This window comes from Nostoc sp. KVJ20 (assembly GCF_001712795.1).
GTDB lineage: Bacteria > Cyanobacteriota > Cyanobacteriia > Cyanobacteriales > Nostocaceae > Nostoc.
In genome coordinates, this window is record NZ_KV757569.1 from 1 (window position 1) to 57,671 (window position 57,671).

The window sequence follows — 57,671 nt, forward strand, 5'->3', positions numbered from 1 at the left end:
TTCCCTCCTAATTTTCTGTCTGCAGGGATTTTATTGTTTTTATACCCCTATGTCATCTTTCTTGGTATGTAACTAGCAACTTGAGTTACTACAGAAACACAAACTATAAAAGATTATTGGTGGAAACATGGATATGGCTCTTCTGGGAGTAACCGTGATGATGGAGTTGTTGTCTTTGGAAAACTCCTCTCGTTGACGGGACTTGGTAAATTTATAAATGGCAGGAGAGGACAGCCATCGCGTATCGAATGGAGTCAAAATGCGAAATCTTTAATTGATGCAGCATGTAATTCTGATAAGTCTGATTCAACGTTAGAAGAAGAGTCTTCAGCTATTGATTATGAGCAGATAGATGTGATTGATTCTACGCCAGTTTTCAAGGATAATTCATCGGTCAGCCAGACACCTGCTGCTGAATCTAAATCTCATATAGAGCTACCGTCGTTGCGGGGTACAACACTGAGTGTTATACCGACTACTATTTCAATTAATGTTGACATGAGTGAATGGGATACCAGCAAAATCATTACCTTCTTCAAAGCTACTCACGGAATTTTTGACGATGATCGAGAATCTGACTTATCAACTACCTACTCACAAAGTATCAGTGAGTCTAGTGATGGATATAGTAATTCGTAGTTCCTATAGTAAAGCCAGCCTAGACTCTTTGGAAAAATATACAGGAAAAAGTAAGCCCTATGTCAAAAGTGCAGTTGATGCTGCTTGCTTACTTAGAATGATAGACAACCAAGATAATGGTTATTTTGCCACGGTCAAGCAATGCTCTGAGTTGCTTACTGCTAAACCTTCTGAAGAGTTGAAGATTGCTGTATTTAGAAAGTGGCTTCAAGCATGGGAGCCTTTTATTCTTTTTCTTCGTCACTTAGCGATGGGAGATAGCCTCGAAGTATCAGCTAGGAGGCTAAGTTCTTTTTACTCTTTTAATAAGGATATTAAAGCAATTTTCGAGTTGCTAAGTCTGTGGGCTAAGACCTGCAATTTAATTGATGCTAAAGGATCTTTAATCATCAAAGAGTATGAATTAGAGGTAAAAGAGCTAACAGAAGATTTTTCTAGAGATTTGCTAGATGATGTAGGAGTAAGACTTTACTTAAACAGAGTCCTTGGTGATGAGGTCTTCCAATGGCTTACCCACAGTGAACTTGAAGAATTGGTAGTTAGTCTTCTTACTTATCAAGATAACCCAAGAAGTGCTATCGAATGTTCGGGAAGAGCTTACGAGGATATTTTGAGAAGGCTTTCTGTTGAAATTGGAACTATTGACATTAAGAAAATTAGAGCAAAGTCTGGCATTTCAGAATTAGCCAACAACGTTTTGTATGCTTACAGGGATGATTCGGGAACTGCTTATAGTTTCATCAACACTAAACAACGTGATATTTCACAAGCAATCGGATCTATTCGTAATATGGCAGGTCATAGCATGGAAGCCAAATCTATGGAGCGATGGGAACTAAGTTCAACCGCAGCTATTGGCAAAATACTGACAACTATTTCATCAATAAGAAGTCTCTTCCACTACATAAAGTACAGCAAGTATTTATTCTAGTTAGGTTTGGTGACTATTATTAAGTAGTGGCACAGGCTAACACTGTACTTGTTGAACATTTTAAAATAATTGGGTATTTGAGCGATGTCTACGACGGGCTACAGCTACGCACAACACTTGCTCATTGTGTTTGGGTTAGAGTCAATGATGTTGTCAGGCATGAGAGTTTGATGAATAAAGAGGGGTGATCGGTGCTAGCTTTAAGAGCAAAGCGTTGCGTGAGAGCAATTCACTATGTCATCAACAGCAATTACCACCGTAATCAAAATGATGGAGTCTTTACCCATTGAGGTACAAGATCGAATTGCAGAGCATCTGCGGGAATACATTGATGATCTACAAGATGAAATCACATGGAATGAATCGTTCCAGAGAACACAATCAAAACTTATTGCTGCTGCGAAACTTGCCAAACAAGAAATTGCAGAGGGACAAGCCACTGCAATGAACTACGACCAGCTATGAAGTCAGCAGTACTTCCTTCCTTTTGGTATGAGTATCGACAGTTGAGCAGCGAAATTAGGCAAAGTGCCAGGAAAGCGTATTGGCTGTGGGCAGAGAATCCATTTCACCCCTCTTTACATTTCAAGTGCATCAACACTCAGGAGGGGATTTGGTCAGTGAGGGTAACGCGAGGCTATCGGGCACTTGGAGTTTTGGAAGAAGACACAGTGACATGGTTTTGGATTGGTAGTCATGACAATTATGAGCGTTTCTTTGGGTAAGTCTGTATATTTAGATAGCTACTGATTGCTGTGTTTGCTAGAATATCGCGCAGAGGCTCAATGCCAAAGGAAGTAGCTCTATGCCAATTGTCATTACCCTTAGCCCAGAATTAGAAGCATTATTACGCGACAAAGCTGCTCGGCAAGGTCAAGATGTTAGTCTTGTAGCATCTGAGTTGCTTACCAGTGTCTTAGAGTTGGAAGTACAAGAATCAGAAGAGGCAATAAAGGGGATTCAACAAGGATTAGATGATTTTGAGGCAGGACGGTTCCGATCTTTTCATGAGTTTGCCCAAGAACAGCGTCGCAAGTATAATCTGCCAGCTGATTCATGAAATATCGCATCGAAATTTCCAGTGTGGCGGAGTTTGAAGCAGACAGTGCGTTCCTACGGTTGTCCCAAGTCACATCCCCTTTAAGGGCAAGTCAATGGTATGCCGAATTGCTGCAAGCGATTGATTCTTTGTCTCAAATGCCGAAGCGCTGTCCTTTAGCACCAGAAAATGAGTATTTCAGCCAAGAAATTCGACAAATACTTTATGGTCGAGGACGCAACTCATACCGCATCCTTTTCACTATTTTGGAGGATCAAGAAGTATCTATGGTGCGTATTCTGCATATCCGGCACACTGCACAGCAAATCCTGGGTGAAGATCCTGAAGAACCCAACGCCACCTAATGGGCGAGTAGCAAAATCAATGGTTGGCGGCTGGAAGCGATCGTTTTGCATAGTAATGTGCGATCGCTAAATTCTGATTTATACTATTTCACGAAAATCTTGATACATATAGATTTTTCGTAGGGGTTTAGCAGTGCTAAACCCTTACCCACGTATTTGTATCATTATTGAAGTGAAATGGTATTACAGCATCAAAACTCTAGTAATTGGCTACAAAACCACAAAAAAATGCAGATTTTGTGTATGCTCTGTGACTAAGTGCCTTAGCAATACCTTTCCAGGAGTCAACATGGAACGCGCCATCTCTGCGTTGGGAATATTAGTTTTTATCGGTATATCCTATGCCTTCTCTATTAATCGTCGTGCGGTGCGTTGGCGTATAGTGGCATGGGGTTTGGGATTGGAGTTTGCATTTGCGCTAGTCATTCTTAAAACTCCTTGGGGTTTGACTGTGTTTAAATCTCTGGGAGATATTGTCAGCCAATTTTTAGCATTTTCTGATGTCGGTGCAAAATTTGTCTTTGGAGAAAATTTTAAAGATCATTTCTTTGCTTTTCAAGTGCTGCCGACCATTATCTTCTTCTCTGCTTTCATCAGCGTCTTGTATTACTACGGCATTTTGCAGATGGTGGTAAAGGTGATGGCGTGGGTAATGATGAAAACGATGAAAACATCGGGTTCTGAATCTTTATCCTGTGCAGGTAATATCTTTTTGGGACCAACAGAATCAGTGTTGATGGTTAAGCCTTATGTAGCCAATATGACGCAATCAGAACTCCATGCCGTGATGACTGGTGGTTTTGCCACAATTGCCGGTGGAGTACTAGGGGCATATCTTTCCTTTGGCATCCCAACAGAACACCTGATTGCTGCTTTCTTTATGACTGCTCCCATGTCATTGGTGGTATCAAAATTACTTTACCCAGAAACAGAAGTTTCAGAGACGCTTGGTAAAGCAAAAGTAGATGTAGAAACGAATTATGTAAATGTCATAGATGCTGCTACTACTGGAGCAATTGACGGTGTGAAGCTAGCAGTTAACGTTGGGGTGATGATTATCGCCTTTTTGGGATTATTGGCTGCTCTCAATGCACTTTTGGGATGGTTGGGATCATTTGTAGGCTTACAGCAACTCTCACTACAGTGGATTTTATCTTTTGTTATGGCTCCCGTGGCGTGGCTAATGGGCGTACCTTGGGATGATTGTCGGCAAGTTGGGGCATTATTAGGTACAAAGACAATTTTGAATGAGTTTATTGCTTTTTTAGATTTAAAGGCACTAATTGAGAGTGGTAAAATCTCTCGACGTGCAGTAACTATTACAACTTACGCATTATGTAATTTTGCGAATATAGGTTCAATTGGCATTACCATTGGTGGCATTGCCGCGATCGCACCAAATCGCCAGCATGACTTAGCTCGCATGGGTGTAAGGTCAATGATTGGCGGATTGTTAGCGGGTTTTATTACCGCTTGTGTTGCTGGGATGTTGATATGAAAAAGTTAGAGAGACGGGATAAATCGCCGTCTCTACAGGTAATTTATCCATCAATTATTTATTGACAAACTACTACTCATCTGTAGAGTAGAACTGTTGGGCGTAAAAACGGGCATACCGTCCTTCTTGAGACAACAGGGAGGTGTGAGTACCAGCTTCAACCACCTCTCCTTGTTCGATGACGAGAATGCAATCAGCCCGACGAACGCTGCTCAAGCGATGGGCGATAATAAACACGGTACGGTTTTGCATCACTCGTTCTAGTGCTTCTTGAACTAGTGCTTCTGATTCAGAATCGAGGGCAGAGGTGGCTTCATCCAGGATCAGAATTCGAGGATCGTTGGCAACTGCTCTAGCGATCGCTAATCTTTGGCGTTGTCCTCCTGATAGGTTAACTCCCCGCTCTCCCACCCAGGTATGATAACCCTGGGAAAACTGGGTGATAAAGGAGTGAGCATTGGCAATCTTGGCTGCTTCTTGAATCGCTGATATATCTAATTTTTCCTGACCGTAACCGATATTTTCAGCGATCGTTCCCGAAAAAAGAGTAACATCTTGGGGAACAATGCCAATTTGATGGCGCAAGCTGGTGAGTGTGACATCACGGATATCAATATCATCAACCAGAATTTGACCTTTCTGAGGGTCATAAAAGCGAAGTAAAAGGTTAATTAACGTCGATTTACCTGCTCCAGAAGAACCAACCAAGGCAATGACATCACCAGGAGAAGCGTTCAAGCAGAGATCCTTTAGCACTGGCTGATCGGCATTGTAGGCGAAATCGACATGACGATACTCTACCTTGCCCATAACTCTTGGCATTGCCTGAGCATTCGATTTTTCGCTGATACTAGGCTCCTTCGCCATCAGTTCAAAGATGCGTTCAACAGAAGCTTCAGTCTGTTTGTACTCGTTGTAGTTGCTAATCATCAGGTCGATTGGCTGAATCAGTAAAGCCACAGCAGCTAAGAAACTGATAAATCCTTGAGCAGTCAGCTGATTCTGAGAAATCTGCCATCCTCCCAATAAAAACAGCAGCATAATACTAACTGCTTCCAAAAAACCAACAACGGGAAACTGAATGGATTTGAGTTGTAGAGCGCGATACTTAGCTTGGCGATTGATTTCTGCTTCTTGATTGAACCGCTTCACCTCATATTCTTGGGCTGCAAAAGCTTGAACGACGCGAATCCCGCTAAATACTTCAGTTAGCATCGCCGACAAATTGGAAACCTGATTTTGGCTCTGGCGAGATAGCACGAGTAATCGCTGACCAAATTGCCCGATCAACCAAGCCATTAAAGGAGCCAAAATCAAACCCGCAAGAGTGAGCGGCCAATTCAGGTAGAGCATGTAAATGGGAATTGCAATTAACTGCAACAAATTGGAAAGAAACTGATGGGATAACTTGTCTACAATTTCGCCGACGCGATCGATATCTTCTGTCAGACGATAAGTCAAGTCTCCTGTCTGTGTGGTTTCAAAGTAATCTAATCCAAGTTTGTGCAGGTGAGCATAAACCCGCTTACGCAAGTTTAAAACCATGTTCAGGGCAGCAGCAATCATAAAGACATTCTGCCCGTATTGACAAAGCCCTCGAACCAAAAATACCACAGTGGCTAGTCCGAGCCAGTAGGCAATCCGGTTTACATTTCCCTGGCCAAGATAAAAAGCGACCTGACCTGCTAAATAGGGCACTGCTAGGGTGAATAACACAAATCCTAGAATACAAGCCAATCCCCGAATTAACAGCGGCCATTGGGGCCAGAGATAAGGCAACAGTTGCCAGTAACTAGAGCGGACTTTCATAGGTAAGTAAGAATTCAGGAGTTAGGAGTCAGGAGTCAGAATTCAGAATTCAGGATTCAGAATTCAGAATTCAGAATTCAGGAGTTAGGAGTCAGAATTCAGGAGTTAGCAAGAAAGGTAGACCATGCTACCCAAGTGTGCTGACTCCTAAATTCTGACGCAATTTCTACTCAGTTTCTCCTAAAGAGTTTAGTAGAAAGCGGGCAATTCTCTCAGATGCGCCGGGTGGGCCAAATCGCTCAGGGCCATTTTCTTTGCACTTTGCGAGGTAGTCTGAATCTTGTAAAGTTTCAACTACTCGTTTCGCTGCTTGCTTGAGAATCTCAGGGGTTGCTGGCTTAGTGCCGATGGTTTGGGCAGAAATGCCCAACAGCCGCGTTTGCGCTTCTGCAAATTGATAGGTAAATTGCGGGCCCTCTCCAGGAATCTGGATGATCGGTTTGCCGATCGCTACAGCTAAATCCACTGCCAACCCTGCCATGCCAATGACGAGGGTAGAGTAATACAAGATATCACTGAAGGCATCTGAGTAACATCTCACTTCTACAAGCGGTGATTCCTCAGCAGAACTTCCGGGAGGAGAATAGGTGAGTATACCTTGATTCAGTTGCCAACCTTGACTTTTAGCAATGTCGTCTAATTGTTCCATCAAATTTGGTACCAAGGCGGCGCGAAACTGGAATCCTGACTCAGGCATCACCTTGGCAATTTCTACCACCAGTTGTAACTGCAAACAGAAATTTCGTGCGGCTTCCGGCATCCGCGATCCTGGTAAAAGTGCGATCGCAGGAACGTCCGGTTTCAGGTACAAATCTTTACCAACGGGGACGAGGCGATCTAAAGCCGGAATACCACCAAACTGAGCTTTAGCTATACCTTGCCGCTGGAGATCAGAAGCCGTATAGGAATCTCTGGTAAAAACTGTCAGACATCGAGAAGAATTCAGATCGTGCCACAGCAGCGGATTGATCCGCAATTGCCCTTCATAGATGGCAGAAAGACAAGAGATAAACGAAACAAAAGGACGTTTTGTTAAGTAAGCAAATGTCTGGGAGACAAAATCCCCAGTAGCCATAATTAAATCGCAGTTGGGAGCATACTGTAACACCGCTTGTAACTGTCGCCACGTTAACCCAATCAATCCCGATTGAAAATCTTTGAGCAAATAGAGGCGCTTCATGTAAAAGAATCCCCCAGAGGGCATCGTTTGTGTGGGCCCAATAATGGGAATGTCCAAGCTGCGGTAAGCTTTTCCTTCCCCCACAATCGGCATTGCCGCCATCTCAATAGAAGGACACAATTGGCGCAAGGTCTGAATAACATGAGAGGTGTGGTTGTCCTCTCCGTGGCCGTTACTGATAAACAAGATTCGCTTAGAAGGCATCTTAGGGTCTTGGATAGGTCTAAAATGTTTGTTTGGTGAGATTTTTAACCTACATTGGGTGAGTAGGCAAAGAGATTGATAGTATTTTTACTCTTGAGAGTTTGTAATTTTATAGACAAATCTACAAAGTTCCTTTTTCAGATGTTAACCGCAATGGAATTACTGCTAATCCCTGTTTTTGCAGACGCTAATCTATCAGAGAATACAGTATTAGGAGTACAAGCGCTATGGGTAAATTGATCTTGGCGGCATTACGGGGATAGCACCGAATCGACAGCATGACTTGGCTTACATAGGTGTAAGGTAAATATTTGATTCTGCAAGACCGATAATTTATATCAGAAGTAAACTTAGAAAATTTATGCCAAAAATTCATATTTATGTACAGCGGGGAGATATTGCAGAAGTCGCACGCCAAATAGCTAATGGCGTTGATATTGATTGCCTAGATGAGTATTCCCAGCAAACACCATTAATGTGTGCAGTTAGTAGTGCTAATGCAGGTGTTGATATGATTCGCTTCCTCTTGGAAAATGGCGCGAATGTGAATGCTGTTGAACAAGAATTTGAAAATACCGTACTTGGGTTGGCTGTGCAGTCAGGAAATCTAGATAAAATCCAATTGATTCTGAATTCTGGAGCGGATATTAACTATCAAAGCCCAAATGGATATGATGTCTTAATCAATGCTATGCATGGTCGAGATATCTTGCAGGATCAAAACTTAATATCAACTTTGAATTTTCTCATCTCTAGAGGTGCTGCTGTCAATGGCATGAGTAGCTATGGTGAATCTGCAATCAAAATAGCTGCTCATATTGGGAGATTTGATGCTGTCAAATTATTATTGAACGCGGGTGCTAACCCAGAGCAACTGGGATGGACAGAATTAATGCACGCTATAGTTTTTGAGAGCTTAGAGCGAGTAAAGTTATTGATAGAGCAAGGAGCAGATCAAGATGTGCGTGATTGTTGGCATAGAACTCCTTGGTTATTGAGTATTCAAATGGGCGAATTACCTAAAGCCAAATTACTCCTAGCTGCGGGAGCAAATCACAACGATGTGGGAAACTGCGGAAAAACGCCATTAATGTATGCGATAGAAAATAATAGGCTCGAAGTCCTACAGTGGCTAATTGCTGAGGGATTTGATATTGAAGCCACTGATGATTTTGGTAGCACTGCGTTAATAATCGCAGCAGAACATGGTGCTACTGATTGTGTCAGAATTTTACTAGAAGCTGGCGCCAACCCCAGCAGAATAAATCATTGCAATGACCAAGCCATTAAGATAGCGACAAACAAGGAAATTGTCAAAATGTTAATTGCGGCTGGTGAAGATGTGAGCGATATTAACGATGATATGCGGCGATCGCTCACCGGAATTGCCAACAGCAAATTCTACTTATCAGAATTATCACCAGAACAATATTTTGCTGGCAAAAATCCGCGCTTTGGCAAAACCAATCCAGAATTGATGCAAATACCTTTTTGGCAGATGATGATTTATGAAGGTTGTTCTGCTTATAGCGCACAAAAGACTTTTAATGATACAGGAAATCGGCAATATAAAGTATGGTGCTACGATAGATTTGGCAGAACCATTACACAATTACCAGATGGCAGAATTGTAGAAATTGCTGGTGAACATGAAGACTACTACGACTCTAATTTTTGTATATATAACGATGTTGTCGTTTTTCAAGGTGATGGTAGTTTTCAGATTTTTGGTTACCCCCAACATGTTTTTCCGCCAACTGATTTTCATTCAGCGACATTAGTTGGAGAATACATATATATTATTGGCAGTATAGGATACCTCGGTACAAAAGTCTATAATGAAACCCCAGTTTATAGATTACATATCCACACATTTGAAATAGAAAAATTAGAAACAACTGGTGAGAAGCCAGGATGGATAAGTAGACACAAAGCTGACTACAAAGAACCAGATAAAATTTATATTACTGGTGGCAAATTGTGTGTAGCTAGTAATGATAAATCAGAAGATTATATAGATAATTCTGTGGATTACATCTTAGATTTAATCAACTTAACTTGGAGCCGAGCTACTGTTTAATACCAATTCAATTAATTATTACAACACATCCTTGGGTAAAGACGCGATGAATCGCGTCTCTACAAATGGTCTATTTGTCGCATTCTTTTTTCAAATTGATATAAATATGAAAAACTCTACCCACAATGGAATGGGAGCATCTCCGGCTCCGCTCCTGAATTCTGACTTCTGAATTCTGAATTCTTCTTCAACAGCGTTTCTTGAGCAACTGAGGTACACTCAAATTTTTGTTTTACAGAGTTAGTTGCTTTGAAAATGTACTTCAACAGTCCGGGAACAACTATATTCAAATTCAATTTTTTTTTAGATACTCAGGCGGCACATGATCGACTAACCAAACACCATTAGCAGAACAATAGAAGATGTAACCCGCCTGATGCATTGCCGCAGTATTTACAGCAAAAACCACTGGTTTTCCATGTCTTGCACCAACAATCTGTGCTGTTTCTATATCCTTTGATAAATGGACATGATGCCGTGACATTTTGCAAAGTCCTGTTTGCAGAATTGACTCTACAGATTTGCATCCCGTGCCGTGATAAAGCTCATCTGGGGGAACAACAGGTTCCAATTGTAAATCTACTTTTACACTATGTCCTTGGTTTGCACGAATAAGATTACCTGTAGAATCAAAAGAAAAGCGTTGTTTCTCGTTGAATTCAACTACTACCTCTAATTCTTGACGGGTGAGCGGAAATTTGTTTCTAGCACAAGCACTGAGTAGTTCATCAACAGCAACCCAACCACCGGGAGCAAGTTTAATTCCAATGGCATCCGGTGTGTGTCGCAGATATTTGCTGAGATATTTGCTGATTTTGACGAGGCGAGAATCACTCATTTAATTGTGGTTGGCATATTTATACTACAAATATATACTTTTATAGTACATCAAATTTTTATTGATGGTAAATTGACAGGATTTGTCTTCCCATCATGGCTAATGCTACTCCAATCATGACAATGAGTGTCACCTTTCCACCAGGAACCAGTGGTTGATTTATGCTATCTAAGTTTTCTTGTTCTTGACGTTGCTTCCAACTCATTAATGCCGGCATAATTCCACCGAGAACTGAGATACTAAATGTTCCAGTGTAATCTAAGGCAGTAAAAAAGATGCTGGGATTGAGCGTTCCGAGAGTCATCGGAGGGAAAAGAACCAGCGAATAGAGGGGGAGGCGTCTAGAAAGTCCACCTTGTGCAAGGAGAAAAATATCTTTGAACAAATCTAGCAATCCATACACAAATCCAATAAATGATGTTGCGATCGCAAATTCTGAAAAAATGGATACTAGCACTCCTAACCATTCCCCCGCCCCACCTGCTCGGAGAATTTGCAGTGGGTCAAAAACACTTGTACCGTCAGATGTGTTATGTAGCATATCGGGACTGACGCTTCCTAAAATTACGGCATTCCACGCCAAGAACATAATTAGAGGAATTACAGAACCAATAAAGATGGACTGACGAATTTTGCCAGCATCCCCTTCGAGTTGCGTCACAACCAACGGCACAACGTTTTGAAAAAATAGCGCCACAGACATTACTGAAATGGCACTACCAAGGGCACTCCAGTCCTGAAATACTAGTTGGGTACTCTGAATGTGCCCTCCTGCCAGAAATAATAGTCCTAAGAAGGAAACAATGACAATTCCGACAAAGGCGCTGTTTAATTTCTCAATAAACTTTTCTCGCCCAAGATACATAATCCCACCAAATAAGAGCGTAAAAGTCGTTGTGCCCACCCACATAGGCAATATTTGCACACCCCAGACTTTTGCCGCCGCAGATCCTAAAATCTCTCCACCCTTGGTGACGTATGCTACCAAGAGAGCATAGTGCATGAATAAATATGCGCTGCCTGCAATTCGCGCTCCCAGCTTACCAAGGATTTTCTCAACAATTCCCAAAAAACCTATACTCGGACGCCCTTCTGTTCGCATCATGTTTAAGGTAACTTCCGCAACCAATAACCCTGAAACTAAAGCGTAGAGCCAAACAGCAATTAGTCCAGATGTAGACGGCACAATACCAGACGGCAGGGTAACGGCTGGTAGGGCGAGAATCCCAGCCCCAACGGTGGTTCCCGCAATCAATGCAGTACTTCCCAATACACTACCCGGTTGATGATTGAGTTTTTTTCCATCAAATTCGAGATGAGAAAACAACCGGGTGACTTGCTCTGAATCTTGGAGAACAGTCTTTATGGGAACCATACTGAATATCCGTACCTAAACCAAACAAACAATATTAACATGTGGAAATATTCTTCGCAAAAACCCTGCTTTTTATGGTTTTTCAGCTAAATTTTTGTGATCAATCAGCGTAGGCGTAGCCCGTCGTAGACATCGCTAATTTATTATCAACACAAATTTTGGAGTTCAAATGTCACTTCTAGTACTTTATTAATTAATTAGATTACGCAGTCGGGAACATTGTCCCCATAACAAATGTGGTTTAAATAAATGTAAATGAAAACTTGTCTAAGGGGAGGAAGAATCTAACGATCGTCTTCGCTCACAAAATTGAATAATTTAATTTCTGGAAGTCCCTAAATACTTTATCTATAGCTAGACTAGACGATCGCAACCTGAAGAAATTATTAGGAGTTAAACAAAAATGGCAACTTTAACTATTCGTTTACCAGACGATAAGCATAATAGATTGAAAGAACTTGCTCAAGCCAAAGGCATCAGTGTCAATAAATTGATTGAAGAACTTTCTACCATAGCTCTGGCAGAATTTGATGCCCATACAAGATTTAAAGCAATGGCTGCAACTGGCAACTCAGAAGAAGGTTTAAGAATACTGGCTAAACTTGATGCTCTGACATAATAGAGCTTGTAGGGCGATTATGAAAACACTAACCGGAGCCGATCGCCCACATCCACCCCATCACCAAAAGTGCGAAGTGGAATAGCCCGTCGTAGACATCGCCAAGTTTAAGAATTGTCCTGTGGATCTGGCGCTTTCCCAGTGGTTAGATACTTTAAAATTAAAACAACATACTTTCAGGAGATTAGCTCAATGACATATATCTCCCAAAAAACCCTCACTAAAGAAGATTTTCTCTGCCAATATCAAGATAACTCCCAATATGAATTAGCAGACGGAGAAATAATTGACATGGAACCCACTGGCCCCCACGAAACGGTGAGTGGGAAAGTTGCAACCCAAATTGGTATACACCTTGTTGCAGAACAACTTCCCTGGGTTATTCCTCGCACTTGTTTAATTTACCCCTTCGCAGATGCAGCTACAGCTCGTCGTCCTGATGTTGTGGTTCTTGATGAAACCGTTCTCGACCGTGAACCTCTTTGGGAGCGAGAACCCGTAATTACGCTGGGACGCTCAATTAAACTGGTGGTTGAAGTTGTTAGTACTAACTGGGAAACTGACTATGCACGCAAAGTTGAAGAGTATGCAATTTTAGGCATTCCCGAATATTGGATTGTAGATTATCGAGGATTGGGTGGAGTCGCATTTATTGGTAAACCTAAACAACCTACTTTCACTGTCTGTCAACTAGTTGAAGACACTTATACTCAACAGCAATATCGATTAAATCAATTAATAAAATCACCGCTTTTGTCCCGTCTTCAACTTCGCTTAGATGATACTCTTCCTCGTTGAATATATTAATACGATGAAGAGTGCTGAGTTGAAAGACCGCTCACACTTTTGCGGGTATCAACCTTCTCCTACATTAAAAGATTTCGTCCACTAGGGGCGGGGCTTTTACCATAGTGCAAAAGTACTGAGTATGATCGCTTGTTACTCAGCACTCAGCACTCAGCACTCAGGACTGAGTGTGGTCAATTGGGAATTTAACTTTTCAATCCAATCCCACAGAAAACAATTTACCAACTTGCGCTAAATCTACATTTCCACCGCTGATGATCACACCAATTTTCACCTCTGGTGCTGTCACCACACCTTCGAGTAAAGCTGCTGCGGCGAGTACTCCAGTGGGTTCAACGACAATTTTCAGCCGTTCCCATAAGAAAAACATGGTGCGAAGAATCGCTTCTTCAGATACCGTCACCATATCATCGACGTAATGCAGCACTAAGGGGAAAGTAATTTGACCAAGGCTAGCAGTCCTCGCACCATCAGCGATGGTATTAGGATTTTTGACTGTTTGCAGGGTTTTGGTGTGAAAGGAGCGGGTAGCATCGTCGGCAAGGGCTGGTTCTACGCCGATTACTTTACAATTGGGTAAAAGTGACTTGGTTGCGATCGCACATCCTGAAAGTAATCCACCACCACCACAACACACTAATAATAAGTCCAATTCACCAACTTCTTGAATTAGTTCTAAAGCAGTTGTCCCTTGTCCAGCGACTACATGAGGATGATCGTAAGGAGGAATAAGTGTCAAAGAGCGCTCATCTGCTAAATTTTGGGCTAATTCTTCCCGGTTTGTTTCTTGGCGATTGTATAAAATTATCTCTGCGCCATAGCCACGAGTGGCAGTTTGTTTGACAGCAGGTGCATCATCAGGCATGACAATGGTGGTGGGAATATTTAGGATTTTTCCAGCTAAGGCGATCGCTTGGGCATGATTTCCCGATGAATAGGTGAGAACACCTGTTTGCTTTTGTGCTACCGATAGTTGGGCTAGGGCGTTGTACGCACCTCGAAATTTAAATGCCCCCGTGCGTTGAAAGTTTTCGCATTTAAAGAATACTTGGCTATTGGTGCGATCGTTAACAATTGTAGAAGTTAGCACAGGCGTGCGGTGGGCAATTCCCAAAATTCGCTCTTGTGCTGCTTGCACGTCAGTTATAGTAACAGAATTATGCTGTGGCATTGATGATGAGATTAAATATTTTTGCTCTTGTTTATATAGATACAGATTTTTATATTTGCGCCTAATATGCTTAATCGAAGCATACTCAATTTCAGGTGGATAGCATCATTTATTGTCCGCATAAGAATAGCTACAGCAAACATTATATATTGCTGTAGCTAAATTTATGAAGCTTAAATTAATTATCACGTTAGGAATTTTCGTAACATGAATAAAACATCTGAAAGTCGGCAAAAAAAAACTGCTCTAATTACAGGGGCGGCTAGTGGAATAGGCTATCAATTAACCCAGATTTTTGCTCGTCATAGTTACAATCTTGTGTTAGTCGATAAGAATGAAGAAAAGCTTAACGAAATTATAAATGAATTCCCGCAAAAGTTTGGCATTTTTGTGAAAATTCTTACCAAGGATTTATCTATACCAACATCGCCAGAAGAAATTTTCACAGAACTACAGCAAGCATCGATCAAGATTGATGTGCTGGTTAACAATGCTGGCTTTGGTACTTATGGAGCATTTAGTGAAACAGACCTCAACCTTGAACTAAAAATGCTACAGGTAAATATGGTCAGCCTGACCCATTTAACTAAGTTATTCCTCAAGGATATGGTCGAGCAAGACTATGGAAAAATATTGAATGTTGCCTCAGCAGCCGCTTTTCAACCAGGGCCTCTAATGGCAGTTTATTTTGCTACAAAAGCTTATGTTTTATCATTTTCCGAAGCGATCGCTAATGAATTAGAGGGCACAGGTGTCAGCGTGACTGTTCTTTGTCCGGGGCCAACAGCATCAGAATTCCAACAAACTGCTGCAATGGAAGATTCCAAGATTGCAAACGTTAACAGAATGATGGATACGGCAACCGTTGCGAATATTGGTTATCGGGGCTTAATGAAAAATAAAATTGTTGTTGTTCCTGGGATGAGAAATAAGCTATTGACTGAAAGCGTAAGATTTACGCCCAGAAATTTAGTAACAAAGGTCGTGAGAAGTATGCACGAACTCAAAAAAAATAGGTAGTCTGATACTCTATAATATTTTCAATTAAATCACGGTAATCCCTTTCCTAAAAGCAACAAAGCTGAGTAAAGAGGGGAGGCATAGTGAGTAAATGACAGGGTTAAATGCCCTGTTTTCTAGTATTTAGATGATATCCTAGTGACTCTAAATTTCACTCTTCTAAAATGTTTCAATATCTGCCATAAGATAGCTGCTTTTTTGGATATATATATGCTGTGAAAGTTGGGCAGAAGTAGCTGGATATAAAAACATCACCATAGTAAGATGTGTACTCACTATCTCAACCGTTATTATATTTATTAAAGATAAATCCAAGATGTAAAGAGGCAAGTAATGGCAATTAAATTAAAAGTTACAAATATTAAAGGTGATGACTGTGCCAAGAATATAACTAAATCTATTCAGACTATGGAATCTGATGCCAAAATCGATGTGGACGTTAATGCAAAAACTGTAACTGTAGAAGCTGCGGCTTCTGAAGAGTCAATTAAACAGATAGTTCAATCTGCTGGTTATACTATCGAGGGCTATTAATTACATTTCTAAATTTCTGAGGAGATTTAGATGAAGTAATTTAGTTAGCACAATTGCTTAGTCATATATTCGCCCGGAAAACGGGCGGAATATTATTAATTACTCTACTTGATAAAGCATATTTTCCTCTTCTGACACGCTTGAACTATTTGGATTTATGCGGAATTATAAGCTGTAACAGATACATATCAAGACTGTAGTATTTTGAAAGTATTGCTGTTGCTTTGTTTGCTCTGACAAAATTGTTAAATTTTCTGGTAATCTTTTTCAAGAACGAATTAACATCGGGTCATAGATTTGACATTCTTGAACCCCATAACTGCCTAGAATTAAGCTAGCGTGTTCAAGCTCATTGTCTGTGCCACTAACGATGAGTATGTAATTGCCTTGCTCAATTTGCTCGTTGTAAAAGCGTGCCCAATCATCTGGTATTCCGAGCCTCATAGCGTCAAAACGCTCACTTACATTAACGTCTGTTGACCCAATCAATTGAGAAAAGTCTTTGCAAATTAAGGAAATCTGGTTTGCTGGAAAACCGGCGGTATACATATCGTTAATTGCCGCTTCAGCATTATCTAAGCTATTAAAGTAAGCGACAGCATATTTAGGTAAAATTCCGCTTTTATTAGGAATGGCAGGTGCAGAAGTTGTCGTGGTTAGATAATTTGTAGTTTTATGCTCATTGTTGAAATATTCATAAATGCCAAACTCTTCTATACCCCAACGTTGTAGGATTGCTTCTACTTTAGGAATTTCAGCAGGTGTACAATCTACGATTATGAAATAGTGTCCATGTTCTACTCGCTCGTTATATGCTTTAGCTTGTTCTTCCGATATTCCCCAACCAACTAGTGCGCCAGCAAAAGTTCCAGTAGCAGCACCAATACTTGCACCGACAAGGGTTGTAACTAAAGCAGTTGCCGCTGCGCCAGCTAGCATTATTGGCCCAACTCCAGGGATTGCTAAAGTACCAAGACCTACTAATAAACCAGTTAACCCACCAACAGCGCCCCCTGAAAGCCCTCCTACTGTTGCGCCTTCGTCAGCTTTATCACCAGTGCGCTCTTTAATTTCATCATTGGCAACCTCATGATTGCGGTCTGCATTCTGTACAACTACAGATACTTTCTCCATCAATAAGCCAGAATCTCTCAATTCATGTAGTGCCTGTTCTGCATCTCGACGATGAGTAAATACGCCTACAGCACGTTGATATTCACTTAAAACCATTATTACTCCTTGGTAGCAGGGGAAAATTAATTTCCCACAAATCTAGTTTTTCATTATCTGTAATCTTAAATACAACTTGATTTAACTCAAAACCATCCTAAGTAATAAAATTCATCAACTACCCCGCCCTCAGCATTAGCAGAGCGGGGTAGTTGATGAAAACCCGATCAACAGATTCTTTAAACGAAAGAATCCGTTGATCGGGTTTAGCCGTTTGCAAAAAATCGGTCAAGATTACGCTCTATCTACTTTGATAGTTCTGGTGTGAAGAGAATGCGGCTGTCATTAATGCGATCAAATGTAGGTGTAGACCAGCGATCGACTACTTTGCCTATAATTGACATTTCTTGAACTAAGCGGTCAAATTTATCAGGGGTGAGAGATTGAGGCCCATCGGATAAAGCTTTTGCGGGATTGGGGTGAACTTCAATCATTAAGGCATCTGTACCAGCTGCGATCGCAGCCATTGCCATTGATGGAACATATTCAGACCTACCCGTACCATGACTAGGATCAATCATAATCGGTAAATGGGTCAGCGATCGCAATACCGGAAGTACTGATAAATCTAAAGTATTGCGGGCATACTTACCATCAAAGGTTCTAATTCCCCGTTCACAAAGAATCACATTTGGGTTTCCAGATGCCAAAATATATTCTGCTGCCATCAACCACTCGTCAATTGTCGCAGACATCCCCCGCTTGAGTAGCACTGGTTTATCTTGAGCGCCTACCTTTTTCAATAGCGAGAAATTGTGCATATTCCGCGCTCCGATTTGGATTATGTCAGCTGTTCTCGCCACTGCTGATAAATCCGCAGCATCCATCAATTCTGTGACGATACCCAAACCAGTAGCTTCCCGCGCTGCTGCTAATAAATCTAAAGCGCTTTCACCATAACCTTGAAAGGCATAAGGTGAAGTGCGGGGTTTATAGGCTCCGCCACGCAGAAACTTTGCTCCGGCTGCCTTCACCCGCTTTGCTGTTTCGACAATCATCGCTTCATTTTCAACGGAACAAGGCCCAGCTACAACTACGATCGGGTGATGTTCGCCGAAATAGACATCACCGTTAGGTGTAGGTACAACAACTTCGCTGGCTTCTCCATGTCGGAATTCTCGACTTACCCGCTTGAAAGGTTGTTGCACTCGTAATACTTGCTCAATCCAAGGGCTGAATTCTTGAACCTGTAATTTATCGATGCTAGTGGTATCACCAATTAGCCCCAGTACAACTTTATGAGTGCCAACGCTTTTTTCTACCGTGACTTTCCAAGTCTCACTCAGTTCTTGGCTGATGCGAGTGATTTCCTCAACAGGTGTACCGCTTTTAAGTATGATAATCATCTGTTTTTCCTTGTGTAAGTAAGTTATTGGGTGTAATACAGTCCGTTCGTAGGACACAGCAATACTCTTTGGTGTCAACTTAAGCTCAAACGCTTATCCCACAGGCGTTTTACCCCACCCTAACCCTCCCCTTGGAAAGGGGAGGGAACAAGATTTTCCGGTTTCCCCCCTTTACAAGGGGGGATTAAGGGGGGTAGTTCGACTTGTGTGTACACTGAAACGAAGAGAGGTTTGTCTAATGCAAAAATTCCGCAAGTTGTTCTAGTTTTGTCCAAGCTGCGCCGCTTTGCAGAATTTCCTTCGCAAGAGTAATACCTTTAACACAACCGGCTAAAACATCCGTTTCTCCATGAATGGCTTCACCAACTTGGAGCGCTAGGGCTGTATTTAAAGCGACTACATCTTGCTGCGCTTGAGTGCCTTTACCTTGGAGAACTGCCTTCAAAATTTCCGCATTTTCTTCGACATCTCCACCGCGTAACGCCGCAGTGGGGGCAAAATTCAAACCAAGTTCTTGAGGATTCAGCGTTAGAGAACGGACTTTTTTATCTTGGAGTACAGCTAAGTCAGTGACATCTGCTAAACCAGCTTCATCTAAACGTTCCCGTCCATGAAGTGCGATCGCTTGTTGACATCCCAATTGCGATAAAGCTTGAGCGATTTCCTCTAGTAAAAGCGGATCGTTCACACCAATAATTTGCCCCGTTGGCCGCATGGGATTTACTAGCGGGCCGAGCAAATTAAAAACAGTCCGCACCTTCAAAGTTTTTCGCAAAGTTGCGATCGCTTTGAGTGCAGGATGCCAACCTGGAGCAAACAAAAAGGTGATTCCAACTTCACCTACTGCGGCTTGTACTTTTTCAGGAGTGGCGTTGAGATTTATCCCCAAAGCTTCCAGCACATCAGCGGAACCAGTCTTGCTAGATGCCGAACGATTGCCATGTTTGGCAACTTTTACCCCGGCGGCGGCAGCAACAAAGGCGACAGCAGTCGAAATGTTAAAAGTTGAAGCGCCATCTCCACCAGTTCCACAAGTGTCAATTAGAGGGATTGGGGACTGGGTACACTTCGACAAGCTCAGTGCATCGCTGGGGACTGGGGATTGGGATTGTAAGACCCTGGCCATGCCCACTAATTCTTCTGCGGATACACCTTTGGCTTGGATTGCGGCTAAAATTGCTCCTGATAGGACATGGGGAATGGCATCTGTGAGCCAACCTTGCATCAAATCTGTAGCTTGGGAAACCGTCAACGATTGCCGATTCAGCAATTGTTGTAATAACGCTGGCCAGTTGTAAAACTCAGGAGTAACGGGGATTTCAGGTGGAATTTGAGTTAAAGCGATCATAATTAGTCATTGGTCATTGGACTAGTTCTGAATGGAGAATAAGTTTGTAGTAAGGACTTTAGTCCTGAATTTTTAAGCACTAAAGTGCTTACTAGAAACTCTGAACCATTAAGGAATAAGGACTTTGGCGACGGTTTGCACATCTTTGTCACCTCTACCGGAGCAATTGATGACAATGCGGGGACTACCTTTTAACTGAGGACAAAGGGTTTCGAGATATGCGATCGCATGAGCAGTTTCCAAAGCTGGGATAATTCCTTCTAGTTGCGAAAGTCTTTGGAATGCATCTAACGCCTGTTTATCGGTGACGCTGTAGTATTCGGCGCGACCAAGATCCTTTAAATAACTATGCTCAGGGCCAACACCGGGATAGTCTAATCCGGCACTTATTGAATGGGCTTCGATGACTTGACCATCATCATCTTGCAGTAAATAGCTCATTGCACCATGCAACACACCTATTTTTCCTTTTGTCAAGGTAGCAGCGTGTTTTTCTGTATCTACACCTTCACCCGCCGCTTCGACTCCAATTAAACGCACCGAAGTTTCATGGACAAATTCATTGAATAAGCCGATCGCATTGGAACCTCCACCCACGCAAGCTAGTAGAATATCTGGTAATCCTCCCCATTTCTCCTGGGATTGAGCGCGGGTTTCTACACCAATTACCGCGTGGAAGTCACGGACAATCATCGGGTAAGGATGAGGGCCTGCAACAGAACCGAGGATGTAATGGGTTGTTTCTACATTTGTCACCCAATCCCGAATTGCTTCGGAAGTTGCATCCTTGAGAGTTCCCGTACCTGCCTCCACTGGACGAACTTCTGCACCCATTAATTTCATGCGGAAGACATTCAGCGATTGGCGTTCCATATCGTGGATGCCCATGTAAATCACGCATTTCAAACCAAACCGCGCACATACGGTTGCAGTCGCTACGCCGTGTTGTCCTGCACCCGTCTCGGCAATAATCCGTTGCTTACCCATGCGTTTAGCTAGCAACACCTGAGCTAAAGCATTATTAATTTTGTGAGCGCCTGTATGATTTAAATCCTCACGCTTTAAATAAATTTGCGGCCCAGTGCCATCTGGTCTAGCGTAGTTTGTTGTCAGGCGTTCCGCAAAATATAATGGGCTGGGTCGTCCTACGTAATCACGGAGTAAGTTTTGCAGTTCTGCTTGGAAACTCGGCTCGTTGCGATATTGATGGAAGGCTGCTTCTAACTCACTTAATGCAGGCATTAAGGTTTCGGGGACGTATTTACCGCCAAATCTTCCAAATCTGCCTAAAGAATCTGGTTGGATAGTTGCAGTTTTGATGTCTTGTATGCTTACCACTGGTTAAAATCCTTTTATGTTGAAATATATTTTTGAGAACTGAATATAGCGGTTCTCGGTTGAGTGAGGTAAAGGAACCCCACCCTAGGGTTTACCCCCCTTAATCCCCCCTTGCAAAGGGGGGAAAAAGAAATCCAGTTCTCTCCCTCTTGCAAAGGGGGGAAAAAGAAATCCAGTTCTCTCCCTCTTGCAAAGGGGTGAAAAAGAAATCCAGTTCCCTCCCCTTTCCAAGGGGGGAAAAAGAAATCCAGTTCTCTCCCTCTTGCAAAGGGGGAAAAAGAAATCCAGTTCTCTCCCTCTTGCAAAGGGGTGAAAAAGAAATTCAGTTCCCTCCCCTTTCCAAGGGGAGGGTTAGGGTGGGGTAAAACCTTGGGTTTTTCAGCTATTTCAGACTTGTGTTTACACCGTAGGTTCTTCGAGAAGGGACTATGATGTACCTTTTTACTTAGCGGAACCAACTTTTTGTAGGGATACTGGGGTAATTGCTGCTTTGAGTTCCCGACAAAATTTTTCTACAGCTTGCAATCCTTCAGTTGGAGTACCTTCAGATAAACGTTTGACGAAGGCACTACCAACAATCACCGCATCTGCTCCCCATTCCATAACTTGATGCGCTTGTTCTGGTGCTGAGATGCCAAAACCAACGCCGATAGGTTTATCGGTGACGCTTCGCAAGTCGGTAATTAAATCTTTTACGCGGTCTTGGATTTGAGCGCGAATACCTGTAACTCCGGTGACGCTTACTAGATAGATAAAACCTTGAGATTGACGAGCGATCGCTAAAATCCTATCTTTAGAACTAGTAGGAGCTACAAGTAAAATTACCTCAATTCCAAAAGATGCAGCAGTCTGGATTAATTCTTCTGCTTCTTCTAAGGGTAAGTCTGGCACTACCAACCCTTGCACCCCAGCCGCAGCAATTTTGAGCAAAAATGACTTAATACCCCGGTGCAAAATGGGATTGTAATAAGTAAATAGAATTATTGGCGCTTTCAGGGTAGGAGTTACAGCTTCTAACATCTCTAGCACTTGCTCTAATTTCGTGCCTTTTTGCAAAGCGCGAGTTGCTGCTGCTTGAATCACAGGCCCATCTGCGAGAGGATCGGAGTAGGGAATGCCCAACTCGATAAAGTCAGCACCGTTGCGATCTAAGATACGTAAAGCCTCGGCAGTGGTTTTTAAGTTAGGATCGCCTGCTGTGATAAAGGGGATTAAAGCACACTGTTGGCGATCGCGTAAAGTCTGAAAATGAGCGGAGATAGAAGTCATGCAGAAAAATAGTTAATGATTGGTTAATAGTTCTGAAATAATCAACACTTAGCAATTAGCGATACCCACGCTAAATTTTTTGTTAACGAGTCTTTGATACTCGTGAATGAGTCTTTTAGCTCCGTTAACGAGTCTTTGATACTCGTGAATGAGTCTTTTAGCTCCGTTAACGAGTCTTTGATACTCGTGAATGAGTCTTTTAGCTTCGTTAACGAGTCTTTTATCTCCGTGAATGAGTCTTTTAGCTCCGTTAACGAGTCTTTGATACTCGTGAATGAGGCTTTTATCTCCGTTAATGAGTCTTTTATCTCCATTAATGAGTCTTTTAGCTCCGTTAACGAGTATCAGAGCTTCATTTTTTAGGTTTACCTCAGCACTCAGCACTCAAAAGACTACGTACAGCTTGTTCTACATCGCTTTGTTTAACTAAAGACTCTCCAACCAAAACCGCACGAACACCAGCTTCAGCAACAAAAGACAAATCAGCAGGTGTATAAAGTCCAGACTCACTAACGACGGTGATATCTAAACTTTGCAAATATTGCTGGCGCTGTGTTAAAAGTTGCTGTGTTATTCCTAAATCAACGGTAAAATTTTCTAAATTGCGATTGTTGATTCCTACTAAATGTAAATCGTCAAGCTTAAGCACTCGATCCAGTTCAGCTAAGGTATGGACTTCTACCAGTGCATTCATGCCCAAATAGTGAATCAGTGGCAAAAAGCTTTGAAGTTCTTGGTCTGATAATATAGCGGCAATCAACAAAACTGCATCTGCGCCTGCTGTCCGTGCTAAATAAATTTGATAGGGGTCAATGATGAACTCCTTGCACAGTAGGGGTAATGCAACTTGTTGACGGATACCACGCAGATTATCAAAACTGCCCTGAAAAAACTTATGATCAGTGAGGACTGATAGACAAGCTGCACCACCTCGTTCATAAGCTTGAGCGATCGCTACAGGGTCAAAATCTGCCCGAATAATGCCACGGCTAGGTGATGCCTTTTTTACCTCAGCAATTAAGCTAGGTTGCTGAGGATTTTGTTGTAAAGCAGTCAAGAAATTTCTGACAGTTGGAGCCGCAATTAATTGCTGTTGCAAATCAGTTAAAGAAAATTCCTGCTGCATCTGTGCAACTTCTTGCCTTTTATGCAACACAATCTCTTCAAGAATATGGCGAGAAGTCGTAACTTGGTTAATCATAAAATGCTTGAGTGAATGGGAAAATAATTAATTATTCTCGTTCCTAGATGGAATCTGGGAATGCATACAATACGGTTTAGAGACGCGATAAATATACAAGACGCGATAAATCGCCGTCTCTACAAGTATTGGGAATGCATGGGAACGAGGCACTTTTGACAAATGACTAATGACCAATGACTAATGACTCTTCAACCTGAGTATATGCCCGCACCACATTTTTAATGATTTCCAGACCGACTTCTCCGGCTAAAGTCATAATTGATTCTGGATGAAACTGAACGGCGGCGATGGGAAGTGTCTGATGTTCAATGCCCATAATTACGTCGTCATCAGAAATCGCTGTCACCTTCAGTTCTTTTGGCAAATGCTGCGGTAGGGCAAATAATGAGTGATATCTACCGACTGTGAAGGATTCCGGTAAATTTTTGAAGGTGACAGAATCGGAATCAGTAACGAAAATCCGTGAAGATTTACCATGTTGAGGATAGTTGAGGACTCCCAATTCTCCACCAAAAGCTTCAACGATGCTTTGCAGTCCTAGACAAACTCCGAAAATAGGAATTTGGCGATAAAGAAGGGCGCCGATAGTTTCCGAAACTCCAAAATCACTTGGTCTACCAGGGCCGGGAGATAATACAACTAAGTCAGGGCGTTCTGTGTCGAATAGTGAATCAGAAAAACCGTGACGTAATGTAGTGACGCTTGCACCAGTTTGGCGAATGTAATTAGCTAATGTATGAACAAATGAGTCTTCATAATCTATTAGTAAGATACGTTTGCCATCTGCTGCACTGGGGAAGATTTTAGTTAATTTTATGGAACTGGATTCATCAATTTTCTGACTCGTTTGCTTAACACGGCGAATAGTTTCAAATAAAGCAGCAGCTTTGGTAATGGTTTCTTGTTCTTCTGCTTGGGGTATGGAGTCATAAAGGACAGTCGCACCAACTCGCACTTCGGCGATGCAGTCTTTTAATCGAATTGTCCGCAGAATTAATCCAGTATTCAAATTGCCATTGAAATTTAAATAGCCGACTGCTCCACCATACCAACGGCGGGCGCTACGTTCATGCTGTTCAATAAAATCTATGGCGGCTTTTTTGGGTGCGCCGGTGACTGTAACCGCCCAAGTGTGGGAAAGAAAGGCATCTAAAGCATCAAATTGCGATCGCAATATACCTTCAACATGATCCACTGTATGGATCAGGTGGCTGTATAATTCAATTTGGCGACGACCAATCACTTGTACTGAACCAGGTTCGCAGATTCGGGATTTGTCATTGCGATCGACATCAGTACACATCGTCAACTCAGCTTCATCTTTGTGGGAGTTGAGTAAATGACGAATTTGCACCGCATCGTCAAGAGCATCTAATCCCCGGCTAATAGTGCCACTAATGGGACAAGTTTCTACCCGCTTCCCTTCAACTCGCACAAACATTTCTGGAGATGCACCAATCAAATATTCTCCACCTAAATTAAAAATAAACCCATAAGGACTAGGATTTATATCCTTTAAAGTTTCAAATAGTTTGCTAGGTTCATCTTCATAGTCTTCAAAAAAGTTTTGACTAGGAACAACTTCAAATAAATCGCCTCGGCGGAAATAATCGAGTGCAGCCTCAACTTTTTTGGCATACTCGCCTACTTTATGATCAGCAGTTTGATTCGGGAGAAGATGTTTTCCGCGATAATCAACAGACTCACCTGTTCGAGGCAAATTCTTCGTGTTGCCATGCGCTGTTTTAAAATCATATTGCAAACGAAAAGCCCGTTGCTGATAATAGTCAACAACTATTAATTCATCTGGTAGATAAAGTACTAAATCACGCTGATCTGTAGGACGTTCCAGAAGTTGAGTAATTGGTTCAAACTGAAAAACTAAGTCATAACCAAACGCGCCATACAATCCTAAATGCTCGTCTTCTTGACTAGAAAAAGTGTGTAGAATTTCGCGGACAACAGTAAATGCTGAAGGTTGCTTACTGCGTTCTTCTTCAGTAAATAATCTTTTTGTAGATTTAACGAAGCCAACAATATTGTTATTATCTAGAGTAACTTTCTCAAGTTGTATTGAGTTAGATAAGCACTCTAAAAGTAATGGTAGAAGTACTTGACCACGTTCATTTAACGCTATCAAATTAAAAGCATTTTCCTGCGTAGTCAATTCCAGTGGAGGATTGACAAATCCAATCGCCCATCTTTTGTATCTGCCTGGATATTCGTAGCTGCTTCTTAGTAAGCCTCCCCGCTGAGAATTTAAATGGAACAGAATATCTTCAAGGGCAGTATCCATTTTCACTTCGGTGATGTAGCGAGAAACAGTTACACCGCCAAGGGTTTTATAAGAACGAGAATCAAAAATCATAGGTAATTTCTCACTAATTGTCATTTGTCATTGGTCATTGGTCATTATTAGTAGTTGTTTGTAGATATGACGATGCTATCTGAGTTGTGAAGATTAAATAATCGCCTTATACCAATTTAATGTGAAGTTGCATATATCTTGATCCCCCTAAATCCCCCTTAAAAAGGGGGACTTCGATGGATGTTTTTCCGGTTTCCCCCTTAATAAGGGGGGCTAGGGGGGATCGAATTCTATGCAGCTTCATAAAAAATTGGTATTATCTACTAGAGGCTTTGCCGACGCGAAGTGTATCGTAGAGAAAAAAGAATATTTATGAATGCTATGAATAACTAACTTAGATTGATATCAATCTAAATCAACCTATTTTAATCTGCGGATGATTTGTAAAAAATGGAACTAAAAACTTTTTGCTTCTTATTTAAGAGTACTAGATATCAAGCAGATAATACATTGAATAATTTTTCGATTGGGTGTCAATTTATTCGCTTTTTATACTGCTTATCTAGTACTTTTCCGAATAACGCTGTTTGAAATTCTTCGCCTCCCTCAAAAGTAGTAGATCATCTCATTTAACCTCTGCATTTCTCTGCGTTTAAAATCCAATCCTAAAATTCCCTCAACAACGATATTGCTTCCCTATACAACAACAAATTCACCTCATGAACCTCAATTCCTTTCCCAATCTCTTGTAACAACATTAAAGTCAATTCTCCCCCCAAATGTTCGCGGAATTCAGTTAAACCCCGGAACAAACAATCAGGATGTTCCAATTGTGATAAATTCTGGGCTAGTTCTGGCACATACAACATGAAACCCAACGCCGATAAAGTATTTAATATTCGTTGCCATTCTGAGCAATCAAGCAATCCTAATAAATAAGAATAGGTGCTATCCAAAGCAATACCGATCGCAACTGCTTCGCCATGACGCAAGCGATAATTAGTCAAATGCTCCAGTTTATGAGCCGCCCAATGTCCAAAATCCAGGGGACGAGACGAACCCATTTCAAAAGCATCGCCGCTATTGGCAATATGTTCTAGGTGCAACTGGGCGCAACGATAGATAACCTGTTGCATGGTATCCATATCTCGCCGCGCCAGGGCTGCGCTGTGAGAGTAAATATAATCAAAAAAGTTCGCATCCTTAATCAGCGCCACTTTGACGGCTTCTGCAATCCCAGAACGCCAATCGCGATCGTCTAAAGTTGTCAAGAACGCAGAATCATTTATAACAGCATAAGGTGGCGCAAATGTGCCAAGAAAGTTCTTTTTACCAAAGGCGTTGATGCCGTTTTTTACGCCAACCCCGGAATCATTTTGCGCTAATACCGTTGTCGGAATCCGAATCAGGCGAATTCCCCGGTGAGCAGTTGCAGCCGCGTATCCTACCAAATCCAACATCGCCCCGCCCCCGATCGCTAATATGTAAGAATGGCGACATAATCCGGCTGTTTCAATCTGTTGGTGGATTTGATCTACTAAAGTGCGATCGTTTTTGGCAGCTTCTCCTCCCGAAATTATCATGGGTTCAGCTGCGATCGCTAGCACCTCTGCATAAAACTTGGTATACGCGACTAATTGCTTCACCAATTCCGGTTGAAACTTTAATATTCCTGCATCTACCACTGCAACTATTTTCTTTGGTTTAGTCTCCCCATCTGCTGTAACCACTTGCGCTAGCGTCGGGTTTTTCAACTCAAATAAATTTTGAGTGAAGTAAACCTCGTAGTTGAAAGTAACCGCAACACGTTGATGAATTAATCTACTTTTTTGCTTGATGTCAACTATCATATTTTTGCAGGTATATCTAAAAGTGCAGCACGATTCAAAGTTTCAAGGAACACCTCTACCGAGTGAGAACCATTTACCTTGACTTGATTATTCATGATGAAAAACGGCACGCTGTTAATGCCATTTAACCGAGCAAATGTTGATTCAGCAACAACTGCATCACTCACAGCATGATTATTTAATTGCAACTTTAATTCGCCAGCATCCATCTGATATGCTGTACCGATGACAACAATAACGTTAATATCTCCGAGGTTCAAACCGTCTTCAAAGTAAGCTTTATAAATAGCTTCTACAACATTGTTTTTTATGCTTGTGGGTGCAAGTGCAATCAGTTGATGAGAAAGCTTAGTATTGACAGCCAAACGAACTTTTTCAAAATCTAGCTTAACTCCAGCCGCCTCACCCGCGCGTTGCGTATAATCAAACATCTGTTGCAATTCTTCCGCTTTCATGCCTTTTCTATTTTGCATAAAGCTACGAAATTCATAACCTTCAGCAGGAACGTTATTATCCAAAAGAAAAGGATGCCATCGGATATGCACTTCTTGTTCTTGCCATTGTGCCAGTGCATCAAACAGATGTTTTTTCCCAATTCTGCACCAAGGGCAAACGGTATCGTGAAAGATATCTATCAGCATATTTTTTGTTACTCAAATGCTAATATTTGTGTGCATCTGTGGTTTCACAAGAAAGAATTCAGGAATCAGGAACCAGAATGGGCTAAACCTTAGCTATCCGCTAACAGAATTTAATTCTGTGCTACTGGTGGATAAATAAATTGGTTCAAGTTTCCTGCGCTCTTAATTCTGACTCCTGTTAGCGGTAGCGGGGCGTTTAGCCCATTCTGATTTCTGAATTCTTCTTCAAAATCTCGCTGGAGAGCCGTTGTGTGTAAAGGCTGGAGAAAAGTGTTAATTTTTTCTTCCAAAAAGCTTTGGGTATTTTCAAATTCTTTAATTAACGCGTCTCTATCTTTCCTTGCCACCAGTTTCGCTAATCGGCTGTAAGTATTAGCTAAAAAACTAATAGCATTACATCTTTCTTCGGTAGCCAGCATAATATCAACACACAAATTAGGATTTTGAGAAAACAAACGTTTAACAATATCAATTTCTTGACGATAGTTAGCAGTTGACATTGTTAAACTCTGCTCTATGTCCACTCTTGTTTGTGCTAAGAAAACGCCCAGACTAAATCTACAAAAATGCTGCGTTGCTTGAATAATCACCATCATTTTATCGTGTTCTTCAGGCGTGCAAAAAACTAATTCACTACCTTTACTTTTAAGAAAGTCTAATAACCATTGAAATGAATCATCGTTCCGACCTGGACACACTACCACTTTTTGTCCCAAAAACGATTTTATATTTGGCCCAAACATTGGATGTAAACCCATGACTGGGCCAGAATGATGTTCGAGCATTGCCTGAGTTGGCTGAGTCTTAATACTCGTGATGTCACAGAAAGCTGTAGTTGGATTAAGATATTTTGCTGCCCGCTTGATAACATCAACCGTATGTTCAATGGGAACGCTGACTAATACTAATTCTGCCTGACTTAACAGTTTTTCTGCGTATTCCCAATCTTCATGTTCGAGAATGCTAACATTATGACCTACTAGCGAAAGCTGCTCTTTGAATAATCTTCCCATCCTACCGCGTCCACCGATGATGGTAATTTGTCGGGGGCTGACATGATTTGTGGCAGATTTAGGAATCAGAGTAGCGTGACAACTCTTCAGCACAGCAACCCAAATAGACTCAGGAATACCAGCTTGAGCGAGTAAGGGAGCGACATCAGCCAGTTGTTCATCTAAAGAAGGTTGTTCTGATGCTGCTAATAATGATATGCGATCGCTAAGTAAGGCGATTAAGCTTTGATCAGTTTTTTTCAGATGCTCAGAATAAGAGGATTTCAAAGGCATTTTTCCTATCCCCAATTTTCAAATATCAAACCGCTTCGCGGAGTCATTTGTCATTTGTCATTGGGCTTTGAGATACCACGCTCATAAGGGGCGAGGTATGTAGCAAAAACCCTTTATCAACAAGTGATTCCTTGGAACTCATTTCGGGTAATATATCCAGAGTCGGTGTTTTTTTTGCGATCGCATCATAAAATAACTCTTCATACCGATCTAGTGCTTGTTCAAAGGAATAGTTTTCTACCGCAAACTTTCTTCCTTTACGACCTAATTTTGCTGCTAATTTCGGCTGATTATATAAATCCAGCACCGCCGCAGCCAAAGCATCTGCTGACTCTGGCTCAACGATAACGCCGCCGCCACTTTCTTTGATAGCTTTCGCAGCAGTCCCAGTAGCGGGAACTGAACCCACAATTGGGCGGCCACTAGCTAACAACAGTGGGATTTTAGAAGGCATATTGAAGGAAATCACATTGCACTTTTGCACAATTAACCCCACATCTGCGGCTGCTAACATTTGCGGTAGTTTTTCTCGCGCTTGCAACGGTAGCAGCAAAACGTTATCTGCACCACAAGCAAGACAATGTTTCTGCAACCTTTCGAGGGCTTGGGATTCACCGGCTATAACAAAGACAATTTTTTTGAGATGACGCAACCGAACTGCTGCTTCTATTACTGTTTCTAAACCTTGAGTGAGAGCAATATTACCTGAATAAAGCGCTACAAATTTCCCATCGAGTTGATGAGTAGTTCTCCAAGAGTTATTCTCCTTTGGTAAAGGGCGAATAAAATTTAAATTTACCCAATTGGGAATGCAAGCAATTTTATTAGCAGGTACACCTTTATTGATTAAATTATCTACAAAGCCATCGGCAATTACGCTAATAGTATGTGCAGTTCGGTAGGCAAATTTTTCTAAAGCTTCCAGAGCTTTAATCATCAACTTATTCTTAATTAGCCCAACACGCACAGCAGCTTCCGGGAGAATATCTTGCACATTCAGCACTACTGGGCAATTGTATAGCCAACCTATCAAAGTTGCAGGTAAACAAACTAGTAGCGGCGGTACTGTTAAGAGAATTACATCAGGTCGTTCGCCCTTGAGGGCTTGTGGCAAACTTGTAAAAACAAAGCTCAACTCTAGCAGTAGCCGGTCTAAGAGGTTAGGTTTAGACTTAATTCGCAGGTAGCTACGCTGAATTTTGACACCGTTTTTCTGTTCAGTAACGTATAACTTACCCCGATATCCGTCGTAAATCTGACGCTGAGGATAGTTAGGCATACCTGTAATTACCCGCACTTGATGCCCCCGCTTTACTAGCCCTTCTGCTAGTTCAGTCATCAAAGGTGCAATACCAATTGGTTCTGGATGATAATTGTATGAATAAATCAGAATGTGCATGAAATGTTAATGTCCTGGAAGCACCTTGATTTTGTAATTCGTAATTCGTAATTACAATTAGCCAGTAGCGAAGCGTAACGCACCTAAATTATGGAGATGGTGCGTTAGCCAAGGGCATAACGCACCCTACGAAACTACAAAACTCTTTAATTACGAATTAGTAATTCTTTAAATTAAAGGCTGGCTTTTGTTGTCCACGTTTCCGCAATGTGATAGTAGCAGCCCCAAGTCCGAGCAATGCTAAACCCAATGCTGAACTAGGCTCCGGTACTTGCTTTCTGCCTTCTACGTTTAAAACTTGGACGCGACCTTGAAAGAAATCGCCCACATACAGCTTGTCATCTTTGAGGGTTGTGCCACCCGTCCAGTTAAATCTGCCGGGAGTGAGGTCGAGGGGGTTGCCAAAAGGAGGGCCAGTGAATGCTGGAGGCGGTACAGGATTACCTGATGCATCGCGGGCATTTTCACCGAAGGAAGTCAAGAAGTTACCGTTTTTATCAAACACCTGAACGCGGCTGTTGATAGAATCAGCTACATAAATATTCTCTTCTTCGTCCACTTCGATGCCAATTGGCTGAAGAAACTGTCCCAGTTCGCTACCTACTGAACCAAATGCCAACAAAGGATTACCATTTGGATCAAGTACTTGAACGCGGTTGTTATACTGGTCAGCTACAAAGATATTTCCACTAACTGGAGAAATTCTGACACCTGCTACACCTTGGAATTCCCCAGGTGCAGTGCCTCTGGTACCACCAATGACACCAAGTTGCTGTCCGTCTGATGTATATTTAAGAATCCTTTCGCCGTTAAAATCACCAACGTACACGTTGCCATCTTTGTCAAATGTCAAACCAGATGGCCCAAAGAATAATCTACCCTCTACCAAAGGGGTAAATGCTCCATTTGCAAAGGATCTAATAAAGTTACCCTGAGAATCGAATTGATTGATGCGGTTGTTGTAAACATCACCCGAATACAGATCCCCTGTTACTGGATTAAAGTCTACAGTTGTTGGCTCGTCAAACTGTCCGGGCCCTGTGCCGCCGGAGCCAATTGCTCCTATATACTGACCGCTAGGATTAAATATTTCAATTTTGTTACCGAGGTCGTAGTTAGGAGTACCATCTGCGGGGTTAATACCGCGTCCGTTAGCTATGAGGGTATTCCCTTGGCTATCCACCGCTATCCCTTGGGGAACAAAAAGTTCTCCAGGGCCGAAGCCGGGGCTACCAATACTTCTGTCGTAAGTTAATGTTACAGCTTTGGCTTGAGCCGCTGTTGCTAACACGGTGAATCCAGTACCGAGAATAGCAAGTGACAAATTTTTGACTAATCCCATGAGTTTGAAGTCCTGGTTGTATGAGTGTATACTCTTTCCTAGACTAATTTCGTTCCCAGTCCTAGTTGGGGAACCCTAAAATTCGGGCTGCTGCCTCTTGTTTGAAATGCAACTTTCTGTGTGAGGCAGCAGCCTATTCTGTAAGCTATGCCTGACAGAGTAGGCTGGTAATAAGGAATTAGACTATCTCTGCTTTGGCTAGCAACTCTTCACCCAACTTGTTTTGGCGTTTGCGCTTGGCGATCGCACCAGTTGCGCCTACACTAGCAAGTGCTAATAATCCCAAGATTGAGGTAGGTTCGGGGACTCTTTCTGTAACGACATCATCCACGCGAACTACCGAACCTAGTTCGGGGCCAACACCGCGCTTGGTGATGTATATCTTCCCGTCAGGGCCAATATCGATTCCAGCAGATGATTCCAGCCCTTCACCGGCAGCCACCAATGTTGTCCGAGTTAAATCTGGAGCAACTTGAATCAGAGAACCGGGAAGGAATCGCAAGTCACCCTGCAACTGAGATTCGTCGCCGAATTGTAAGACTAGCAAATTGCCTTCTTCATCAAAGGTTAAGTCTGTGATTTGCGTAAACCCATCCAGAAAAACCTCTGGGTTGCCATCTTCGCCAATGCGGAAAATCCGCGATTCACCTTCTGGATATGGAAAACCTGAATATTCGGCAACATATAAGGCTCCATCGGGGCCGATTGTGCCACCTGTAGGTACTGATTGAATTGCGATGTTTCCTCCTGGAAGTACCTCTACTAAACCTGGAGGTAGTTCTTGTCCTGGTGGAAGGGGTGGTAATGATGAGGCACTAAGGACTTTTTTGGGAATTGCGATCGCCTGAAAGTCACTTCCATCAAGTTTGACTTTGTAGGCGGTGTTTCCACCCCCGTCAACGACATAAGCAGTATCACCACTAACGGTCAAATCAAAGGGGTTGGTAACTACGTCCCCACCGTCTGGATTATTAGTAATTTCATACTTGCCGAAGTCGAAAATACTTTCTAGTTCTCCGGTGTTCAAATCAGCTTTGAAAAGTTGTGCTAAAAGCGGGGTATTCAGTACTTTATCGGGTGTGGATGGCGGGAAAGTAACAAGTTGCTGCTCTGGGATCGGGAAATTAGCACCAAGGTTAAGTGATTCTAAATCACGATTTCCTGGATAACCAGCAAACCCGGTTAAAAGATAAGCATTCCCTTGAGAGTCGAATTGTATATCTTGAATACCAGCGCCTTGGTTGCCACTGGGTTGCTCTGCTATAGATTGAAAGTTATTGAATAGACGCTGTGGCTGACCGCCTGGTGTCACTTTGACCAGCGATCCACTATTACCAGCACAGATAGGCTGAAAGAGTGTACTCGGAGATGGTTGGCAATTTCCGTTTCCGCCGATACCTGGCTCTGCTACGTAGAGAGTGCCATCGGGGCCAAAGCTAACAGCCCGTGCATTACTGATTCCATCGACAATTGTCGTTAGGGTTGCAGCTTGTACAGATGGTGTTCCGCAAATAGCAGCAAAACAAAATGTTAGAGATGTCAGAGCAAATGATTTGAGTTTCATACCTTTCAAGGGAGATTAAGAGTTAGTAATTTCGGGAAAGTTTTATGGTTTTAAAGACAAGAAATCCTAGTCCCTGAAGAATGCAGGGTAAATGTCCTTGAGAGGAACTGATGTTGGTTTGAAACTTTTACTTGAGCGCCACAACTCTATCTCTGAGCGGTTTGGGGATTCTTTTCTTGTGCAGCCAAGCAACGCCGAAAGCAGCGATCGCAAATACGCCGAAAGCAGAACTGGGTTCAGGAATAGATTTGGTATTCTCAATTCTGATCACTTGTCCAAGTCCTGGGCGATCGCTCCGGTTGGTGACGTATACTGCACCATCAGCACCAATAGTCAAGGCGCTAGGTGACTCTAATCCATTGCCACTCAGAAGAGTTGTGCGTGTCCCATCGGCAGCTATTTTGATCACAGAACCATCAAAATCACCCTTCCAGGCTGACTGATTGGCGTACTGCAAAGCATATAAATTGCCTTCAGTATCAAATTCCAAGTCTGTGAGTTGGGTAAAACCATCGGCGAAAACTGATGATTTACCATCAGCACCGACTCGATAGATTTTTGCCCCACCTTCAGGGAAGGGAAAACCAGTAAATTGGCTGACGTAATAAGCGCCATCAGGGCCTTTGGTAACACTTGAGGGTACTGGTTGGGTTGCAAACTGCAATGCCGTAGGCGATCGCACCTCTTCACCTTGAGATGGAACCTGTGCAGGTTCATTGGATGGTGTACCAGAGGGTGGAAAGACTGGATTAGTCAGTATGTCTTGGGGAAACGCAACTATAGATTGCAAATTCCCGCCACCAGTATTAACACTGAGTAGGTCGTTTGCACCTGCATCAACTGCAACTAACTTATTGCCATCGATGACAAAACCCAAGGGATTGCTACCGACATCACCACCATCGGGATTGTTGGCGAGTTCATAGTTAGCTAAATCGGCAACACTCGTCCAGGAATTGGTATTAAAATCGGGAGCGATGATTTTACCGAGGTCAGTGTAACCTAAATTGCGATCGCGAAATGCTGGATTCGCCCCATACCCAATCAGAACATAAGGTTTACCTTTAGCATCAAACTGGATGTCACGAGGCCCACCGGCTCCAGTACCATCCGGTAATGCTAAAGAAGGAAGTCCTGTAAGTATGCGTTCGGTTTTACCATTCTCAATTTTGGTAACTGCGCCACTAGTGCCATAGCATAAAGAGTCACCTTGACCACTTGCTGGTGGAACACAACCGCCACTTCCCCCGATTCCCGCCTCTGTGACATAGAGATTACCATCAGGACTAAAGCTTAGTCCTCCGGCATTATATAGACCATCGGCGATTACGGAAAACGATGCAGCAGAAGCAGCTTTCATTCCCGAAAAAGCGGCAACACAAAAAGTTAGGATGGTAATAGTGAGTGGCTTCAGTTTCATATTTTTGTCCTTTGTCATTTGTCATTTGTCATTTGTTAATTCACCAATGACCAATGACCAATGACCAATGACTAATGACTATTAACTAATGATTCTTGAATTTTTGGGAGGTAGCTCATTCCTCGGTCAAATGATTTGAGGTTGCCGGCTTTGGCTTCGAGCAAACGTTTGATGTTCATGCTTTCAGCGCCATAGTCTTCAATTTGAAGTTTGCCGTGGGTGACGGTTCTATCTGTTTTCCAGAATGTGATTCTATGCAGGATAAAACCAGAAGCTTCCGGGTCAGCGAAAGCGTAGGCAGTTGGGATAAGTAACGCTACAGAACGCTGATAATAGTCGTACTCTGGATAAAAATATTCTTGTTCAAGCAAGTAGTATTTACTCAAACTATGAACTCGCACAGAAACTTTTACTTCCTGGTCATATTCATCTTTGAATTCACCTGATTCAGAAGTAATATCACCATTCGGTCGCAATAAATGCGCCCATTCGTCTATGTTTTGTAAGTCTTTTAAGTATTCAATGCCGATTTCAATAGGGGCATCAACATAAATGGTGTCTGTATCGATAAAGTGGCTTCCTTTGGCTGCTGTAGTCAGACCGGCTTTGCGTTCCAAGTTACCTTTGAGAGAACGACATTCAGAAGTGTGTACTGTATGAATTCCCTGCATAATCATCTGAGTCTGCCGTTTGGGATCGACAAAGCTCAACCAGTGAAAGTACACACCCTTTTCATCTGTTCCCGGCTCGATGTAGTCGGTGGGAAACAGTAAAACCGGGTAAACCTGAAAATATTTTTGATACTCTAATCCACAGTGCCACTCAATGCCGTAGAAAAGTGGATTTTCTAGTTTCTTAACATGATAATAGAGATTTTTGTGATAACCAGACGCAGTTCCCAACCAGGTATCTTCATCAATCTGCTCTTGCATCCGGCTATAAAGCGTCCATTCGTCTAAGTTCTTTAAACTACAAAGATATTCAAAAGCGCTCTCTGGTGAAGTCGCAATGTAAGCTGATGTTGCAAAGGTATTTTTTTCCACTTCTCACTCCTGAAGATAATAATAATTAAGCTGCGATCGCTTTAGTTTTGTTCCGCTTACCATTCTTGATCCGTTCTTCTGCTAAACGTTTGGCAGCATCGTTGGTAGTAACTCCCTGCGCTTTAGCAATATCAAAAATTGCTAATAGAGTGTCATAGATGTTATGCACTTGCTTGAAAGCTTTTTCTTCGTCATAACCAATCATTTCGTTGTAAACATTAATTAATCCTCCAGCATTAATTACATAATCAGGGCTGTAAAGAATCCCTTTTTTAGTAAGCATTTGACTATGTAGTTGCTCATTCTCCAATTGATTATTAGCTGCACCAGCAATAATCGAAGCTTGTAAAAAAGGAATTGTATGACTATTAAGAATTCCTCCTAAAGCGCAAGGAGCAAATACATCTACATCCAGAGAGTAAATTTCAGTTGGTTCTACAACAGTTGCACCAAAAAGCCGTTTTGCTTCTTCTGCTTTTGCTGGATCTACATCGCTCACAAAAAGCTTGACATCATGTTCATGTAAGTGCCGACAAAGATTTTTACCGACGTTTCCTAAGCCTTGAACTGCAACTTTCATCCCATCAAGTCTTTTGCTCTGCCAACGAGATTCAACAGCGGCTTTAATTCCGAGAAATACTCCTAGTGATGTTATGGGAGCAGGCCCACCAGATTTTTCTGATACCCCAACAACGTGTTTTGTTTCTTGACTGATTGTCCGCACATCGTCAGGAGTAATATTGACATCTTGTCCGGTGATAAAACGTCCATTCAGACTATCAACAAAACGTCCATAAGCTCTCAACAGATCATCTGTTTTATTTTCAGGATTAGCGATAATGACTGCCTTTCCCCCACCAGCCGGAATATTTGCACAGGCAGCTTTATAAGTCATTCCCCGACTGAGACGAAGCGCATCTTTTAAAGCTGCTTCTTCGTTAAGATAAGGCATCAGTCTTGTAGCTCCCATCGCTGGGCCTAAGCTCGTATCATGGATGGCAATAATTGCCTTAATTTCGGGGTTTTTACCATGACAAAATAGAACTTGTTCGTGACCCATTTCTCTAACAGTTTCAAATAGCAGCATCTTGACCTCTTGATATTGTTTGGGATTGGTTAGAGAAAGTAATGACCATTACAAAATGTAAAGATATAGACACAAAAACACTGACGAAGATTAAGATTGGATGAAGTTAAGAAAGACTTGGTGCTTTGCGTAAAATCGTGGCGAATTGAAAGTGGAAATTTAAACGCAAAGGGATGCAGAGGTAAACGCAGAGGGACGCAGAGAGTTTGCTACGAATTAGTAGAGTTAAGATTAGTTATTTCTGACTTTGCGTCCTTCTCTAAGGGGTGGCGGTTCCTACTTATTCGATTACCAACTTTCCAAATCAAACCATTGGAAATGAAACTTGCTTGGCTGCACTTTTTGCCGAGCTTGATTTCACTCCTTGTGCTGCCAAACTCTTATTACGTCCACCAGAAGGTGCTGGGCGATCGGCGTCAATCACTACATCGATTAGAAAAGGAACGCTTGATGCGATCGCTTGTTCTAATGCCGCTTCAATATCCGACTCTCTAACAACCACGATCGCTTCTGCTCCCATCCCACGAGCAATCATGGCGAAGTTTGTCGGTGGGAGTGTTGCATCTGCACCCTTTAATCCCAAGATTTTCATCCCTTGATGGCACATGTTGTAACGCGCATCGTTGAGTACAATCCAGATGGCGGGGATTTTGTATTTCACGGCTGTGCTGATTTCGTTATTCATCAGCATTGCTCCATCACCAACAATCCCTACAGCTTTGCTATTGTTCGCCAGCGCTGCACCCAACACTCCGGTGACGGCGTGACCCATTGCGCCGACTCCGGTGCTGACTCGGTAACGGTTTGCTTCGGCAAATTGGAGTAGATGGGTTGACCAAGTAAAGGAGTTACCACACTCCGCCATGACTATCGCATTGCTACCTTCAACAATGATCTTTTGAATTGCTGCCATCAATACTTCTGGCCGCACTGGATAGTCTACGTCTGATGCCGGTTCAATTGCTTTGTGTTCTGGACGAGGTAACGACAAAGTTGAGGAATGAGGAGCATCTGGTAATTGCTGCAACAACTCTTCCACAAAAGCTTTGATGTCAGACCGAACCCCGAAAGTTTCAACGTGTGGATATGCAACACCTGGTACTTCGGGATCAATATCTACATGGACAAAACCTCCTTTGGGAACCAGCGCCGAACTCCAGAAGGAAGTCGGTTCACCAAGACGGGTTCCTAATACAAGTGTGCGTAGTGGAGGTTGTTCTTCCATATAAGTTAAGACGGAAGCATGACCGCCTAAACCTGTGACACCCACAAATTGCGGATGATCTTCAGGGAATATACCTTTACCACGGGGGGAGCAGATAACGGCGGCTCCGGTTTTTTCAGCGAGTTGGAGGATTTCGGCTGCTGCGTCACGCGCACCGAAACCAACCCAGATAGCAAAGGGGCCGGATGATAATAACTCTACCGATTTAGCGATCGCTTCTTTTGAAGCAGTCATCGGAAAGGGAGAAATATCTAGTTGAGGTAAGGCTATATCCTCAACTAAACTTGTCTGCACAGCGGTGGGAATGCTCAAATGGGCGACAAATCCGCCTGGTTGCGCCATAGCCAGAGCCAGTTTACGAAAAATCTGCGGTAATTGAGCCGCAGATTCAATTGTGATTGCATAGTTGAATAACGCTCCTGGGGTAAAAATTCCCCCACTGGGCAATGTATAAGTGCTGGTTTCTTGAATAGCCCAACGTCCACGCTGCGGTGCTGAGGTGCAAGCTGACAACAAAATCACCTTTGCACCTTCCCCACGAGCCGCAAATAATCCGGTCAGTGCGTTGGTGATCCCCGGCCCTGCTGTGGTAAAAACTACCGTGGGGCGATTATTGGCAAAGTATGCTTCGGTAGCTGCAAATGCTGCTCCGGCTTCATGGCGGAAGTTCAACACTTCTATATTGCTATTGGATAGCGCCCCCCAAAGGCTGGCCATTGCCCCACCGGCGACACCAAAAGCGTAGCCTACTCCCAAATTTTCTAACATCTGAGCGATCGCATCGGCAACTGAAAGCGTTGGGGGCGTTTCGTCATTTAAAAAAGGCTGAATTCCCCCATTTTTCTCCGATTCATCAAGCTGACGGGAGTCAGATACAGATTCTACATATCTATTTGCTGGAAATTCCTTGTATGGTTCGGTAGTGATGAGAGGAGAGTTTGAACCAGTATAGTTTTGACTCATTAGTTTCACTTAATTACATAAAGTTACACAAAGGCTTTTCAGTTTACAATCACAGCGCTAGAAATCTAGAAATATCTAATACAAACAACTCTGTTGTTTCTTACAGCTATGACCTAACTTGGTCGCTAGTAGAAATGGTTGATCGCTGCTGATTGATGCTTGTGAGCGCGGTACCAAAAAATTTTTACCAAAAGCAGACAACAGTCGGGGTTGTGCTTCTTGTGACCAGAATAAGGCAGAGAAAGACTGTTGTGCAATCAAAAATCTTTTGATAGGGGTGTCAAATTTTTCGCTTCTGTGGTGATGAGCACAGTACAAAAGGTAGGTTTGCGGCGAAAAACTAAATCATGTAAGGGTGTATAAACTAGCAACTAACCTGAATTCAACCATGTCTCAGAATCTTTACAAAGCTTAATATAGCTAGCTTTAATCGCACCTATCTACTTGCTAAATTGCCTGGGGAGGTTCTTGATTTGTAATGCTTATTATGGTTAAAATCTAATCTGCAATGAAGAATCTTTTGATGTGGGTGTCAATTCTTTCGCTTTCATTATGATTGTGACATTCCCAAATTAGTCACTTTGAAAGATTGATATTTTGCCTAGGCGTAACCCGCCGTAGGTATCGCAGGAGCAGCAGATGACCAAATTTACAATAGGAAATTTTTTGATTTGGTGATCAATTCTTTTGCTTTAGAACTTACACAACTTTTCACCCGAATTAAAGCATGAGTTGAACTACACCACTTTGGTGGTTTTCATGTTGCCACCAAAAACTCTTTGAGTCAATTATTTGTAACGATAAATACATCGTTTCTTAAATTTTGATATTTCCTTAGAGAGACGACTAAGGGTTTAGTATGCATTGCCTAAGAAGTATTTTTTATTGCTATTGAAACAAATTATATACTTAGTATACTAATGCAGTGTTTCTTCATGACAAAACAAACACAACGCTATACGTAAAAATATACGTGTGTTTTTAATACGAATGTACTTCTTGCGACAGATGACTAAGCATATTCTTCTATAGTTAAATCCCTGAAAGAGTAAGTTAAGATAAATTAAGAAAATAAATTGATGAGTGAAATTTGTTCATTTAAGCCAAGCACTGCAAATTCATTTATGTTGAAAATAAAACGACTTTACAGTATTACAGCACGGTGGGAATCTAGCTACTATCTCAACTAACCAGACAAGTTGCTTAGAGCAACTGGTTAAAGATAGGCAAACTTCCCTCGTGTTGTACTAGTAGTTCGCCAAAGGCCTTGGCGAGCGAAAAATTAAAGGATAATTTGTTATCCTTTAACTTTTCCCCAGTCCAAACGCAGTAATTCTAGGTTGATAAACTACTAATTACCTCTGTAGAGGGCTAGTTTAAATTTAAAATATCTTTCCTACTGATAGATTAAGAGTTTTGACCTCTTAATCTATCAGATTTCTTGACTAATCTAGATTTGATTTGTCTAGGTTTTGTGCTGCTATAAAAAGTTGCTTAAGTCCAAAATAAAATTTTTAGCATTTTAGTTTTTTTAGGAAAATTTGATTTAACAATTTGCATTTTGTTGGTATGATAAGTTTTGTTAAGGCAATTAGTAAGATTTTTTAATTTACTAACTAATTTTATTTTCTAACAGCCGAAGAGTGCACCAAAGATTTTAGTAAGTTATGACTATTAACTCATTAATGGCTACAGTGCTGATTGATTACCAGGAGGAAGTAGGAATATGAATTCTGGCGAATATACACTAGCTAGATCAAACAATCAATGGGCACTACAACCTGAAGTAGAAATGAAGTTTGCTCACTTCCTAATAAATCACGCTGTAGATGCTGCTTTCTGTTTAGGAGCAAACGCGCAGTTTCTTTACGTCAACAATGCCACTTGTCTGATGACTGGGTATTCCCGTGAAGAATTACTTTCTATGAGGCTGCATGATATAGACGTAGACTTTTCTCTGCACAATTGGTCAGATATTTGCTCACAGGGTTCTCTTACCTTTAAATCTCGCTATCGGACAAAAGGGGGCCGGATATTTTTAGTAGAAATATCCATGAGCTATGTAAAACAACAAGATATGGAATTTGGCTGTGCTTTTGCTCGTGAGAAAAATGACGAAATAGTAGAACTGAGCGTGCAAAAGTGGACTGATGAATTAAGGGATGCCAAAGACAATTTGCAACAGGAATTTTCTCAACTCAAAGCAAAAGAAGTAGAACTAGAAGCATCTCTTTCGTTACTTCGTTCTACTCTCGAATCTACTGCCATTGGTATTGTTGCAGTTAATTTTGAGGGAGATATTCTGAGCTTGAATCAGAGATTTGTAGAGATGTGGCAGATTCCAGAGTCTCTAATACTATCTAAGAAATGCCCTCGATGCAAAGCCTTTTTTGAGAATAAACTTAAAGATCCACAAGCTTTTAGTCGGCTGATTTGGGAAGTATCTAGCCAATCTGATTTCGAGAGCTACGACATTCTAGAGTTGAAAGATGGAAGAGTTTTTGCACACTATTCTAAACCTCAGTTGCTTGAGGGCAAAATTATTGGGAGAGTGTGGAGTATTTGGGATATTACTGAATCGAAACAGACTGAAGAAGCATTACGATTAAACGCAACTAGATTTCGGACTTTAGCAGAAACAACAGATACTAGCACTTTTCTGATTCAAGGCACGCGACTTTGCTATATAAATCCGGCAGTAGAGCAACTCACTGGCTATACAAAAGAGGAACTGCTAACAGGTTTTGATCTTCGCCGACTGATTAAGAGCAAAAAAAGCAGGCAGATACGTAAGCAGAGTGAAGCAGGTAATTTTGAATACCAGGAAATGAGTATTCTGACAAAAAATGGCACAGAGCGCTGGCTAGCCTGCGCGGTTGCCAAGCTTGATGGAGGGCTAGATTTTGGTGGAAAACCAGTAGAAATGATTGCAGGCATCGATATTACTGATTATAAATATGCAGAATTAGGTCTTAACCAAGCTTTAGAACAAGCCAAACAACTTAGCGAACTTAGAGCGCGTTTCCTTTCTACGGTTTGCCATCAATTCCGAACTCCACTGAATATTGTTTCATTTTCTAATAGTTTATTAAAGGAAGAAGTAGATAAACGTACACAAAAGAAAATCCAACCACTACTAGATCATATTCAAAAAGCCACTGAACAACTGAGCTTGATGTTGGATGATATTTTGTTCTTCTCTAAAGCAGAAGCAGAAAAATTAAACTTTGAACCAAAACCTGTTGACTTAGTTCAGTTTTGTGATGATTTGGTTGCACAAATGCAGATGACTGTTAACCAAAATCCAATCATTTGCATAAGTCCAGATAACTCTCTAACAGCCAATATAGATAAAAAGTTGTTAGAGCCTATTTTGAAGAATTTGCTCGATAATGCCATCAAGTATTCTTCCTCGAAAATGGCAATTGAATTGAAATTTTATTGTCAAAACGAAAAATTAGTTTTTCAGGTAAAGGATATGGGTATCGGTATTTCAGCAATAGATCAACAACGAATATTTGAACCATTTTATCGTGGTAGTAATATTGATCATATACCTGGTACTGGACTAGGGCTATCGATTCTTAAAACTCTTGTAGATTTACATCACGGTCAAGTCTTTGTGGAAAGTGAAGTTGGTGTTGGGACTACGTTTACGGTGATGCTGCCATTAATGAAATTAGCAACTGGTTACGAGTTATGAGTGTTGAAATGAAGATAGTTGTTAATTGACAACTTAACAATCATAACTCTCGGAACGAGATAGTTCATTTCATCTCTATTTAGATACCCACTAAAGGGTCTAGTAATCAGCTTTTGTAAAAAGTTATGGTAATAAAAAATGATGTACGAATCGTCAAAGAAAATTCTCGTCATTGAAGATGATACCGTTACCCGCGATCTTTATTTAAAGGGTCTTGAGGCTAAAGGTTTTGATATGATAGGTGCTGATAACGGTCGTGTTGGTATCCAACATGCACAAAAGAGTACACCCGACTTAGTGATTTGCGATATCACAATGCCTGATATGGATGGTTATAGCGTTTTAACTACGCTACGCCAAGATCCTGTTACAGCAATTATTCCTTTCATTTTTCTAACTGGTAGTAGTACCAGATCAGATGTTCGCAAAGCTATGGAATTGGGAGCAGATGACTATCTTACCAAACCCTCGACACTAGAAGAACTGCTCAGAGCGATCGCTATTCGCTTGGAAAAGCAAGCTAATCTGCAATACTGGTGTGCAATGAAATTCGAGAAAGCTCCAAAATCAGTATTTACAGATGATACTACAGCGATCGCTGGAGGTGTTGCTGTAGCCTCTGATCAAGAAGCCCCTGATAGAGAAGCCAACATTCCTTCTAAGTCAATCTTTCCCTCCATTCCCCAATTAAAAGAGGTTTTTGACTTTATCGAAGCCCATTATCATCAAGGAATTACTTTATGTGATGTCGCTCTTGCTGTTGGTTACTCACCTGCTTACTTAACGAACCGAGTCGCACGGCAGACAGGAGAGACTGTAAACTGCTGGATTGTCAAACGCCGAATGGCGGGAGCGCGTTTTTTACTCCAAAATAATAATCAGACAGTCGAGAAGATAGCGAAAGCATTGGGCTATCAAGATGTGTCTCATTTCTCCCGTCAATTTCGCCAACATCACGGTTTACCTCCCCAAGCTTGGCGCAAACAGCATCAGCTTGTATTGCAAGAACAGGTGCAACTCTGGTGAAAGTAGATTTACAAAAAAGGCAGAAGGCAGGAAGAAAGAAGTATTAATAAAAACTTTAGTTGTAGGTTTATAGCCGCACTAGTGTAAAAAATTTGTGTCGATAGCGCAGCGTAAAGCCATTGGCATGGCTTCTCTACGAGACGCTACTGCGAACGCTTAGAGCAAGTCATTGAGCGTCGCGGAAAGTTCCCCCTGCTCCCTACTCCCTACTCCCTACTCCCTGCCTTCTTCATACAAATAGTTGCGTAAACTCATATATTAAATCCACCCTGCCCTTGCGTAACATGGCTGGATCTAATCTTTCTGTAGTATTGCAAGTCATCAAGACAACTAACCGTTGCTGCATCTGAATACCAGAGTCATCAATTACACTCTGATACAAAGTGCCATCCAGCAAACTCAGAATGTGTTCGGTTTTGTTATTGTATTGCGCCACCTCAGAAGCACGATTTTGCGCTAGATTATCAGCTTCGTTAATAACGATACAAATACGCTCTATGTAAGTCGGTGGGACAAAGTTAGCGATCGCATCATGATCTAAAATAAAGATTACATACCCCAAAGGTACAAGAATTTCTTTTGCAACTGCCTGTGTCCAGACTGTTTTACCAGTACCCGGTTTCCCATGTACAACAACCGCTAACTGATTTTGATTCAGAATCGCTTGCTGTACAGAATCAGTAAAGTTTTGTATATCTGCGGGAAATGTCCGAATGGAAAATTGACTATGAACCTTACCTACACGACTTTGATATCCACTCAGCATCACGGCTAAGTCGTAAGTCGCTTTGTTAATCAGTGGCGCAAGGTTTTTTGCCATTAAACTATATTGTCGTCGCCCGCGATCGTAGGGGTCAATTTGCAACCAAACGTCATACTTCGACCAGTAAGCATAAACAGTATTGATAACATCTAAGCGTTCCCAGCTGACAAATCTATCTATAGGAAAATAAAAATCTCTTTCTGAGTAATACTGCGTAATAATGTCAGGATTACCCAACACACCTAAAACTCGCAGTACAGTAATTTCTTGCAGTCGGTTAAGAACATAATCAATGGGAATGCTACTACGACTCACAAATTGGAGAATGGGTGTTTCCGTACTCAAAACATCTTTGTAGCGATGATCAGGTGATTGAGGATCTGGCGTGATGTAATTCCAAAACTTTTCAACTTCGTAGCGGGTATTATCAGATACAATATTTAATAAATTAGCCCACCAAGCATAATTATTTCGTCCCAAAATATCAGCAACATTACTCGCTAAATTCAAACTTTTTTGAGTTAACTCACGGGAGTCACTGTGCAATAGTTGCCATAAAAATCCCCAGTCTAATTCTCGGTTAAACGGTCGCCAACCGCTAGCAAGCAAGCTTTGTCGGGTATTATTTGTAGGAGTGCCTTCATTGCTTCTAAAATAGTCAAAATCCATATTTATTAGTTATGCAGCGTTAATCGAATTATTTGGTATTAAGTAGGAGATTTTGAAAAATTTTTCTCGTAATATTAACTAATTGCGTACAAATATAGGACTCATATAGGACTCATATTTGATTTTTGAACAAAACTCAGTACACCTTTATTCCTTCTTCCCAGTCCCCATTGCCCCTAATCCCCAGTCTTTTACCTCTACGAGTGATTCTCCAAATCAAAGCGGATTCCTATATTTGATTTCTGAAAAAACTCAGTACAATTAAGAAGCCTTCTTGACTGTAGCAAGATTGCCTATTGCCTATTAGCCTGCCTACGCAAATTAGTTCAGAAATCAAAGCGGATTCCTATAGTAATTTTATTTTCACCGTGCTGTATTGGCTAGGAAGTTTTTTTAATTTAACTCATCCTGCCTGTACTATACTGTACTACATCAAGATTACCTATGTCAACTTTTTTGACAAAGCAACTGGTAAATGGGGGGCTTACTTTTAGCTATTGATATATCTATGCTACTTATCCATCTCTAGATGAAAACTAATACCATGTCCGTGGAATTGCCCTCAAGATAAAGCACTTAACCCCATTTTTAGCTGATGCCAAAGTTTCTCTCCCTAATCTTGGCTCATAATAAGCGGTTCTAACAGTATTTTCAGGGCTAGAACTGCTATTCATAAAGCCAGTTGCGTAAGTCCTGATAGTATCAGTTTGAGTAATTACAAATTTTTACCATTCTTTCTGACAATATTTGTGGTTTTAGCGATCGCAGCCTGTAACAACAACCCACCTATGGGAACTCACAAGTCAACGCTTGCACGAACGCCTATAGAAACAAAAACCGTTAGCAATAATTTAGGTAAAGTTGAAGTTCCCCTAAAACCGCAGCGAGTTATTGTGCTAGAAGAAAATGTCGCCCTTTCAAATCAATATACTCACAACATATAAAAATAAAATAATACAAATGACTATTGTTACTAAAAATAAAAAATTATTATTAAAAATTTTACCTAATACAGTAGGTTTACTTTTTTTAATTTTCTTCTTCTTCTTTCTTCCCCCTACCATGCCTTGTCTCAAACGATTGTGGGGTTCATATCGTCTGGATATTAAATGTTTTGGGATTTCCTCTTTCTCTTGACTTGCACGTTCAATATTTCTAGGAATTATAGGCAAAGAAAGATTTATTTTATTCTGATATTGACCGTAACCCTGAGAATTCTTATTTGGTCTTTGTGCTACATTACTACGCTCCATTAACTGAATAACTTGTTGCAAATATGCGTTCTTTGTAAATTCAAACCACTCCCTATAAACATTAAATGACTTACAAGCTTGATGAATTTCTTTCTCTACTTTGTAAACGTCAGCAACAAACACATAATGAATGAGTTTCAATGGGTAGGGACTTTGACGGCTATTCAGTTCTTTTAATCTATCCTCTGGTGTCCGTGGTGCTACAGTTAGCCCTATTTTGTATCTATATGTACCCACACTATGAATTAAATAAATGTACCCTGGTTTCATTCTTGTATCTCTGTTTGTAGTTCTTCTGTAAGGATTCAGGTGGCAGAGTATTGACAAAGGGGACACTTGAGGGAGAGTATCACAAATATGAACCAAAACTTGCCTCAAGATTTAGACCGAGAAAGCTTGAACCAGTTATTACGCATAATAAACTGGTAGAGGTAATTATTGAGCAAAGCAAGGCGATACGTGACTTACAGAAAACAATCTTAGAACTACAGCAAGAAATAGAACGTTTAAAAGTCAGCCGAGATTTGGATAGTTCTACCTCCTCGAAGCCACCATCTGGGGATATTCTGAAAAAGAGCAAAAACAAAAAAGCATCGCTGGATGGAGAATCAAATCATCCCAAAAGAAAATCAGGCGGGCAACCAGGGCATCAGGGAAAAACGCATAAGGGTTTTGGTAGATCGTTATGAAATATGAAATCTTACGCCCTTTGGATTGTGTTTACTGTGGTCAACGAAAATCGGCGGGAATCCCATCCCAACGAGAGGGGTGGGAGGGATAGCCGCCCGTCTCCAAAGTCATTAGTTATTAGTCATTAGTCATTGGTGCTAATGACTAATGACTAATAACTCGAAATCCCCCGGCTTGAAGCCGGGGGATGAGTTAAAAAGCATTTGCTCACACGGCAATAAAAGTAGAAAAACACTCTGTAGCACAATTAGTAGAACGTCCCATTGAAATAGTGGAGTATCAACGCTATACGTCAATACAGTTCAGATAAACCCAAAACACTTGTAGAGACGGCAATTCATCGTCATCGCTTCTTCAAAGACAAATTATCTACACCACTAACTTTAACTGAATAGACATTTAACGCCTATCTTGCTGCATTCCACTCTTAATTCAGGCTCGTCAATATTTGGATATGTTTGTCCTGGATCTGTATAGGACTCAACGAAGAAATGGCACTAAGAAAAGCCCAAAAGCTTGTGTCGTCTCGTTCCCAGCCTGGAGGCTCGGAATGTATTTAAAAGAGGCTCTGCCTCAATTCAAGCTACTGGAGGCGGAGCCTCCCAGAATGGATTCCCAGCCTGGAGGCTTGTTCCAGTCAGAACAAGGGCTGTATCTTTTCTTAGTGCCATTCGACTCAACGAAGAAGTGCTATTTTTATTAAAAATATGAAATAATACCCCTTTAGAATATTTCTAAAGAGGGGATTTTTAAACAACAACAAAAACTATTAAAAAAGAACTCTGCAACCAATATTGATAGGTAATAATTTGTTGCAATTGTAGGTCTTTTTATCTATATACATAGCGAGCCGGTATCCACTGGCGACCACGATTTGTTTGCACCCAACGTCCAGGAACTAATATCCTCCTTCTCGCTTGAGCAGGAGTATAAACCCTAACTGGCGCTGGTCTTTTGATTATTCTAACTGGAACCGGTCGCCTAACTGGCCGTCTGACCTGAGCATCAGCTTGGGAAGGAATAAAGGTAACAGCAATTGGTAAAATCAGCGCTAAACTAGCAAGCACTCTTTTAATATTCATTCGCAAACTTTCCTTCTATGATATAGACATCAAGGTAATTAATATCTCGCGAAATATTAATCGCCTTGACAAATAAATGATAGAACTACAAGGATATATACACTAGTGAAAAAGGTAATTACTTAAACCGTGACTAATGTCATAGTTAAAGAAGAATTCATAATTGAGAATCAATTACAGAACTTACGCAAAAATCGCTTTTGATATTTGTGGTAGTGCCCACTTCATATCATGTCCAGTTAATTAGTTATATAGGAATCCGCTTTGATTTCTGAACGAATTTGCGTAGACAGGCAATAGGCAATCTTGCTACAGGCAACAGGAAAGAAGGCAAAAGGGACGGGCAAAATACCCATCCCAGAAAATTCACTTTTATTCAATTGATAGCAAAACTGTTACTGCACTGCGGTGGGGAAAGCACCAGGTTGCACAGCTACGTTAATATTCTGCCCATTGCGACGTAATTCCATACGTAAATCGCCTCCGACTTGGCTATTTTCTACTGCTTTTTGGACACTACTGGCATCTGTGACTACTTGTCCGCCAAGCTTTTGGATTACATCACCAGCACGTATTCCTGCTTTAGCGGCTGGCGAATTTGGTACAACTTTCACAACTAATACACCTTTATCTTCATTCACATTCAAACCGCTGTTGGGATCTGAGTTGATATTTTGTTTTAGTTGAGGCGTTAACCCCATCATCTGAATTCCCAGATAAGGATGTTCTACTTTGCCTGTAGCTATAAGTTGATTAGAAATGCGTTGTACTGTGTTGATGGGAATAGCAAAGCCTAATCCTTGTGCCCCTTGGATTATAGCTGTATTCATGGCAATTACCTCGCCACGGGAATTTAGCAGGGGGCCACCGGAGTTACCAGGATTAATCGCTGCATCAGTTTGAATATACTCTACTCGCTTATCGGCAGCACCGATTAGATTGCTACTGCGTCCAGTAGCACTGATGATTCCGGTAGTTACTGTATTATCTAGTCCAAGGGGGTTGCCGATCGCGATCGCCCATTCTCCTGCTTGCAGTTGATCTGAGTTCCCTAAAGCCACTGAAGGTAGATTCTCTGCCTGAATCTTGACAACAGCGACATCGGTTAATTCATCTTTTCCTAACACCTTACCTTCCAAGGTGCGCCCGTCTTTGAGTGTTACTGTCACTGTATCAGCACCATCTATGACATGGGCGTTAGTGAGAATCCGACCATCGGAACTGATGAGAAAACCTGAACCAGTACCCCGTTGTACCCTTTCTCCTGATTGTGGCAGTTGGGAACCAAAAAAGCGGCGAAAGAACGGATCGTTGAATTCATCTGGTATCCGACTTCTTACGGTTCGGGAAGAGTTAATCCGCACGACTGCTGGCCCGACCTTCTGCACCACCTGTGTCACAAAATTAGGATCTGTGGCGGCTGGTAATGGCGGAGCGGCATTGACTCGACTAACTGCCAAGTTAGATGCACTCTCAGACATCTGCCGAGAATGTCCAGCCATATAACCACCTGCTAATGTCATACCTGATCCCAGCAGCACCAGCGATAGAGAGGCGGCAGCCTTTTTCCAGGGCGCTCGATTTTGGTATTTGGTGTCAACAGTGTTTGATAAAATGCTATTTGATGGGTTTTCTCCATCACGAGATTGGTTTTGCATTGCTGTCTGGAAAGATATTTTAGATATATTACTAATGTAGATATTATTTATGACAGTTTTGTTGCGGAGGTATTGCGTTGTTGTGAAAGATTTGGTATTTTAACCATCGCATCCCGCTTTAAATGAATTCTATCTATAGGACTCCTATTTAATTTCTGAACAAGACTCAGTACGGATCTATGCTTTCTTTCCTATTCCCTATTCCCTATTCCCTACCCACACAAGTAAATTCAAGAATCAAAGCGGATTCCTATATATGGAATATAGTCATTCGTAGAGGCGCACATCTGTGTACTCCGATCGCGTGTTCCATCCATGTCTGAAGGAATAAAATGGCACAGGGTAAAATCTTACTTAAGCCTGGTACTTTATGGACAAGTGTCAAAGAGCAGACGGAATATGCTTTGCAATGTGGAGCGTTGCTGTCGATACCAACGGAATTTGAGTTTGTCGAACAGGATAATGTCCGCTTTTTAGTGCGGATTTTGTCTAACTTGAATCGCAAAAAAGCAGCCGATGAAAAACAGAAAAAACAATCTGCTACGTCTGGTCAAGAGTTTAATCCTTTCTTGCCCTACGAAAAGGATTTATTTGTAGCGGATATCTCTGATACCCATGTATGTATTTTAAATAAATTCAATGTTGTTGATTATCACCTGCTAATCATCACCCGTGATTTTGAGGAACAGGAAAGTTTGCTCACCCTGGAAGATTTTACGGCTATGTGGGCATGTCTAGCTGATTTCGATGGTTTAGCATTTTACAATAGTGGCAAAACGGCAGGTGCTAGTCAGCGACACAAGCATTTACAGTTAGTTCCTCTACCATTTGCATCTTCAGGCCCGCAAATACCTATTGAACCTCTGTTGAAGGCAGCACGATTTAAGGACTCGAACGCAACTTTACCAGGACTTCCTTTTGTACACGCTTTCGCACCGCTAGATTCCAATTGGGTGCAAGGGGGTCAAGCAACACTGGAAGTTTATCGCACTTTGCTAGATGCCGTGGGTTTAGATGCAAAGCAATTGGGTGCTTACAATCTGCTGGCGACACGAGAATGGATGTTGATCGTACCGCGATCGCAGGAGCATTTTCACTCCATCTCTGTGAATTCATTAGGATTCGCTGGTGCTTTGCTAGTGCGAAATGCCGCAGAAATGGAGCTTCTAAAAGCTGAAGGGCCGATGACTATCCTCAAGAATGTTGCTTTGCTATATCCTAATTAAATTAGTGCTATATCTACGACGGATTACGCCTACACAGGTAATAAAACTTGAGAATTACCATTGCTCCTTATACCAATTCAATTAATGATTGCAACACATCCTTGGGTAAAGACGCGATTCATCGCTTCTCTACAAATGGTCTATTTGTCGCATTCTTTTTTCAAATTGGTATTACTTCCTGCACAATATCCTCTAGTTGACGGCTGTTAATTTTCTCTCTAGGTCAAATAAGAAGCCGTGGATATACTCTTCAGTCCATTCTGCACCATAGAAGCGTTTAAACATCCCTCGTGCTGGGTCTTTTTCAGCCCGATATCGCAGGTATCGCAGTTGGGCTTGCTCAATGGCTGCTAAATTTTGGGAATCTGTTACAACTTCTGCCTGTTCTACAAAATCCAGATAAGCTTTCAAATAGTCTTTAAAAGCGGCAAACACCTGAGTTTCAACTACAGCCGTTTCTTGGGGACGAGTCCACAGAAAAGCGGGAGAGAAAAAGGGCCGTGCTTCTTCGGGAAAATCTCCTCCCCAGGATAGATGCTGTTGATGGGAGTGGAAAATGGGCAGAATTGGTTCAGTATATTTTGCCTGATATGTTGGCTCATCCCGAAATAGGGGCTGCATATCCAAAGCAATTAGATGTCCTCCGGGCAATGTCACCAAATCTGCCCCAAAAAAAGGTAAATCGTAGTTGAGACGGGGGAAAATCACAAAATTCAGCACTTGCAGTGAATTGCCACCTTGTACGTGAGCTGCGCGAATTTGCCGCAATTTTGAAGTTTGAAAGGCATAACTTGTGGTGACAACCTCTTCCTGATTCTTTCCCTTGCCCACAACAGCACTCTTGGACTCAAACCCAGTGGGGATAGGATAGGGCTGTAAATCCAAGCGCGATCGCATATAGGCGATCGCATAATCGAGAAATGGCTGATAGAGTGTCACGTCGCTTTGCTCCGAATTCAACAAAATTAATAATCCCCAATGCCCCATGCCCCATGCCCAATGCCCAATGCCGATTATCTTTTGCTAGCGCCAACTGCTAGGGGAACAGCATCTTCAAACAAGAATTCATGGAGAAAGCGCTCTGCCCATTCATGACCAAAGTAGCTGCTAAACAAACCAGATGCGGGATCGCGGTCTGCACTATATTGGTCATAATCTTTTTGAGCTTTGACAATCCGCTGGATATCTTCAGGATCTTGGAGCGGTTTTGCATCTGCTAGCATTTGCCAATACAGGTTTAAATAATCCTGAAAAGCTTCAAAGACTCGCGTTGCTACTGTTTCCGGGTCGGTTTTGGCAAACAATAGGTATTTAGAAAAATACTGGTTGGCATCGTAAAACTTCATTTCTAAGTTTTGCGCCAAATCCGGGTATTTATCGTGGAGAGATTTCAGCGGAACTATATATTTTTTTTGATAATCTTCATCCTGAAATAAAGGCTGAAAGTCAAGCACAATCAGGTTTTTAACTTTACCAAAGGATAAAAAATCAATCCCTAACAGAGGTAAATCGTAGTGATGACTAGGATAAACCACGCTGTTAAAAATTTGGGCACTCTCCCCGGCATCAATGTAGGTATAGCGAATTTTCCGCAACTCTTGACATTGGTGACACCAACTGCGAATAGTTGCTGGGTTTCTGCCGCGATCACTAACTTTGAATTCCAAACCAGGGGGAATAACCCTACTTTGTAAATCAAACCGCTGAAATAGCTCTTTTTCTAAAAATTCCAGGAAAGGCTTATACATGGAGCATAATTTGTTAACCCTTGCATGAAAATAAGTTATGGCAATCATGCACGTCTCATTTATGAGAAATAAAGCAACATTCCTTAATGGGGCATTGGGCATTTGTCATTTGTCATTTGTCATTTGTCATTTGTCATTTGTCATTGGTCATTGGTCATTGGGTATGGTAGATTACTCTTCCCATTCCCCATTCCCCATTCCCCAATTCCCACTAACGCCTAGCATGATTCCGACTGATCATTTGCTCCAGCAGTTGTTGGGAGACACAGCGACGCTCAGAACAATAAGTCATTAAGTTGACTCCGTTCATCATTCGCACGGTACTGACTCTGACACGAAAATCATCCGTAACAAACCAACAACGTTCCTGACCTTGATTATTGTCATAATCAGTATCAATGGTCAGCACTCCATCATCGGCAAATCGATACCGACTCACAACCGGAATGCTCTCAACATAGCCTTGGTTGCGGATCAGTTTTCCAGAACGTCTCGTTTCGTCGGGAACATCAACCAAAATGGCAGCATTATCAGTATTCGGTAGCCTGGTATCTAGGTTAGCTTGCCATGAAAAACTCGCACCGCTTGTTGCTTTAGTAGGATCTATCCCTTGGGCTGTACAAACTTCTTGGACTTTTGGATCATCCTTTTCCATGACTTTAATGATCAAATTCGACTCTCCCGACTCATCCGCTGCCGAGTCAAAATGATGAACTGAGCGTTCTGTAAACCATGTTCCCTCACTTTTGCGGAAGAAGTCGAGCATTGTCAAGGGGGGTATTAAATGCATCTGTTTTGAAACCTCGTTTTATCAAACTTTTAGCGTTATTTAACTGGGGACTGGGGACTGGGGAAACAAGAGAAGATTTGAAAGGGGATTCAAACTCCAACCGAATCTTAAAAAATTTCTTTCCCAATACCCAGCACTGGAGCGCCGATTACTCACCTTCAAGCTGTGCTGAAATTAGGTAATCTTGGGCACAACCCGTTGAATACTGAGTTATGAGATGAAGTCCGGATTTAGCTAAAGTGTAGGATAACTCCAAAAGTTATATTTTAATCAGCTGATGACAAATACTGAAATTCAACTTATTACTAGCGAACGCCCCAGTCCAACTCCAGAAATCTTAACAGCCCTGAAAAAAGGAATCCCTCTGGATGGGGTCGATTTGTACCAATTCAATCTAAGGGAAGTCGATTTAGGACAAGCTAACTTGAGCAAAGCCAAGCTACTAGGAGCCGACCTCAGTGAGTTGGTCTTGAGTAATGCCGATTTGAGTGGGGCTGATTTGCGAGGTGCGAATCTGCGAGGAGCCGATTTGAGTGGGGCGAATTTGCAGGGAGCCTATTTAAACCGTGCTAACCTCCAACAAGCAAATCTCAGTGGTGCAAATTTGGAGGGAGCTAAACTCCAAGTAGCGCGTTATGATACACGAACGAAATGGCCCCAAGAATATAACTACAAAGCTTCGGGAGCGGTAGGTCCGGGTGCTAATCTCAATGGTGCTTTTCTGAATACAGCTTCTTTACGAAATGCAGATTTACAAGGCGCGAATCTGCGTGGAGCCTACCTGAGTGGCGCTGACTTGACTGGAGCCAATTTGCAAGGTGCGGCTTTAAGTGGGGCTGATCTGACAAAAGCTTATTTGACAGGGGCTTGTTTGCGGAATGCTCGGTTGACTGGAGCCGATTTGCGGGATACAGACCTGCGAGCAGCTGACCTCAGTGATGCAGAGATGGAGCATCTTCAAAGTATTGCTGGGGCAGATTTTAGTCTTGCTCAAGGACTCACAGAAGCAACTAAAGCTATGCTTTCCAGCCGTCCATATTCAGAACTCGACGTTTGGAACGCCTACACCCGCACAACAACTCGTGAGAGTTTGAGTACTTAATAAATACAGTGCTGAGTTGCGAGTTCAGAGTGATGAATCGGATAAAAAAGAAGAATGGACACTCAGCACTCTTCATAAAGGCTTCCAGTTCTTTTTCAGGAGCGCTAAAAATGTCGCGTATCCTTCGGAAAAGCCCGGCGGATCTGGTAGAACATATTGGGGAAATTCTTTATACGATCGCCAAGGTTCCGAAGCATTATGCCGCAAATGTAAGGCGCATTCTGAGGAACCTGGTAATCGCCAAGTCATTTGACCAGTTTGTATATCAGTCACAAATGCCTCCTCATCTTGAAAAAGTTGATCTTTTCTTCCAGATTTTGGCAGATTAACCGGATATTTTTATCAAATTTAAGGTAAAATAATGTATTTACTATTACTCAAATAAGTTTTATAAAGAAGAATTCAGAACTCAGGAGTCAGAATGGGCTAAACGCCCCGCTACCGCTAACAGCATGAATTCTGTACGACTGTTGGGTGAATTTATGGGTAGAGTATTCAGAATTCTATATTCTGACTCATTTTGATCACAAAAATATTCTGAACAAAGTCACACTGCTATTGTGGCAACAAATCTTCTAAAGCCGCTCCGACAACTCGGTGATCCTCATCCTGTCTGAGTTGGTTCAGGGCTGCTTTGGCTTCCGGCTCATCAAATCGTTTGAGGGCATAGCAAACTCGCACCCGCATCCGCCAAGATTCATCATTCACTAACGTTAGTATTTGGGATAATGCCGCAGCATTTTGGCTAGAATTAGCTAGTAAGCCGAGTCCATCAACAGAGGATTCCTGTACTGTGAAATCTTCATCTTTTAAACCCTGAACGCAGATATCAAATAGTTCTTCAGGACAATCCATTTCAGCGATCGCAGCCAAAATGCTCCGCCGCACTAACCAATGGTCATCCTGATAATATGCCAGAACTAGATGAGAAACTGCGACTCTACCAAATAGCGATAAAGAATTTGCCGCCTCAGCCCGCACGTTGGGGGTATCGTCAAATTTCATAATTTGCATCAAAGCTGCAAAAGATTCCGCTGATTGTTGATTACCCAAACCCCTGGCGACAAAAGAACGTACCAAAAATTCTGAGTCATGAAGTTTACTCGTGAGCAGAGGAACTGCAACTTCTGATTCATAATCATCAAGAGCTGCGATCGCCTTCAAACGATAGTGAAAATCTGGGTTTTTCAGTTCAGTTTGGATTTTTTGGATTTCCATAGGTGCATTTGGTACAGCTATTCTTTATTTTAGGGCATGGGGCATTGGGCATAGGGCATTGGAAAAGAAGAGGCAGAAGTTCTTTAATTTTGAATTTTGAATTGATTTGTCCCCCTTGTCCCCATGCCCCATTCCCCATGCCCCATGCCCTATTCCCCATGCCCAATGCCCCATTCCCCGTGCCCAATGCCCTATCCCCTAAACCAATGACTCAATTAAGCGAAACCGTCAAAGAATTAATAGCCAAAGCTAGAATTGTCAGCTTTACTGAGTGGGAACAGTCCCATCCAAAACCAGCGATCGCCATATTCCAAGCTGCGGATGATGCTTTTCGCTACCTAGATGATGAAGATTTATCGCAGATAAAAACCTTGTCACCCGATAATTCTGAGTTGATTCCTGTTGCTCAATTGTTACGCGATCGCGCAGCCGAAATTGTTGATGAAGCAAGAGTTCAGGTTTTAGCAACTTATCCCGAAATTATCCAGCCTGGAGGCGGTCTTTATCCACCAGAACGCGCCCAAGCTTGCTGGCGAGACTTTTGGCATTTTCTCCGCTGCATTACATACAGCATTGCAGGTGGCCACACTGAGTATACAAATCCCACCGGACTGCACTATATGAACCTGCTTTATCAGGAATTACAAGTTCCATTGGATGCCATGCTTTTAGGCTTAAAAAGCATCAAGGCTGCTAGTTTGAAACGCTGCCAAGCCAACCAGCAGCAAAATCTTGCTCCCTATTTTGATCATTTAATCAGCCAATTGGCTA

At 41.9% G+C, this 57,671-nt stretch carries 49 protein-coding genes and 1 pseudogene (1 of these 50 running past the window's edge); 19 read left to right on the forward strand and 31 right to left on the reverse strand.

Translation table 11 applies throughout. The annotated features are described in order from the left end of the window. Window positions 1-192 precede the first annotated feature (192 nt). The 7 genes from A4S05_RS05540 (at window position 193) to A4S05_RS05570 (ending at window position 4,472) form a co-directional block, all read left to right on the forward strand. Window positions 193-639, forward strand: coding sequence for a hypothetical protein (locus A4S05_RS05540; RefSeq protein ID WP_069068835.1), 447 nt, complete (start codon window positions 193-195; stop codon window positions 637-639). Further along, a complete protein-coding gene (locus A4S05_RS05545) occupies window positions 620-1,570 on the forward strand; it encodes a hypothetical protein (protein WP_069068836.1) in 951 nt (316 codons plus the stop codon). Before A4S05_RS05540 ends, A4S05_RS05545 begins: the two co-directional genes overlap by 20 nt. Before the next feature lie 234 nt (window positions 1,571-1,804). Beyond that, window positions 1,805-2,035, forward strand: a complete 231-nt coding sequence (locus A4S05_RS05550; protein ID WP_069068837.1) for a hypothetical protein — start codon at window positions 1,805-1,807, stop codon at window positions 2,033-2,035. Further along, a complete protein-coding gene (locus A4S05_RS05555; RefSeq protein WP_069068838.1) occupies window positions 2,032-2,295 on the forward strand; it encodes a ParE family toxin-like protein in 264 nt (87 codons plus the stop codon). Before A4S05_RS05550 ends, A4S05_RS05555 begins: the two co-directional genes overlap by 4 nt. A gap of 80 nt (window positions 2,296-2,375) precedes the next feature. After that, window positions 2,376-2,630, forward strand: a complete 255-nt coding sequence (locus A4S05_RS05560) for a hypothetical protein (protein WP_069068839.1) — start codon at window positions 2,376-2,378, stop codon at window positions 2,628-2,630. Beyond that, the gene (locus A4S05_RS05565) at window positions 2,627-2,974 is read left to right on the forward strand and encodes a type II toxin-antitoxin system RelE/ParE family toxin (RefSeq protein ID WP_069068840.1); all 348 of its coding nucleotides are present in this window, start codon (window positions 2,627-2,629) and stop codon (window positions 2,972-2,974) included. The genes A4S05_RS05560 and A4S05_RS05565 overlap by 4 nt, the downstream gene beginning before the upstream one ends. A gap of 289 nt (window positions 2,975-3,263) precedes the next feature. Beyond that, on the forward strand, window positions 3,264-4,472 hold the full coding sequence (locus tag A4S05_RS05570; protein WP_069068841.1) for a NupC/NupG family nucleoside CNT transporter: 1,209 nt from the start codon (window positions 3,264-3,266) through the stop codon (window positions 4,470-4,472). A 72-nt stretch (window positions 4,473-4,544) separates the two neighbouring features. On the opposite strand, the gene A4S05_RS05575 is transcribed toward A4S05_RS05570, so the two are convergent. After that, window positions 4,545-6,281: an ABC transporter ATP-binding protein gene (locus tag A4S05_RS05575; RefSeq protein WP_069068842.1), complete on the reverse strand. Its 1,737-nt coding sequence runs from the start codon at window positions 6,279-6,281 to the stop codon at window positions 4,545-4,547. Between the two features lie 166 nt (window positions 6,282-6,447). Beyond that, window positions 6,448-7,665 (reverse strand): lipid-A-disaccharide synthase-related protein, encoded by a 1,218-nt coding sequence (locus A4S05_RS05580; RefSeq protein ID WP_069068843.1) that lies wholly within the window; start codon window positions 7,663-7,665, stop codon window positions 6,448-6,450. A 361-nt stretch (window positions 7,666-8,026) separates the two neighbouring features. Here A4S05_RS05580 and A4S05_RS05585 point away from each other — a divergent pair, with 361 nt between their 5' ends. After that, the gene (locus A4S05_RS05585) at window positions 8,027-9,745 is read left to right on the forward strand and encodes an ankyrin repeat domain-containing protein (RefSeq protein ID WP_084226994.1); all 1,719 of its coding nucleotides are present in this window, start codon (window positions 8,027-8,029) and stop codon (window positions 9,743-9,745) included. 292 nt (window positions 9,746-10,037) lie between these two features. Here A4S05_RS05585 and A4S05_RS05590 read toward each other — a convergent pair whose 3' ends face one another. Both A4S05_RS05590 and A4S05_RS05595 read right to left on the reverse strand, forming a co-directional pair. Next, the gene (locus A4S05_RS05590) at window positions 10,038-10,583 is read right to left on the reverse strand and encodes an RNA 2'-phosphotransferase (RefSeq protein ID WP_069068844.1); all 546 of its coding nucleotides are present in this window, start codon (window positions 10,581-10,583) and stop codon (window positions 10,038-10,040) included. Window positions 10,584-10,641: 58 nt separating this feature from the next. Then, window positions 10,642-11,958: an amino acid permease gene (locus tag A4S05_RS05595; RefSeq protein WP_084226995.1), complete on the reverse strand. Its 1,317-nt coding sequence runs from the start codon at window positions 11,956-11,958 to the stop codon at window positions 10,642-10,644. 403 nt (window positions 11,959-12,361) lie between these two features. Here A4S05_RS05595 and A4S05_RS05600 point away from each other — a divergent pair, with 403 nt between their 5' ends. Together A4S05_RS05600 and A4S05_RS05605 are read left to right on the forward strand one after the other, a co-directional pair. Beyond that, window positions 12,362-12,577, forward strand: a complete 216-nt coding sequence (locus A4S05_RS05600) for a toxin-antitoxin system HicB family antitoxin (protein WP_069068845.1) — start codon at window positions 12,362-12,364, stop codon at window positions 12,575-12,577. Window positions 12,578-12,769: 192 nt separating this feature from the next. Beyond that, the gene (locus A4S05_RS05605) at window positions 12,770-13,375 is read left to right on the forward strand and encodes a Uma2 family endonuclease (protein ID WP_069068846.1); all 606 of its coding nucleotides are present in this window, start codon (window positions 12,770-12,772) and stop codon (window positions 13,373-13,375) included. A gap of 202 nt (window positions 13,376-13,577) precedes the next feature. Here A4S05_RS05605 and A4S05_RS05610 read toward each other — a convergent pair whose 3' ends face one another. Then, window positions 13,578-14,555, reverse strand: coding sequence for a threo-3-hydroxy-L-aspartate ammonia-lyase (locus tag A4S05_RS05610; protein WP_069068847.1), 978 nt, complete (start codon window positions 14,553-14,555; stop codon window positions 13,578-13,580). A gap of 207 nt (window positions 14,556-14,762) precedes the next feature. Here A4S05_RS05610 and A4S05_RS05615 point away from each other — a divergent pair, with 207 nt between their 5' ends. Both A4S05_RS05615 and A4S05_RS05620 read left to right on the forward strand, forming a co-directional pair. After that, window positions 14,763-15,575 carry an SDR family NAD(P)-dependent oxidoreductase gene (locus tag A4S05_RS05615; RefSeq protein ID WP_069068848.1) on the forward strand — a complete coding sequence of 271 codons (813 nt, stop codon included), beginning with the start codon at window positions 14,763-14,765 and terminating at the stop codon, window positions 15,573-15,575. Window positions 15,576-15,908: 333 nt separating this feature from the next. Continuing rightward, window positions 15,909-16,109, forward strand: coding sequence for a heavy-metal-associated domain-containing protein (locus tag A4S05_RS05620; RefSeq protein WP_069068849.1), 201 nt, complete (start codon window positions 15,909-15,911; stop codon window positions 16,107-16,109). Window positions 16,110-16,376: 267 nt separating this feature from the next. On the opposite strand, the gene A4S05_RS05625 is transcribed toward A4S05_RS05620, so the two are convergent. The 17 genes from A4S05_RS05625 to scyA all read right to left on the reverse strand — a co-directional run bounded on the left by A4S05_RS05625 (window position 16,377) and on the right by scyA (window position 39,972). Continuing rightward, complete coding sequence (locus A4S05_RS05625; protein WP_069068850.1) at window positions 16,377-17,339, reverse strand: hypothetical protein; 963 nt, start codon at window positions 17,337-17,339, stop codon at window positions 16,377-16,379. A 245-nt stretch (window positions 17,340-17,584) separates the two neighbouring features. Next, window positions 17,585-18,685 carry a 3-deoxy-7-phosphoheptulonate synthase gene (gene aroF / locus A4S05_RS05630; RefSeq protein WP_069068851.1) on the reverse strand — a complete coding sequence of 367 codons (1,101 nt, stop codon included), beginning with the start codon at window positions 18,683-18,685 and terminating at the stop codon, window positions 17,585-17,587. 235 nt (window positions 18,686-18,920) lie between these two features. After that, a complete protein-coding gene (gene trpD, locus A4S05_RS05635) occupies window positions 18,921-20,033 on the reverse strand; it encodes an anthranilate phosphoribosyltransferase (protein ID WP_069068852.1) in 1,113 nt (370 codons plus the stop codon). A gap of 108 nt (window positions 20,034-20,141) precedes the next feature. Next, a complete protein-coding gene (gene trpB / locus A4S05_RS05640) occupies window positions 20,142-21,371 on the reverse strand; it encodes a tryptophan synthase subunit beta (protein WP_084226996.1) in 1,230 nt (409 codons plus the stop codon). Between the two features lie 441 nt (window positions 21,372-21,812). Beyond that, entirely contained in the window at window positions 21,813-22,640 is an 828-nt protein-coding gene (gene trpA / locus A4S05_RS05650; RefSeq protein ID WP_069068854.1) for a tryptophan synthase subunit alpha, read from the reverse strand. A gap of 370 nt (window positions 22,641-23,010) precedes the next feature. Further along, window positions 23,011-23,841 (reverse strand): indole-3-glycerol phosphate synthase TrpC, encoded by an 831-nt coding sequence (trpC, locus tag A4S05_RS05660; protein WP_069068855.1) that lies wholly within the window; start codon window positions 23,839-23,841, stop codon window positions 23,011-23,013. A 166-nt stretch (window positions 23,842-24,007) separates the two neighbouring features. Beyond that, a complete protein-coding gene (locus A4S05_RS05665) occupies window positions 24,008-26,212 on the reverse strand; it encodes an anthranilate synthase (protein WP_069068856.1) in 2,205 nt (734 codons plus the stop codon). 605 nt (window positions 26,213-26,817) lie between these two features. Then, window positions 26,818-28,002 carry a 3-dehydroquinate synthase gene (locus A4S05_RS05670; protein WP_069068857.1) on the reverse strand — a complete coding sequence of 395 codons (1,185 nt, stop codon included), beginning with the start codon at window positions 28,000-28,002 and terminating at the stop codon, window positions 26,818-26,820. Next, complete coding sequence (locus tag A4S05_RS05675; RefSeq protein ID WP_069068858.1) at window positions 27,999-28,643, reverse strand: DsbA family oxidoreductase; 645 nt, start codon at window positions 28,641-28,643, stop codon at window positions 27,999-28,001. Before A4S05_RS05675 ends, A4S05_RS05670 begins: the two co-directional genes overlap by 4 nt. A gap of 110 nt (window positions 28,644-28,753) precedes the next feature. Continuing rightward, window positions 28,754-29,929, reverse strand: a complete 1,176-nt coding sequence (tyrA, locus tag A4S05_RS05680) for a bifunctional chorismate mutase/prephenate dehydrogenase (protein ID WP_141699651.1) — start codon at window positions 29,927-29,929, stop codon at window positions 28,754-28,756. 43 nt (window positions 29,930-29,972) lie between these two features. Further along, window positions 29,973-31,328: a glycosyltransferase family 4 protein gene (locus A4S05_RS05685; RefSeq protein ID WP_069068859.1), complete on the reverse strand. Its 1,356-nt coding sequence runs from the start codon at window positions 31,326-31,328 to the stop codon at window positions 29,973-29,975. A 157-nt stretch (window positions 31,329-31,485) separates the two neighbouring features. After that, window positions 31,486-32,670 (reverse strand): scytonemin biosynthesis PEP-CTERM protein ScyF, encoded by a 1,185-nt coding sequence (gene scyF, locus A4S05_RS05690; RefSeq protein WP_069068860.1) that lies wholly within the window; start codon window positions 32,668-32,670, stop codon window positions 31,486-31,488. Window positions 32,671-32,848: 178 nt separating this feature from the next. Further along, window positions 32,849-34,234, reverse strand: coding sequence for a ScyD/ScyE family protein (locus A4S05_RS05695; protein ID WP_069068861.1), 1,386 nt, complete (start codon window positions 34,232-34,234; stop codon window positions 32,849-32,851). Window positions 34,235-34,361: 127 nt separating this feature from the next. Continuing rightward, entirely contained in the window at window positions 34,362-35,654 is a 1,293-nt protein-coding gene (locus A4S05_RS05700) for a ScyD/ScyE family protein (RefSeq protein ID WP_069068862.1), read from the reverse strand. Between the two features lie 71 nt (window positions 35,655-35,725). Next, window positions 35,726-36,697 carry a scytonemin biosynthesis cyclase/decarboxylase ScyC gene (gene scyC, locus A4S05_RS05705; protein ID WP_069068863.1) on the reverse strand — a complete coding sequence of 324 codons (972 nt, stop codon included), beginning with the start codon at window positions 36,695-36,697 and terminating at the stop codon, window positions 35,726-35,728. A gap of 25 nt (window positions 36,698-36,722) precedes the next feature. Continuing rightward, on the reverse strand, window positions 36,723-37,784 hold the full coding sequence (gene scyB / locus A4S05_RS05710; protein WP_069068864.1) for a tryptophan dehydrogenase ScyB: 1,062 nt from the start codon (window positions 37,782-37,784) through the stop codon (window positions 36,723-36,725). Between the two features lie 304 nt (window positions 37,785-38,088). After that, window positions 38,089-39,972: a scytonemin biosynthesis protein ScyA gene (gene scyA, locus A4S05_RS05715; RefSeq protein ID WP_069068865.1), complete on the reverse strand. Its 1,884-nt coding sequence runs from the start codon at window positions 39,970-39,972 to the stop codon at window positions 38,089-38,091. Between the two features lie 1,726 nt (window positions 39,973-41,698). On the opposite strand from scyA, the gene A4S05_RS05725 reads away from it, so the two are divergent. Both A4S05_RS05725 and A4S05_RS05730 read left to right on the forward strand, forming a co-directional pair. Continuing rightward, window positions 41,699-43,675, forward strand: a complete 1,977-nt coding sequence (locus tag A4S05_RS05725) for a scytonemin biosynthesis sensor histidine kinase (RefSeq protein WP_069068867.1) — start codon at window positions 41,699-41,701, stop codon at window positions 43,673-43,675. Between the two features lie 138 nt (window positions 43,676-43,813). After that, window positions 43,814-44,701: a response regulator transcription factor gene (locus A4S05_RS05730; RefSeq protein ID WP_069068868.1), complete on the forward strand. Its 888-nt coding sequence runs from the start codon at window positions 43,814-43,816 to the stop codon at window positions 44,699-44,701. A gap of 229 nt (window positions 44,702-44,930) precedes the next feature. On the opposite strand, the gene A4S05_RS05735 is transcribed toward A4S05_RS05730, so the two are convergent. Next, window positions 44,931-46,133, reverse strand: coding sequence for an AAA family ATPase (locus A4S05_RS05735; protein ID WP_069068869.1), 1,203 nt, complete (start codon window positions 46,131-46,133; stop codon window positions 44,931-44,933). Window positions 46,134-46,840: 707 nt separating this feature from the next. On the opposite strand from A4S05_RS05735, the gene A4S05_RS38575 reads away from it, so the two are divergent. Next, a complete protein-coding gene (locus A4S05_RS38575) occupies window positions 46,841-47,077 on the forward strand; it encodes a hypothetical protein (RefSeq protein WP_176726923.1) in 237 nt (78 codons plus the stop codon). Here A4S05_RS38575 and A4S05_RS05740 read toward each other — a convergent pair. After that, window positions 47,051-47,656: a GIY-YIG nuclease family protein gene (locus A4S05_RS05740; protein WP_069068870.1), complete on the reverse strand. Its 606-nt coding sequence runs from the start codon at window positions 47,654-47,656 to the stop codon at window positions 47,051-47,053. The two genes, A4S05_RS38575 and A4S05_RS05740, sit on opposite strands and share 27 nt — an antisense overlap. A gap of 87 nt (window positions 47,657-47,743) precedes the next feature. Here A4S05_RS05740 and A4S05_RS05745 point away from each other — a divergent pair. Further along, window positions 47,744-48,131: pseudogene (locus tag A4S05_RS05745) on the forward strand (DUF6444 domain-containing protein); the annotation flags it as partial. A 775-nt stretch (window positions 48,132-48,906) separates the two neighbouring features. Here the strand turns inward: A4S05_RS05745 and A4S05_RS05755 are convergent. Together A4S05_RS05755 and A4S05_RS05760 are read right to left on the reverse strand one after the other, a co-directional pair. After that, a complete protein-coding gene (locus A4S05_RS05755) occupies window positions 48,907-49,158 on the reverse strand; it encodes a hypothetical protein (protein ID WP_069068873.1) in 252 nt (83 codons plus the stop codon). 395 nt (window positions 49,159-49,553) lie between these two features. Further along, window positions 49,554-50,816 (reverse strand): HhoA/HhoB/HtrA family serine endopeptidase, encoded by a 1,263-nt coding sequence (locus A4S05_RS05760; RefSeq protein ID WP_069068874.1) that lies wholly within the window; start codon window positions 50,814-50,816, stop codon window positions 49,554-49,556. A 332-nt stretch (window positions 50,817-51,148) separates the two neighbouring features. Between A4S05_RS05760 and A4S05_RS05765 the strand changes: the two genes are divergently transcribed. Then, complete coding sequence (locus A4S05_RS05765) at window positions 51,149-52,042, forward strand: ATP adenylyltransferase family protein (protein WP_069068875.1); 894 nt, start codon at window positions 51,149-51,151, stop codon at window positions 52,040-52,042. A 192-nt stretch (window positions 52,043-52,234) separates the two neighbouring features. Here A4S05_RS05765 and A4S05_RS05770 read toward each other — a convergent pair whose 3' ends face one another. From A4S05_RS05770 to A4S05_RS05780, 3 genes are all read right to left on the reverse strand, one after another. Beyond that, window positions 52,235-52,981, reverse strand: coding sequence for a phycoerythrobilin:ferredoxin oxidoreductase (locus A4S05_RS05770; protein ID WP_069068893.1), 747 nt, complete (start codon window positions 52,979-52,981; stop codon window positions 52,235-52,237). A 74-nt stretch (window positions 52,982-53,055) separates the two neighbouring features. Next, a complete protein-coding gene (locus A4S05_RS05775) occupies window positions 53,056-53,790 on the reverse strand; it encodes a 15,16-dihydrobiliverdin:ferredoxin oxidoreductase (RefSeq protein WP_069068876.1) in 735 nt (244 codons plus the stop codon). A 211-nt stretch (window positions 53,791-54,001) separates the two neighbouring features. Next, window positions 54,002-54,580 carry a phycobiliprotein lyase gene (locus A4S05_RS05780; RefSeq protein ID WP_069068877.1) on the reverse strand — a complete coding sequence of 193 codons (579 nt, stop codon included), beginning with the start codon at window positions 54,578-54,580 and terminating at the stop codon, window positions 54,002-54,004. A 277-nt stretch (window positions 54,581-54,857) separates the two neighbouring features. On the opposite strand from A4S05_RS05780, the gene A4S05_RS05785 reads away from it, so the two are divergent. Further along, entirely contained in the window at window positions 54,858-55,682 is an 825-nt protein-coding gene (locus A4S05_RS05785) for a pentapeptide repeat-containing protein (RefSeq protein WP_069068878.1), read from the forward strand. A gap of 72 nt (window positions 55,683-55,754) precedes the next feature. Here the strand turns inward: A4S05_RS05785 and A4S05_RS38580 are convergent, their stop codons facing one another. Together A4S05_RS38580 and A4S05_RS05795 are read right to left on the reverse strand one after the other, a co-directional pair. After that, entirely contained in the window at window positions 55,755-55,955 is a 201-nt protein-coding gene (locus A4S05_RS38580; protein ID WP_084226998.1) for a hypothetical protein, read from the reverse strand. A gap of 282 nt (window positions 55,956-56,237) precedes the next feature. Continuing rightward, window positions 56,238-56,900, reverse strand: a complete 663-nt coding sequence (locus A4S05_RS05795) for a HEAT repeat domain-containing protein (protein WP_069068880.1) — start codon at window positions 56,898-56,900, stop codon at window positions 56,238-56,240. 206 nt (window positions 56,901-57,106) lie between these two features. Here A4S05_RS05795 and A4S05_RS05800 point away from each other — a divergent pair, with 206 nt between their 5' ends. Beyond that, on the forward strand, window positions 57,107-57,671 hold the 5' portion of the coding sequence (locus A4S05_RS05800) for a globin family protein (protein ID WP_069068894.1). Its footprint extends 17 nt past the window's final position; the window shows 565 of its 582 coding nt (coding positions 1-565); it begins with the start codon at window positions 57,107-57,109; the stop codon falls past the right edge of the window.

Bases quoted from the DNA above. Each gene is read 5' to 3' on its own strand.
- A4S05_RS05765 (WP_069068875.1), top strand. From the start codon at position 51,149: ATGGCACAGGGTAAAATCTTACTTAAGCCTGGTACTTTATGGACAAGT.
- A4S05_RS05785 (WP_069068878.1), top strand. From the start codon at position 54,858: ATGACAAATACTGAAATTCAACTTATTACTAGCGAACGCCCCAGTCCA.
- A4S05_RS05545 (WP_069068836.1), top strand. From the start codon at position 620: ATGGATATAGTAATTCGTAGTTCCTATAGTAAAGCCAGCCTAGACTCT.
- A4S05_RS05730 (WP_069068868.1), top strand. From the start codon at position 43,814: ATGATGTACGAATCGTCAAAGAAAATTCTCGTCATTGAAGATGATACC.
- A4S05_RS05755 (WP_069068873.1), bottom strand. From the start codon at position 49,158: ATGAATATTAAAAGAGTGCTTGCTAGTTTAGCGCTGATTTTACCAATT.
- A4S05_RS05610 (WP_069068847.1), bottom strand. From the start codon at position 14,555: ATGCCACAGCATAATTCTGTTACTATAACTGACGTGCAAGCAGCACAA.
- scyB (WP_069068864.1), bottom strand. From the start codon at position 37,784: ATGCTGCTATTTGAAACTGTTAGAGAAATGGGTCACGAACAAGTTCTA.
- A4S05_RS05775 (WP_069068876.1), bottom strand. From the start codon at position 53,790: ATGTATAAGCCTTTCCTGGAATTTTTAGAAAAAGAGCTATTTCAGCGG.
- A4S05_RS05665 (WP_069068856.1), bottom strand. From the start codon at position 26,212: ATGATTTTTGATTCTCGTTCTTATAAAACCCTTGGCGGTGTAACTGTT.
- A4S05_RS05600 (WP_069068845.1), top strand. From the start codon at position 12,362: ATGGCAACTTTAACTATTCGTTTACCAGACGATAAGCATAATAGATTG.
- A4S05_RS05580 (WP_069068843.1), bottom strand. From the start codon at position 7,665: ATGCCTTCTAAGCGAATCTTGTTTATCAGTAACGGCCACGGAGAGGAC.
- A4S05_RS05625 (WP_069068850.1), bottom strand. From the start codon at position 17,339: ATGGTTTTAAGTGAATATCAACGTGCTGTAGGCGTATTTACTCATCGT.
- A4S05_RS05595 (WP_084226995.1), bottom strand. From the start codon at position 11,958: ATGGTTCCCATAAAGACTGTTCTCCAAGATTCAGAGCAAGTCACCCGG.
- aroF (WP_069068851.1), bottom strand. From the start codon at position 18,685: ATGATTATCATACTTAAAAGCGGTACACCTGTTGAGGAAATCACTCGC.
- A4S05_RS05620 (WP_069068849.1), top strand. From the start codon at position 15,909: ATGGCAATTAAATTAAAAGTTACAAATATTAAAGGTGATGACTGTGCC.
- trpA (WP_069068854.1), bottom strand. From the start codon at position 22,640: ATGACTTCTATCTCCGCTCATTTTCAGACTTTACGCGATCGCCAACAG.
- A4S05_RS05555 (WP_069068838.1), top strand. From the start codon at position 2,032: ATGAAGTCAGCAGTACTTCCTTCCTTTTGGTATGAGTATCGACAGTTG.
- A4S05_RS05615 (WP_069068848.1), top strand. From the start codon at position 14,763: ATGAATAAAACATCTGAAAGTCGGCAAAAAAAAACTGCTCTAATTACA.
- A4S05_RS05780 (WP_069068877.1), bottom strand. From the start codon at position 54,580: ATGCATTTAATACCCCCCTTGACAATGCTCGACTTCTTCCGCAAAAGT.
- A4S05_RS05795 (WP_069068880.1), bottom strand. From the start codon at position 56,900: ATGGAAATCCAAAAAATCCAAACTGAACTGAAAAACCCAGATTTTCAC.
- A4S05_RS05675 (WP_069068858.1), bottom strand. From the start codon at position 28,643: ATGCTGATAGATATCTTTCACGATACCGTTTGCCCTTGGTGCAGAATT.
- A4S05_RS05560 (WP_069068839.1), top strand. From the start codon at position 2,376: ATGCCAATTGTCATTACCCTTAGCCCAGAATTAGAAGCATTATTACGC.
- A4S05_RS05550 (WP_069068837.1), top strand. From the start codon at position 1,805: ATGTCATCAACAGCAATTACCACCGTAATCAAAATGATGGAGTCTTTA.
- scyA (WP_069068865.1), bottom strand. From the start codon at position 39,972: ATGAGTCAAAACTATACTGGTTCAAACTCTCCTCTCATCACTACCGAA.
- A4S05_RS05605 (WP_069068846.1), top strand. From the start codon at position 12,770: ATGACATATATCTCCCAAAAAACCCTCACTAAAGAAGATTTTCTCTGC.
- A4S05_RS05685 (WP_069068859.1), bottom strand. From the start codon at position 31,328: ATGCACATTCTGATTTATTCATACAATTATCATCCAGAACCAATTGGT.
- A4S05_RS05725 (WP_069068867.1), top strand. From the start codon at position 41,699: ATGAATTCTGGCGAATATACACTAGCTAGATCAAACAATCAATGGGCA.
- trpC (WP_069068855.1), bottom strand. From the start codon at position 23,841: ATGATTAACCAAGTTACGACTTCTCGCCATATTCTTGAAGAGATTGTG.
- A4S05_RS05575 (WP_069068842.1), bottom strand. From the start codon at position 6,281: ATGAAAGTCCGCTCTAGTTACTGGCAACTGTTGCCTTATCTCTGGCCC.
- A4S05_RS05740 (WP_069068870.1), bottom strand. From the start codon at position 47,656: ATGAAACCAGGGTACATTTATTTAATTCATAGTGTGGGTACATATAGA.
- tyrA (WP_141699651.1), bottom strand. From the start codon at position 29,929: ATGCCTTTGAAATCCTCTTATTCTGAGCATCTGAAAAAAACTGATCAA.
- A4S05_RS05670 (WP_069068857.1), bottom strand. From the start codon at position 28,002: ATGATAGTTGACATCAAGCAAAAAAGTAGATTAATTCATCAACGTGTT.
- A4S05_RS05565 (WP_069068840.1), top strand. From the start codon at position 2,627: ATGAAATATCGCATCGAAATTTCCAGTGTGGCGGAGTTTGAAGCAGAC.
- scyF (WP_069068860.1), bottom strand. From the start codon at position 32,670: ATGGGATTAGTCAAAAATTTGTCACTTGCTATTCTCGGTACTGGATTC.
- trpD (WP_069068852.1), bottom strand. From the start codon at position 20,033: ATGATCGCTTTAACTCAAATTCCACCTGAAATCCCCGTTACTCCTGAG.
- A4S05_RS05760 (WP_069068874.1), bottom strand. From the start codon at position 50,816: ATGCAAAACCAATCTCGTGATGGAGAAAACCCATCAAATAGCATTTTA.
- A4S05_RS05585 (WP_084226994.1), top strand. From the start codon at position 8,027: ATGCCAAAAATTCATATTTATGTACAGCGGGGAGATATTGCAGAAGTC.
- A4S05_RS05570 (WP_069068841.1), top strand. From the start codon at position 3,264: ATGGAACGCGCCATCTCTGCGTTGGGAATATTAGTTTTTATCGGTATA.
- A4S05_RS05735 (WP_069068869.1), bottom strand. From the start codon at position 46,133: ATGGATTTTGACTATTTTAGAAGCAATGAAGGCACTCCTACAAATAAT.
- A4S05_RS05590 (WP_069068844.1), bottom strand. From the start codon at position 10,583: ATGAGTGATTCTCGCCTCGTCAAAATCAGCAAATATCTCAGCAAATAT.
- A4S05_RS05700 (WP_069068862.1), bottom strand. From the start codon at position 35,654: ATGAAACTGAAGCCACTCACTATTACCATCCTAACTTTTTGTGTTGCC.
- A4S05_RS05695 (WP_069068861.1), bottom strand. From the start codon at position 34,234: ATGAAACTCAAATCATTTGCTCTGACATCTCTAACATTTTGTTTTGCT.